This is a genomic window from Mesorhizobium sp. CCNWLY176, from assembly GCF_037153935.1.
Classification (GTDB): domain Bacteria; phylum Pseudomonadota; class Alphaproteobacteria; order Rhizobiales; family Rhizobiaceae; genus Mesorhizobium_M; species Mesorhizobium_M zhangyense.
In genome coordinates, this window is sequence record NZ_JBBBDZ010000020.1 from 1 (window position 1) to 57,377 (window position 57,377).

Below are 57,377 nucleotides of genomic sequence, written 5' to 3' on the forward strand. Positions count from 1 at the left end.
TTGCAGGTCGCTTTCATACTGATGGTGGCGAGCGAAATGCTCGCGGCCTACAGGGGGCTCGGTTTCATAACGATGCAAGCGCAACTGACCTTCGATTCTGAAGGCGTATGGGCCGGTATCACCCTGCTCGCGATCCTCGGATTTCTTCTGAACGCAGTTTCCAACGCAGTCCGCGACCGGTTGCTGCATTGGCATATCCAGTCCCGGGCAGTGGCTCGATCCTGATAAGGCAAAGGATACAAACCTTGAATGCTATCGCCCGAGTGGCTAGTAACTCAACCAAATCTCGATTGACCATCCGTGGGTTGTCCAAGACTTACGGCGCAGTCGGCATAGGGCATGAAGTCCTGAAGGATATTTCTTTCGAGGTGCATGAGGGTGAGTTCGTGTGTCTCGTCGGACCCTCGGGTGCCGGCAAGACCACGCTACTTCGATGCCTGACTGGACTCATGCCAGCGACATCCGGCGAGATACTGCTGGACGGGAATGTTCTGACCGGTCCGAATTCCAAGATCTCCGTCGTTTTCCAGGAATACACGCGCTCCCTGATGCCCTGGATGACGGCGGAAAAGAACGTTGCCCTGGCGCTTTACAATCTAAAACTTTCGTCAGCGGAGGAAACAAGGCGCTGTCGCGCCGCTCTGGCGAGTGTCGGACTGGCGGGGTCTGAGGCCCGTTACCCTTGGCAGTTGTCAGGCGGTATGCAACAGCGCGTTGCTATTGCGCGCGCCTTGGTGACCGAGCCGGAGGTGCTCATCATGGACGAACCGTTCGCCTCGATCGATGCGCAAACGAAGATGGAGCTGGAAGATTTGACTCTGTCCCTGCAACGATCGCGGGCCATGACAGTCGTCCTCGTAACCCACGACATCGACGAATCCGTCTATTTGTCTGACCGTGTCGTCGTCCTGTCCAAGAATCCTGCATCAGTGCAGGAGATCGTTTCGGTAGACCTGGGAACCCAGCGGGACCAGTTGACGACACGCGAAAGTCACCGGTTCGGGGAGCTACGGTCCCATATTCTAGGCCTTATCAGGAAATCCCAACTGCAGCCGCAGCAAAGCGAGGGCTGAGATTTTTCGGTCACGGCGGAACCGTGGGCACCTGTGGAACAAACCGGCCCGACTGGGCCGCAGCTATAGGCATCGGGAAAGGCGTTGAAAGATGGCAGAATTCACGACGCGCCCCGAGATCCTGGGTTCATTCGGTGTCATAACCTCGACACACTGGATAGCTTCTTCGGTCGGGATGGCCATTCTCGAGCGGGGTGGAAACGCCTTCGATGCTGCGGTTGCCGCCGGCTTTGTGTTACAGATCGTAGAACCTCATCTGTGCGGTCCTGGCGGTGACATTCCCGCCATTATCTACTCGGCAACGTCGCGAAAGTTGGAAGTCATTTGCGGCCAGGCGCCAGCACCAGCGGCCGCGACGATCCAGCACTACAGGTCCGTTGGTCTTGATATGATCCCGGGTAACGGCCTTCTTGCGACGGTGATTCCAGGGGCGTTCGACGGCTGGATGCTCATGCTGCGAGAGCACGGCACCATGAGCGTTCGGGACGTTCTTGAGCCGGCAATCTACTATGCTGAGCACGGGCATCCCATTCTCCCAGCCGCGTCCAGTGCCATCGACGACTTGGCTGACTTCTTCAAGACGGAATGGCGAACCTCCTTCGAAACCTGGCTGCCGGGCGGTTCAGTTCCCACGCCGCATTCGAATTTCCGTAATCCGGTGCTGGCCGAGACCTGGAAGCGGGTGGTTTCCGAGGCGATGGCCGCTAGTCATGGCCGGGAGCACCAGATCGACGCAGCGCGAGACGCCTTCTACCGAGGTTTCATTGCCGAAACGATTGACGCTTACCTCAGGTCCGCTGAAGTCATGGACGGCAGCGGTTTGCGCAATCGCGGTGTTCTGAGCGCACAGGATATGGCGGGCTGGCAGGCGACGATAGAGCAGCCGCAGACGTACGACTATGGGGACTGGACCGTCGCCAAAACGGGCCCCTGGGGGCAAGGGCCGGTACTGCTGCAATCCCTGGCCCTTCTCAAGAGCATGGACATCGCGGCAATGGACCCGCGTGGCCCCGATTTTGTGCACAGCGTCGTCGAGGCCATGAAGCTCGCCTACGCCGATCGTGAGGTCTACTACGGCGATCCAGATTTTTGCGACGTCCCGCTCGGCACGCTTCTGTCAGACGACTACAACATCGGTCGCCGCGCACTGATAACGGAAGACGCCTCTTACGAGTTTCGACCGGGCGTGGTGCCGACCTATGAGCGGCAAGTTGATCTGACACTGGCAATTCTGGAAGAGATCAGCGGCACGGGTGCGGTCTATGAGCCGACGATGGCGCATCTTTCCAAACCGCCCGGCGACACAGTGCATCTCGATGTCATCGACCGCTGGGGCAACATGGTGTCCGCTACACCTTCTGGAGGCTGGTTACAGTCTTCGCCTGTGATACCGGGACTGGGTTTCGCGCTCAATTCGCGAGCCCAGATGTTCTGGCTGAAACCAGGACTCCCCACCTCGCTGGAGCCGGGGAAGCGACCGAGAACGACACTGACCCCATCCATTGCCCTTCGCGATGGGCGGCCTGCGCTGGCCTTCGGCACACCCGGGGGCGACCAACAGGACCAGTGGCAATTGGCGTTCTTCTAGCCGGCGTCATCGCGGCGATCGAGGATGGCATGTACCAGCCATCCATGAAAGCGCGGATGGAGGAACTGGAGCGACAGAAGGCTGAAATCGCCGCACGCTTGGCCGCTGCACCTGCCGGTGTGCCGGACGTGCATCCGAACGTCGCCAATATCTACAGGCTTCGCGTGGTCACCTTCACGGAAGCGCTCAACGATCCGGACGGCGGCCGGGAAGCGGCTGAAGCTCTACGCTCTCTCATCGGGGAAATCATCCTCACACCCGGCGAGAAACGCGGAGAGGTTTACGCCGAGCTGCGTGGTGAACTGATGGGTATCCTCGACTTTGCCAGTTCCCGGCCAAACCAACGTGTCGGAGAAGTTATGACAGCAGTGGTTGCGAGCCCCCGCAACCAACTTCCAGCATAAATCAATCGCCGTCCCGATCTAATAAATCGGAGCGGCGTTTTGCGTTAGACCGTCTCGTGCCGCCGGCGGCCCTGGTGTGAGCCGCGGCGCGCATTCCCGACTAGTAACGACGGGCCGGCCGAAACAGAAGCGCTGAGCCAAAGGCGATTAGATGTCTTTCATGCAGCGAACGGCCGCTTCGCGCCCAATCTCGGTCATTGAGGGCGCGCATGACGTTTCCTGATAGCGGACATAGCGGCGACTACACGTGCGGTTGCGATTGCGCCAGAAACGAGCATCGATTTAGGGGAGGCGAACTACCGATTGAATTTCAAAGCGGTCAAGGGGCAATAGCGTCCGGGGAGGTCCCCAGCATACGCAACTGCGACTTCAGAATGGTCGCCAATAATGTCTGCTCAACCTGCTGGCGGCCTCGGGACAAAAATCATTGCTTACGCTGTCTGGTAGAACGGCACTGAAGCGGCAGGACGTATGTTGGTCAGGCTGCCATTGTAGTGGCGCAGCAGATACGGTTTGGGCGGGTACTCGGCGCAAGCGTCTTCATTGATATCGATGCCCAGACCCGGCGCTGTTGGAATGACCATATGCCCGTCCCTGATGACGACATGCTCGCGCACGATCTCGGAGCGCCATGACACGTCCGACACCATGGTTTCGAGCCAGGCAAAGTTGGGCGTAGAGGCGGCAACGTGCAGCGTCATGGCATTGGCGATCGGTCCCAACGGGTTATGCGGGCAGATCGGCAGATATTGGGCGTGGGCAATTGCGGCGATGCGCCTGGCCTCGGCAAGACCACCGACATGGCTGACGTCGGGTTGCACATAGTCGACGGCGTGCGCCGCAATCAGCTCCTGGAAGCGCTGGATTTCGTAGTAACGCTCCCCGGCGGCAATAGGCACGGGTGACTTGGAGCGAACGTCGGCGAGTGCCGGTATGGATTCGGGTGGGATTGGCTCCTCAAACCAGTAGGGGCGGAACGGAGCCAGATCCTTGGCGACAGAGATAGCTGTCGAGACATCGAACCGTCCGTGACCTTCGATCATAAGTTCCACATCGGGGCCAACGCCATCGCGGACCGCCTCCACTATGCCGATCGCGCGCATTCGCTCGGTCCGCTCCAGACGCAGGTAGTTTTGACCGAATGGATCCCATTTGAGGGCGCGCCAACCCTGGGCGACGATATTGCGCGCTTTTTCGGCGAAGTCTTCGGCGGTGCGTGCGCCGGCAAACCAGGCATTGCCGTACACCGGTACGCGGTCTCGCTGCTTGCCGCCGAGCAGTTCGTAAACCGGCACGCCAAGGGACTTGCCCTTGAGATCGAGCAGGGCAGCCTCGATGGCGGCGATGGCGCTGCGGATCACCACGCCGGTGCGCCAATAGCTGTCGCGGCTGAGCAGTTCGACGATCGCATCAGTAGCGAATGGGTCGCGTCCGAGAAGCAGGGGCTCGAATTCACCGATTGCATGCGCGACGGCTTGTTCGCGATGTTCGACGGTGCCTTCGCCGACGCCGTATGTGCCATCGTCGGTAATGATCTTCACGAAGACATAGTTGGCGCGATAGGCGTCAACGACGAAGGTTTTGACCGTCTCGATCTTCATTGAAACTCTGCTTTTTTCATTTGCTGGACGAGATCGCGACAGGCGCTCTCGCAATGGGCCCGTGTGATCGCCACGGCGTCGGCGATCGAGCGGCGTTCGATGGCGTCCACCAGGGTCGCGTGCTCCTCGCGGATGGTCACGATGCGGTCGTCGCCGAAACCAAAGCGGAAGCGCAGCGCCAGCACCAGTTCCCAGCCCTGTTCGAGAATGCGAAGCGCCTCGGGATTGCCTGCGGCAGTGTTGATGGTGCGGTGCAGACGGGCGTTGGAAGCCAGCATCGCCTGCACGTTGCCTGCGTTGCTCGCCGTTTCATAGTCCACTGCGGCGGTTCGGATGGCGTCGATATCGTCAGCATCCAGGCGTTCGACCGCAGCCGAGACCAGCATCTGCTCGAGCGCTGAACGGATGTCGTACATATTTCGTACGAAGCGGATATCGACTCCACGCACCACCGCGCCCTTATGCGCATGCAGTTCCACCAGGCCTTCGCCAGCCAATTCGCGCACCGCCTCCCTGATCGGAATGGCGCTGATCTCGTATCGATCGGTCAGTTCCTGCAGCTTTATGCGCGAACCGGGGGGCAACACGCCGACGAGAATATCCAGCCGTATGGAGGCCTTCACCCGCGCGGTGGTGGTTTCCGACATGGATGCTTTTCGGTCGTCAAGATTGGGCATCGATTACTCCGCAGCGGCGGGACAGGACAAATGGCGACGATCCGTGACCTAACACGCCAATAAAATCTGATCAAATATATTCTGACTTGAAATATGATCAAATATACAGTTTAAAGAAAACCGCACCGTCGGGAGGAATGACGGCGCTTCAGCCGTCGGTCAGAGAGGAGTCCTGCCATGTCGTTATCTATGTCCCGCCGCAAAGTCCTGCAGCTGGGAGCCGGTGCCGCAATGGGTGCTGTGGCCATGCCTTACATCGCGCGGGGCGCAACGCCCGTAATGATCAATTTCGGCGACCACAACGCCGTGGATTCGGTGCTGAGCAACACCGTCCTGCAATTCAAGAACGCGGTGGAAACTGCCAGCGCCGGGGAGATCACCGTGCGCCATTATCCGGCCGCACAACTGGGCAGCCAGCGCGAACTGCTGGAGCAGGTCAAGCTCGGAACCCTGCAAATGTGTTTTGGCGATCCGCCGTATCTATCGAACCTGGTGCCGCAATATGCCGTCATGGACTTGCCCTTTGTGTTCCGCGACTGGGAGCATGTAGAGCGCGTGGTGGATGGCGACGTCACAAGAACCCTGGGTGACGCGCTGGTCGCGAGTCAGGGTCTTCGTCCGCTGTCCTGGCTGCATATCGGGTTCCGCGACATGCTGACGATCGACAAGCCGGTTACTGCAATCGGCGATTTTTCCGGCCTGAAATTCCGCTCGCCCGAGGTCGCCAGCTTCGTGGAAATGTTCAAGGCGCTCGGTGCCACACCCGTGCCGGTTCCTTGGGGCGAGGTCTATCCGGCGATGAAGACCGGGCTGGTCGATGGCGTGGAAACCACGCCCGAAGGGATGATCAACAGCAAGCTCTACGAAGTCGGTAAATACGTCACGCAGACCCAGCACATCAATACTGTCGGATCGCCCATCGTATCGGAAAGTTTCTGGACGGGTCTTACACCCGAGCAGCAGGTCACGATCTCCAAGGCGATCATGACCGCGACCGTGTGGGAGCGCGAAGAGATGAAGAAGGCCAACGCCGCCGCGACCGTGCAACTGAAGGAAAACGGGCTCGAACTGCTTCAGGTCGACCGCGAAGAGCTGCGGAAAGCGGTCGAGCCGGTATGGGGCCGGCTGACCGGCAAGACCGCAGGCGCCAGCGATCTTGTTGCCCTTATCCAAGCCGGCTGAAGACATGGGCGGCAGCGATCGGCTGCCGCCTTTCGTCGCGAAAGGACGATCATGAGAATGATATTGACGAAGGCCCTGGACGAGCTCGACGCCGTGCTGCGGCATATCGGAGTGGTGTTGATGGTGCTGGTGTTCGGTGTGGCACTACTCCAGGTGTTGATCCGCTATGTCTTCGGCATCCCCATGGTGTGGACCGAGGAACTCGCCCGAAATCTGCTGGTCTGGACCGCCTTCCTGTTGATGGGGCCGGCGCTCAAGCAGGGCCTTCATTATAGTGTCGACTATCTCTCCAACAGGTTGCCCTTTACCGGCAAGCTTTGGCTGTACAGGCTGGGCGACGGGATCATCCTGGCCTTTGCCATAGCCATGGTCATCGTCGGCAGCAGTTTCACGGCACGCACCGCCGATGCGCGCACGGCGGCCCTGGAAATCTCCACAGGCTGGATATCGGGGGCGCTTCCGGTCGGTGCTGCGATCCTCGCACTCTATGCCATCGTGCGCCTCCTGGTGTCCTTTACCGATCCCCAATCCGGTGTCGACCGGCGGCACGAGGAGCTGCAGCTTTGACCGTCATCACTCTTACTGTCTTCCTTGCCTTCGCAATCCTGCTCGTTCTGAACGTGCCGGTGGCCATCGCCATGACGCTTGGGCCGTTGCTCGCCATCCTCATGGATGGACGCGTGCCGGCCGATATCGTGGCGCAGCGCATGGTCGCCTCGCTTGATAGCTTCACGCTTCTCGCGATTCCTCTCTTCATTCTGGCTGGTGAGCTGATGGGATCGAGCTCGATCACGCAGCGCCTGATCGACCTGGCTACCGTACTGATCGGACGCCTGCGCGGTGGGCTGGCGCATGTGACAATCCTGGCCAGCGTTTTCATGTCGGGCATTTCCGGCTCTGCCATGGCCGACGCCGCAACCCTTGGCAAGGTCATGGTGCCGGCGATGCGCAAGGCTGGTTATGGAGACGAGTTCTCGGTTGCCATCACCGCATCCGCCGCGACCATGGGACCGATCATCCCGCCCAGTATCATCATGATCGTCTATGCCACCATGGTCAGCGGTGTCTCCATCGCCAGCCTGTTCCTCGCCGGCATCCTGCCGGGCCTGATGATTGCGGCAGCGCTGATGATCACAAGCTCAATCATTGCGCATCGCATGGGGTTTGCCCGCTCGCCAAAGCGCGAAAGGGGCGAGCTGTGGCGCGCGTTCAAGCGGGCCGCCCTGCCGTTATTGCTGCCGCTTGTCATTTTCCGGGGCATTGCCGTGGGCGCGTTCACGGCCACGGAGGCCGGTGCAATCGCCTCGATCTTCGCCCTGGTGCTGGCCTTGATCTATCGTGACCTGACGTGGGCCCGGCTCTACAAGGCGTTTTCCAATGCTGCCCTGTCGAGTGCCGCAATTCTGCTGGTCATAGCCCCAGCCTCCATCCTGTCGTGGATACTGGCCATCGACCAGTTCCCGGTTTCGCTGGTCTCGGCCATCCAGGCGATATCGAGCAGTGCAGTCATCATGATGCTGGTGGTGATCGTCATCGTCACGCTGCTTGGCCTGGCGCTTGACGGGCTGGCGATCCTGATCATCCTGGTGCCGGTGATGGCGCCGGTCGCCACAGCTCTCGGGGTGGATCAGATCCAGTTGGCGCTGGTGGTGATCCTGTGTGTCATGGTGGGCGGCATCACCCCACCCGTTGGCGTTCTGCTCTATGTCGCCAAAACGGCGGGAGGGGTCAAGCATATGGTAGAAGGTAGGCTGGTCTGGTTGTTGTGCGGCGTGCTGACCTTGGTGCCGGTCATCGTCGCCTTCTGGCCTCCTTTGACCCTGTGGCTGCCAGGGGTGCTTAAGTGAACTTCCGGCTCAACGGCAAAACCGCATTGGTGACCGGCGCTGCGCGCGGCATCGGGGCCGGCATCGCCACGGCCTTTCATGCGGCTGGGGCGAAACTGGTGCTGGTGGACCTCGCCTCCAGCCGCGCGCAACTCGAGGCGCTGGCGGACACGCTTGGGGACGCCACGGTGTTCGGCGCCGACTTGACGGTGGAACATGAAGTAAAAGAGGTCTTTGCCGCGCTCGACAGGGCGGGTGTCGCATTGGACATTCTGGTCAACAATGCCGGCGCGGCACGGGCCGAAACCATCTTCGACATGTCGCTGGATAGCTGGAACGGTATCCTTGCGGCTAATCTCACCAGTGCGTTTCTGTGTTCGCGCAGCGCGATGGAGCGAATGCGGCACCGACCCGGTGGACGGATTATCCAACTTGGATCGGTGGTCGGGCATCAAGGCGCGCTCAAGGGTCACCTGCACTACGGAGTGTCCAAGAGCGGCATCCATGGCTTCACGCGTACGCTGGCGCGTACGGCGGCCCCGCTGGGCATTACCGTCAATGCCATCGCGCCCGGGCTGGTGGAAACCGACATGTTGTTTTCCACCCATGGAGCCGAGGGCGTGAAGGTGCTGGAAGCGCAGGTGCCGCTCGGCCGGCTGGCCAGCGTCGCCGATATAGGGGCCGCTGCTGTCTACCTGGCATCGGACGAAGCCTCGTATCTGACCGGCGTCATCCTCGACGTCAATGGCGGCCTCTATCTGCGTTGAGGCAAGGACGGGGAAAGCATGACGGCGGCCTGGAGGGTAGCTCCCGGCGCCAGCTGCGCAATGCCGTGCATGGCGCCATGCGCCCAGCCCATCGCTCCGCTGACATGAGTTTGCGGTTCGAGACAGAAGAATTGTTGGCCGGGTGGTCGATAGACATGGAGGACCGACAAGATCGCATCGGCCTGCATGGACAGGCGGCGTCCGTCGCTCCATTCGATCTGCACCAGCCCTGCCCAGTCATCATAGGAATTGTTTCGCCAATGCGGCGAGATCGGAGCCCCTGACGTGTGGTCGAGTTCGGGCGGGACGGATATGGGCTCGGTTGGCAACCGGTCAGGTCCCTCGAGCCAGATGCGGCGCGCCGCAAATTTGAGCGTGGCCGTGTCCGGATCAGGGAAATGGGGATGAAAGCCTAGGCCGAAGGGCATGACCTCCACAGCCTCGTTGCGTATCGAAAGCTCCATGCGAAGACCCTCATCACTCAAGGTGAGTGTCTGGCTGGCACTATAGGCAAACGGTGGGCGCCGAGAGGCGAGCGACAGCTGTGCCGAGTGAGGCGTACGCTTGTCGGTTTTCCAAACGGATTGCCAACCATCGCCGTGGCAGGGGGCTGGCGGAATGCCGAAATTCGGCTCGATGGGCCACGCTTTGTCGTTCATTCGAACGTCGCCCGAGACTCGGTTGCAGAACGGCAGCATTGCAAAGCACGCGGTCTCCGTGGCCGAGACGGGCCGCGATGCCGACCGCAAGAAATGCAGACCTGCATACGTGAGATCGTGCAGCGCTCCGCCCATCTGCGGATCGAGAGTGCACGCAAACGGACCGTGGGCCAGACAGAGTAAGCGGCCGACCTTCGTCATGACCAACCCGCTCCGCTGACCTCGAGATTTATAGCGTAAACCGAGGTGGAAGCTGCGATGAACAGCGTCTTGCCTCCATCGCCACCGAAGGCGAGGTTGGCGACGATCTCGGGCACGTCAATCTTGCCAAGGAACCGCCCGTCGGGAGCGTGGCAATGCACGCCATCATGCGCCGAGATCCAGAGATTGCCCAGGCTGTCGATTTTGAGCCCGTCGGGCACACCCGGCGCGATTTCGATTGTCGGTCCGCATTCCATCGGCTCGTACCGCGGTGAGAGCGAGAAGGTCCGCACGTGATGAGGACCGTTCAAGCGATGGGTACGGCCGCTGTCGGCGACATAAAGCAAGGTTTCGTCAGGGGATACGGCCAGGCCGTTGGGCTTGTCGAAATCAGCCAGGAGGATCGTCACCGCGCCGCTCTCCGGGTCGATGCGGTAGACATGATTGCCGCCGATCTCGTGGGTGCCCTCGATTGTGTAGAGCGCGGAGAGCAGGGCATAGTCAGGGTCCGTGAACAGGACGGTACCATCGCGGAGCACTATCAGGTCATTGGGTGAATTGAAGCGGGCACCCTGAAAACGATCGGCAAGAACGATGATCGTTCCATCCGCTTCGGTCCGCGTCACACGCCGCGTGGCGTGTTCACAGGTGACCAGTCGCCCCTTCGTGTCGATCGCATTTCCATTTGCGCGGCTTGAGTCGGAACGGTGGATCGAAGCCCCGGCTTCTGCGGTCCACGACAAAATGCGATTGGCCGGAATGTCACTGACCAAGAGCCGTCGATCATCAGCAACCCAGACAGGTCCTTCCGCCCATTGCAGCCCATCAAACAGCTTTCGGATCGGGGCGGACGGGCCAACCAAGTCGGCAAAAGTGATCATCATAAACTCTTATATATTTGATCAAATATAATTGCCTTCGATCGCCGGTATTGTCAATCTGTCACCCGGGCAAGCCACGGTTGTTGATGCCGCGCTCACCGACACACGATAGACGATCCCGCGCGCTTTCGTTCGGCCGCCAATGTAGGTGCCTATCTTGGCCTGACACCGCGACGAAAGCAGTCCGGTGAAATGGAGGACATCAACGGTCGCGTCTCACGCTGGGGAGATTGGCTATTGCGAACCTATTTGTACGAAGCGGCGAGTGCCCTCATGCATCGGACGAAGAAATGGTCATCGCTGAAATCCTGGGGCGCTCGTCTATCGAAGCGGATCGGAATGAAAAAGGCAAAGGTCGCAGTCGCCCGCAAGATTGCGGTTCTGCTGCATTGCATCTGGGTCGATGGCACCAGCCCCGAGTGGGGAACCGAAAAGATGGCGTAGCATCTCAAATCGCAAACCAGTTCTCGAGCCTTCCCTGCGGAGCTCGTGATGTCCCCGCCGGGACGGTGGTTGCGGTGACCTCGTTGTTTCGGCTGAGGACCTTCCGGTACTTCGCTCCACACGTTGAGGCGCCCGACCCGAACACCATCATGAGGCAGTTGACCTCGGAAAGGACCATGACCCCGGCGATGGCAGTGCGCCGTCGAGGCATATCGACCCAGCTTGACCTCTAGCCGCAATTAAAGGGCCGAAACACAGAGTTTGGAGACGGTTTGCCGCGTTTAGGCGCATATTTCAGGTCACCCAGTCCGGTTTCCCGATGGCCACGCTTCATCGCCCGCCTCTCCGAAAGGGGTGGCGGGCCTTTTATAAGAGGAAGTTTGACGACTATTGTCTTTCCGCTTCATCGCGAGAAAAAAATTCTTGGACATTCAAGAATACAAGTGAAAAAAGATGCGAGAATTTTGTACGCTGATGCTAACATAATTCAAAATAGGTGCCGATTATTTCGGAAGGTTTAAGTCGAGTAGGATAGGCAAGTTAGCTTTTCATGGGAGAACCGCATGAAAGCGGTCAAATTTTCCTGGTTAAAGCCTTTAATGTTTACAGCGTTCGCAACCGCTATGCTGTTTTCGTCGTTGGTGGCGCTAAACACCGCGGCGGCACAGCAACCGGCGGACGTATTGACGAATGAGAAAAAGGTTCAGGACTTCATCAAGCTGCTTGATGACCCTGATATTCGTGCATTCCTGACAGCAAAATCCGCGGAGGCATCTGAGGTCGCCAACGAGCCCGTTGGCTTGCAGCTTTCCGATTTCGAAACCCGGTATAGAGATCACCTCGTCTCGCTCCAGAACGCTATCCCGCGCATTCCATCAGAACTATCGAACGCCGCGAAGGTCGTAGCCACGGACGTCAATGCGGGCAGGCCGGGCAAAGGCCTCGCGATAGTCGCGATCCTGATCGCGCTGGGATATGCAGCGGAATGGCTTTTCCGACGCGCAATTCGTGGCGTACGGGGCGAAGGGCACAGCCTTGGCAGCGCTCGCAATGAGGCCCCAAACCAGGCGATCCGAATTGTCTCAGAAGTCATTTCACTGGCCGTCTTTTCGATCGTGAGTGCTGGCCTTTTTCTCGTATTTGATTGGCCGCCGCTGCTGCGAAAGATGGTCCTCACATATCTATTTGCGTTCATCCTGTTTCGAATTGCCGTTGCGATCGGCCGAGTGCTGCTCTCACCCGATGAAGACCCTGATCGCATTGCTCCGGGCTCGCCGCTCCGACTGGTTCCAATCACCGATGCTCAGGCACGCTTCTGGCATCAGCGCATCAAGCTTACTGCCGGATATTTTCTGTTTTCCTGGGCAACGGTGAGCGTCATGCCGGCATTGGGATTTTCTGCCGAAGTGGTGCGTCTCTTTGCCTATGTGTTTGGTTTGGGGTTACTCGCAATAGGGATCGAGATTGTATGGCGACGTCCAGCCGTCACGACGGCAGGCGTACGGACAGCGCGATGGCTTCTGACAGCCTACCTTGTGCTTCTTTGGTTGGTTTGGGTTGCAGGGATGTATGGCCTCCTGTGGATCGGCATCTACATTCTGCTTTTGCCGAAGGTTGTGTCCGGCGCGGATCATGTGGCCCAGGCTCTCACTGGCAGCGACCATCGCGAAACTTCTCTGTCCAGATCGCTTCTGAATGTCTTGATCGTGAGAGGCGTTCGGGCGCTGGTTATTGCTGCAGCGGTTGGGTGGCTGGCGACGGTGTGGCGCTTCAGTCCAGCAGCGGCTACCGGAAATGAGATGATGGAACGCTTGGTAGCCGGCTTGCTGAACGGCGTCCTCGTCCTGTTGGTCGCTGATCTCCTGTGGAATCTGGCAAAGGTCTACATCGAGCGCAAATTGGATGCGTCAGCTCCCAGTGACACGGAAAGCCCCGAACTGGCTTCGCGGCGGTCGAGGCTGCGTACATTGTTGCCAATATTCCGGAACTCTCTCGCGGTACTCATCATCGTGATAACCGTGTTGACGATCCTTTCCGGGCTCGGCGTCCAGATCGCGCCGTTGATCGCCGGTGCTGGTATTTTCGGCGTCGCCATCGGGTTTGGATCGCAAACCCTGGTCAAGGACGTTCTCAGTGGTGTCTTTTATATGATGGACGATGCATTCCGAGTCGGAGAATACATTGAAAGCGGCAGCTACAAAGGGACCGTAGAGTCGTTCAGTCTCCGATCGGTGAGGCTGCGGCATCATCGTGGCCCGGTGTTTACGGTTCCCTTCGGTGATCTGGGTGCCGTACAAAATATGAGCCGCGACTGGGCGATCGACAAGTTCAAGATACGCGTCCCCTTCGACACCAACGTGGCCAAGGTCAAAAAGCTGCTTAAGGGGATCGGCGCGGAACTGCTCGCGGATCCCGAAGTGGCTCCGCAGATCATCGAAACCGTGAAGATGAAGGGTGTCGAGCAGTTCGGCGATTTTGGTATGGAGCTGAGCTTTTCCTTTATGTCGAAGCCCGGCTATCAGTCGGTCGTTCGGCGGCGCGCCTATACCATGATTCAGCAAGTGTTTGCAGCCAATGGCATCCATTTTGCGCAGCCTACTGTGCAGGTGGGAGGGGACGATAAGCAGGCCGCCACCGCTGCAGCCAACATAATCTCACTTGCCCAGCAGAAGGCCGCGCAGACGCGAACTGAATAAAAGCATTTGCAAAAAAGTTCCCATAAGGATTATCGGTGATGTCCGAGGCAATGCACCCCCTGGCACCTCACTATCTGCCGGGGTTCATAACACCTCCCGGGGAAACGGACGTTCTGTTCGTGGGCTCGGTAATAGCCCTCATCATCATAGTACTCATGATCGGGAGCCTGTATTTCTGGCTCCATGCATTGCCGGAGCGAATGGCCCACGGCGCCAGCAATCTGCAGTTTCAGTTGGTTGGGGTTCTGTCGTTGCTTGCGTTGTTCACACACAACAACGCGTTCTGGGTCGCAGCGCTGTTGCTTGCCTTCATTCCCATTCCCGACTTCTGGACACCCCTGGCCAACATGGCCGAGTCTCTCGCGCGCATGGCCAACCGAAGATCGCACGCCTCGGATGCGTCTTCCTTGCCGGCGGCCGAGGGAACCGCAATCAGCTCGCCGGCCTTGGCCGGTCATCCGCTATCGCAGGAAGCTGCCGCTGATGTAACGGTCAGGCGGGGCAGCGAGACACCATCACCCGCGCCGTCAATAAGAGCGGATAGCAGAGCGCCAGCTTCCGGCACACAGGGGCAATCTCTGCCGGAGAGTTCTTCCGACAGCCGTCCCCACGTCTTGCCGGCGGAAGGGCGCGAACCATGATCGAAGTCCTGCTGTGCTCGATCGTCACCATCCTTCCCGATTTTCTCTATCGCCGTTTCGTACAGGGAAAACGGATCGGACACGAGCTCACGCTGTATTCGGTCTGGTACGAGCTTCGCTATGGAATAACCGCCTGCCTGATGCTCACCATATCTCTTCTGACGCTCATTCTTTACTTTCACCCGTCGACGAACAGCGCCGTTTCCTTTTATCGCACCGTGCCCATCATTCCCGAAGGCGTCGGCCGCGTCGAAGAGGTCTATGCCGGCTTCAGGGAGAAGGTGAAAGCCGGCCAGCCCATCTTCAAACTCGACAGTTCGGAGCAGGAGGCCGCCTTGGAAACCGCGCGGCGGCGCGTGTCCGAGATCGATGCGACACTGGAGCTGGCGAAGACTGATCTCGCGGGGGCTGACGCCAAAATCCAGGAGGCGCAGAGCGCATATCAGCAAGCCGTCGACGAACTCGACACCAAGACCGAGCTGCAGAAGCGAAACGCCAACGCGGTTGCCCAGCGAGAGATCGAGAAGCTTCGAAATATCGTCGATGGCCGCCAGGCCGCGGTGTCGGCCGCGCTGGCAGGCAAACAGTCCGTAGAGGCCCAGATTTCTTCAGTGCTGCCGGCGCAAAAGGCTACCGCCGAAGCCACGCTTGCGCAGGCGCAGGTCGAGCTGGACAAGACAGTCGTCTATGCGGGCGTGGACGGAACGCTTGAGCAATTTACCCTTCGCAAGGGAGATATCGTCAATCCCGTGATGCGGCCTGCGGGCGTGCTGATCCCGGCAGAAGCCGGCAGGGAGGCCCTTGTCGCCGGCTTCGGCCAGATCGAGGCGCAGGTCATGAAGATCGGCATGGTCACCGAAGCCACCTGCATCTCAAAGCCGATGACCATCATTCCGATGGTCATAACCGAGATGCAGGATCTTATCGCAGCCGGCCAGGTCCGGGCATCGGACCAGTTGATCGACCCACAGCAGGTGGTAAAGCCCGGCACGATCACCGTCTTCATGGAGCCGCTTTTCGAAGGCGGCTCGACGGCGTCCCGCCCGGCAGCAGCTGCATCGTCAATGCCTATACCAACAATCACGACCTTCTCGCTGCAAAGGATCTGAGCACCCCCAAATGGGTATTTCTCCACGTCATAGACACTGTCGGGGTGGTGCACGCCATCATACTGAGACTGCAGGCGCTGCTTCTGCCCGTGCAGACACTCGTCCTCTCCGGGCATTGAAATCAGCGCTGCGCGCCACTCTGGCTATTGTGCCGAGAGGAGTCTTAGGTGGAATGCAACCGGCTATCTCCGTGAGACAGATAGCCGACTCCGCTTCGGAGAACACGGCGGGAGCTAGTATTCAAACGTAACCACAGTCTACAGCACAGAGCCCGCCATGAATGATGCTGCCCTTACCGTTGTGACTGGTCGATCCGAAAACGCCATTGCTGACACGCATCAGAAGGCGCTGGAGGTCAATCTCGATGCGACGAGTTTCGGCTCGTTCGCCGAAATCGGCGCGGGTCAGGAAGTTGCGCGATGGTTTCTGCGCGTCGGCGCCGCATCGGGCACGGTTGCCAAGACCATCTCAGCGTACGACTAGGAAGTGAGCGATGACCTTTATGGCTCCCGGACGCGCTACGTGTCCAGGCCGCGACTTGAGACCATGCTTGATTGTGAATGGAAATCGCTTGTGCAACAGGTCAGTGATGCGCGCGGCAAGAACACGCGCTTGTTCGCTTTCGCCAATACCATTGCCGCCCGCAACTTTGCCGGTACCAACGATTGCCACGGCTGGGTCGGCGTCCGCTTTCAGGATCAACCGGGGGCTGAGGCGAGCGACATTCTGCTGCATGTAAACCTTCTCGACAATGCCAACCTGCCTTCAGCAGGAAGCGATGGGCATTCTGGGCGTGAACCTGCTGCATGCGCTGCTGAATGAGCGGGCAGCCCCCGGAGATTTGCCTGCGAGGATGTTCGCCAACCTTACAAATGATCGCCTCGAAATTGATCGGATTGTAGCGCGAGGCAGCGCGTTCGGCAGTGACGTTGGATGGTGACGCTGCGGCCGCCACAGCCAATGAATTTCTGTATAAAATGTCGGTAGTGATCGTACCATTCACGACAGACCCGCTAGACAACCTTTCACCAGAAGCAATTAAGGCGTGCTTGGAAACGCTCCGCTGCGAGGTAGCTGGGAATCCTGAGGTGAAGGATGTCATCGATGTGCGCCTAATGGTCGTCGATACTGACGCGTCGCTGCCTGCAACGGGCGAGGGGGCGGCGATTATCACACCGCATCGCCAGTTGTACCGCATCACTGCATTCGTGCGTCGATATACGCAGGCGCCGTTGCGTTTTGCGATGCCGCTGCCTGCATTGATGCGGATTTTTGACGATGTGAAATATCAGCAACTGGAGGGCCGCCTGCTTGAGGGTATCGCGCGACTTTTCGGCTCGAACGTACGTTTGCTGGCCTGTCCATGCCCTCGCGATGAGTTGCTTCACCTGCTCACGACCGAGTCCGGACATGGATGGGAGGTCGACGGTAACCGGCAATGGATAACTGCAGAGCAGTTGCGTCCCGCACCGTCTCTTCGACATCTTTATGAATATCTGCTGGCCAGTGGCTTCCTCGTGGCGATGCCTCCAAACTGAGAGGTCGAGATGTAGTTTCTTGCACCTAAAATCGCACCACCAGCCCAAGGATTGGGCCTTGTTGGACCACATCGAAGATAAATCCGTCGTCGTTATTGTAGTCGACACCCAGTGCCCGGTAACCCGCCACCGCCGAAATTTGATCGTTGAACCGGTAGCCGATGGCCCCAGCAACGTCCCAGTCGATATCGGCTTCACCGGCGCCAACAAGCCCCCATGCCGTCAAATAGATATTGGGCGTGATTGAATAATTTCCGCGAAAGCCAGCCATCCCATCCACCCAAGTCGCGCCGTCGCTTTGCGAGAGCCCATCAAGAATGCCACCGCTGAAGGAGATGTCGTTTTCGACCGACCACACTCTGACACCGGCAACGACATCGAGGCGACCGGAGTTGCTTTCAAACAAGGAGTAGCCTGCTCCAACCAAACCCGCAAACGTCTCTGATGATACTGCCACGTTTGACGCCAGAATGCCTCTGGGCGTCCCCGCAACGCCCGAAGTCTTCGAATACATGATGTCGCCAAAGATGCTGTAGCGGCTATATCTCGCCTCGCCGATCGCCATAGCACCAAAGTCGAGATGGTCGGCGATATCGCCGAAACTGGCATCGACGTCGACTGGCGGCAGGCCGAACTGACCTACCTCGCCCGATAGTCCCGCGGCCCAGAAATAGGGAGCGACCGAAAACGTCCAGCCCTGCTCGGTCCCAAGCTGGTGGGTTTCTGGCGCCATCGGCGAGTAAACGTCAGCAGCTGCGGCGCTGTCGGCAACCACGAGAATTCCGGCGCTGGCTAGTATGTTCACAAATCCAGACTTCATATATCCCTCCCCAGCGTTCCAACTCGTCGACAGCCAACCTTGTCTACCTCGTTCAGCTACCGATCACATACGCTCCTGGCCCCAGCGTTCCCGGCACCGCAATCGTTGTTGATCGGACTGCGCTGCCCTATTCGCCCGCGCGGCGTCGTGACGCCCAGTGCACCAACCTCATTTGCATAATTATCCCGAGTATTCTGATCGACCATAGCAACGGGAGCGGCAATGGCGAGGCCAGCAGCAGTGCCAGCCACTGCCGCCGCGCCAGCTGTAGCAGCTACAATCCGATCGCCAAAACCTACCCGACTGTCGGTAAGAGCTTGACCATCCGAGATACGCGAACCAATGAGTTGGACGATCTCAGGTGACTCAGCAAATTTGCCATGGTTGAGTTTGTCCCCGGATTTGACCTTTGTCAGGTCGATTACCGTTATCTTGTTCGCCGCGAGTTCCTCCTTGTAGGGTGTCTGTTCCGGGTCGATCGATCCGAGCCGGGCGACGTCACCCCAGACCCGACGCGAAACAGCCAGCGCGCGATCATCCTGTGAAACGAAGAGTGTGAATTTGGGATGCTGTTTGCCCATGTCGGCGATTTGAGAACGGAATACATCCACGTCGACATCGGGAGCAGCGAGCATGATGTTCTTGAATTTCGGTGGAAGACCACCGTTACGGATGGCCATCTGACGAAGTGATTCCAGCGCCAACCAGTTTCCCATAGAATGGGCGAGGACAGAGACTTCCTTTACGCCGGGGTCACGCGCCAGATATTGAAAGAGCGTTTCTAGCGCGTTTCGTGTGTAATTGGTGCTCTCGCGGTCATATCCGTAGGCAAAGGTGCTTCCACGTGAAGGCCACGTGACCAAAATGGGAACGCTGTCGGTTCCGGAATCATTCGCAATTTGAGCAAACCGGAAAACCGAGTCCTCAAACCGATTGTTGAAGCCGTGGATGAACACAAGAACGCTATGATCCGGGCTTTTCCTGACAGAGGCGCTAAGCCAAACTTTCGCTCCCTCCAAGGTGAGTTCCTCGCCCTTGAGGACCGCGAAATCGGTCGCTGGATTGGGAGGTAATTTCTTTGGCCAGGCCACTTCCCCTACCTTGCGGACGTTGCTTGGAGGTATCGAGACGGTGATGTCAGCGAATGCGGGGGCCGGACCGCGCTCGCCCGTAAACATCTCCCCCGGCTTGGACGAACGGCTGCGGGTTGTAGCTACAAGCATTTCGACCTTGCTGGATGTTGGTGAGGTGTCAGCCACCGGCAGGAGTACGTCCTTTGGACGCCCTGCACACCCCAACAAGGCAACAGACAGGATTGAGGTCAGAAATAAGCGTTGGACACTTCCAGCGAAAGAAAATGACCTTGTGCACGCTAAGCGGCCGCTGATGGTGCTCACTGGTTTTCCTTTTGGCGCGAATTTGACTTTGGCGCGCGACAGCGGATCAACTAGACAGGATTAATCGACATAAACGACGACGTAGCGGCCACCGGACGACTGATAATACGCACCCCCGCAGCGCCACAGCGACATCCCGTTTACACTTACCCGTGCACAGGCCGGTGGCAGTGTTGCGATATAGATCGCCGATCGCCGTACCGTGCGCCGCGTCGTTCGGCGCGCGACACCAGCCACGCTTCTCGGTGTCCCCGGCCTGCCTACACGCGCCTCGGCGCTGGAGACGATCGAGCCGGTTGGAACGAACTGGCCACCAAGCCAGGCGTCGGTCATCAGGATGGCTGTGATCACAGCCGCGATAGAGAGATATTTGAAAAGCTTGCGCTGCGTGTTCATTCGCCACTCTCCAGTGTCAGTTCGCCGACCTCGTCCGAATATACCTGCTCGAGTTTCTTCGCGTCGGTCGGCGGCACAAAGGCAAATAGCTTAGGATCGTTTTCGGATGTCACGTTCCAGTTGCTCAGCCTCAGCGCGTACTGGGGCGCGCCGGTCACCCATTTGGTGGTGATCACATATTTCAATGGCAGCTTCTGCTCTCCCTTCTGCACCCAGATCTGCCAATCGACAGCATCGGTGCGGAAGGCCAGATGATCGCACTGAACCCCACCGATAGAGGCTTCACCGATCAGCTTTCCCTCTATCGCACCTTCGGTCATAACTGCGTATGGATCGGCCGAAAGCAGGTCTGCGCCGGCAGCGTCCAACCCAGTCGAAATCCTGAACTCTTCGATCGCCTCATCAAAGGATGGCCCCGGGCTTTCAAGCTGGGCGTAGACGTTCATGCCCTTGCCGTAGAGCGAGATAACTTTGCCGTCGAAGGTGACCTCAACGTCGGCATAGGGACCTTTGCGGGTCATGCGGAACCCTTCGCCGCGCGAGGCCGCGATGGAGCCGGAAGCGCTATACTGTATCTTTTGTCCGGCCGTGTCGACGATCTCATGATCGGTATCGTAGTCGACGCTGAATGCCTTCAGGCCCTTCAGATGGTTGGACATCGCGACGAGGATGTCGTCGGCGTCCTTATCTATGGCACTTTGGCTCCAGGCTGGGCCATAGGAAAGCACGAGCCCGACGGCGGCGGCGAGCACTGGGCGGGTTTGCCACCGCATAACGGATCGACTTGAGACAGTGCAGTTTGATTTTTGCATGTTCCCATCCTCACTTTGGTGTGTACCAAATCGGCGATGTGTAAGCGCGCTCCGTGGTGGTCATCCGCACCTCCGGCGGCATGGTCAGGCCAAAGTACTTGGCATCATAAGCGGTCCAGCGTGGCGTCGGGATTTCGATGACGCGGCCGTAGTAGAAAGCGCGCTGCTTCGGATCGAACTCGGGATCGCTCCAAACCGCGATTAGTTCCGGAGCGCCTATCGTGTTGGTCCATGTGGCGTTTTGCACATCCACCGTATCGCCCACCAGCGGCACCTTGCCATCAGTGCCCGGCTTGCGATCACCCGACCAAGCTACGTCGTAGACCTTCTCGTGTACTTCATCGGCAGAGTCGAGCCAGCCCTTGACGATCTGGTAGCGATCGAGGTTAGCGCCGATCGGATCTTTGAGAGCGGCAACGAGGAAGCTTGGCGCCTTACCAGCGGGTGCATCTGTCAGGTCGCCGCCCATCGGCACGCCTTTGCTGTAGCCAGCGAGAGCTGGGCTCCTCGAATTGGCGTCATCGGCTGTGAAATCGAAGCCGCCGAAGAAGCGCACCAGAATACGTGGCCCGGTGGTGGCATAGGTTTCCCGGCGTTTCATGGCGTCGAAGATCGAGGCACGCGTGTTTTCCTGGGCCCACACAGCGGCATAGCCCGACGCCGTGGTCTCCCAGCCCAGGATCTTCAGTCCAAGCTTCGGATTAGTCATAAATGGGTGGCTTGTTCGGCCCGGATTTGGCTCTCCTGAAGAAATCTTGCCCCAGAAATTGTCGTCATCAGCTGTAGAAAGGCCAGTGTGTGAGTCTGTTGAGCCGACAAGCCCAAATTTGTATGGATTGACGCCAAGCTTCGCTTCGAGTTTCAAGCCGTTTTTCAATGCGGAGCGCGTATATTCAAACTCCAACATCTCCGGTTTCTTGGCCTCGCTGAGATCGAGGTTACCCTTGTCCCATTTCTCGAAATTGGCGAATTCGTCGTTCGGCGACAGCGTCGGGTGGCTTTCCCCGTCTCCCTTCATCTGGGTGGTCTCGTAAAGGATTTCCCAGCGCTTTCGCTGCTCAGCGTAATCCCGGTCTATTTCCTTTCCGGTGGATGGCTCGACCAGTGGAAACATGGTCCCATTGCTGAGGTTGCCATTATGGGCGATGGCCAGCACACTGCCGCCTGTTTTCTCTTCATAGTTGCGCAACCACTTCCACAGGTCACGCGGGTTGTTGCTGCCGAGCGGCGGCTGTGTAGTGTACGGCTCAATGAGAGCCGCCTTTTCGCCACCGTCGCGAAAGATCACGTTACGATGTAGGTTGTTTCCCTTGTCGAGAGAGGTCCACTCGTAGCCAATGAAAGCGGTGAACCGCCCAGGATCATTGGCCTCCTCGGCGGCATCTATAATGCTTTGCCATACCGATCGATAGGCCGGGTTGCCCGGCTGGTAGGTAATGTCCGGCGGAAATTTCCCCTGCGAAAAGGCGACGACAATGTCCCACGCAGCCTCGGCGCCTTTTCCTGACTGGACCATGTCATACCATTTCCGTCCCTGCGGGTTCTGCAGGATTTCCGGTTTTCCCGCGAGGAAGTCGGCGAAAAATCCAAGATTGTCGGAATGATCCGCGACAACTAGGAAATCGAGTGGACGCGACAGCTTTACTGGCTGGCCGCTTGAGGCTGTGATCTCCTCGCCCTTGGCGAAGCGATAAGCTTCGCGAGGTCCGATCCTCGCTCCTGCGGCGCCGGCGTCAAAGGAAAGCGCTGTGTGGAGATGCGTGTCGCCGAACAAGGGCCGCATCGGAAAGTTGCGTCCCGCCCAGGGCGAATAGGGACGCTTCGTCGGGAAAATGTCAGTGCCGGTCTTCGCATCGATGTCGCCGACATCGGTGTGCACGGCTTCCTGAGCCAGCGATGGCATGGAGGGTGCTGTCCACAATCCGAGAGTCGCGATACTGCGCAAGAGAGCATTCTTCAGGGTGTACCCAGTGTCGGTCATCATTGTCCCTCCCGTTTCGCGGCCGTATCAATGGTTCCGCGCATGCTTCTTGATTTATCGGATCGAGCGCCTCATCATCCATGAACTCGCAGCATCGCATCGAGCCGCTCGACGCCCCAAAATGCTGCTATCGTGCCGATCCCATATGCAGATGCGACGATTGCCTGCCGCGGGATCGTGAAGAAGCGAGTTGCCGAGGCGACGATCGCCAGAATGGCCGCAATAAACATCAGCTGTCCGACTTCGACGCCGACATTGAAGGAGAACAGGGCAAGGGGAATGTCGCCGCGCGGCAGGCCCAGATCGACTAGTGCTCCGGCGAAGCCGAAACCATGTAGAAGTCCAAATACGAAAGCCACGACCCAGGGCCAGGTGATGGTCAGGCTGATCTCGCCGCGCTCCATTCTGACGATCTCCGCTCCAACAAGGACGATGCTGAACGCGATCATCACCTCGACCGGTGCAGAGGGCAGCGTTGCCCAGCCGAGCGTGGCGAAAGTGAGTGTTATCGAATGCGCCACAGTGAACGCCGTGACTGTTTTCACCAGCATGCGCCAATCCCGCACGATCAGCATCAGCGAGGCAACGAACAGCAAATGGTCGAAGCCGAAAAGGATGTGCTCGATACCGCTGACGATATAGGTCTTCGCTACGGTCCAGTTGCTCTGCACGGCCGGGATCGTTGCATAGGGCGAGCCCGGCGTTAGCTTCTCCAGCCAGACATAGCCATCGAGAAATTCGATGCGCACGAGTGCGTCCGTCATCGTGTTCTGCAGGCCGTGGATCGAAACCGTTTGACCCTCGAGCGGCTCGACAGCTCGCATTTGCCAGGACTGCAGCATTGCGTTGCCCGTTGGGCGTGAGACGACCGGGGCGAGCCTTTCGACCTTGCCGGAGAACGTGGCAGACAAGGCCAGCCGTGCGTTGCCCTGCATCGGCGTCTTGAGCAACACGCTGAACACGCCGAGGGTCTCTTCTCGGACATCGAGATAGGCGGGCCTGACTTCGTGCGCGGCCGCATCTATGGGGGATGCGATGGCTGCGCAGAAGGATACCAGAAGACAGACGAGAAACTGGTGCCGGGTCATCGCATTGACACGTTCGTTGCCGGCTGCGGTTCGAGCTGCGCCTTCGCGCTGTCATCGACCTTCACACCGTATTTCTGGCGCAGCTGTGCGAGATAATCCTGACTCGCCTTCTGTTCGCTCTCGCGTCGCCACTCCGTGACCACTTTGTCACGAACCGCTTCGAACGGCGGCATTCGGGCGGTTTGCCTTTCGCTGACGAACACGAGATGCATTCCATAGCCGGACTTCAACGGCCCGGTCCATTTGCCGGGCTCGACCGCCAGCAACGCATCGGCGAACTCGGTCCCGAACGCGTTGGCGACGGCCTGCCGGTCGGCATGCGCCAACTCTGTTTCAAGCAGAAGCCGGTCTCCGAGTTTTGCTTCCTCGACGTTGACATCAGCGCTTAAGCCGGCGAGGACGAGGCGGGCATCCTTGACCGGGTCCTTGCGGCTTTCCGGATTGAAATAGATCTGGGAGAAAGACAGCTGAGGGCCTTCCTCGAAATGAGGCGCATTCGCTTCGAAATATCGGCGCAACTCAGCGTCTGTTGGCTCGGCCAACCGTGACGTATCCTCAACGAGGAATTTAAGCTTCTGCGCCAGGCGTCGCCGAATAATCGTATCGTTCTCGCCGAGGCCGATTGCTTGTGCTTCGCGCGCAAAAAGTTCCTCGGTTACGAGATTTGTGACCAGCCCCTGAAGCTCGTTGGTGTCGGGCGGCCTCAACCACTGGCTTGAATAGGTTTGCTTAAGCCATTGAATCTCACCAGCACCAATGCGTACTGGCTCGACGCCATCGGAGGGCGGCTTGTTCCCGCTCAGCCAAGCATAGGCTGAAAACAGAATAGCACCACTGACCGTGAAGTGAAGTAACGGTTCGGAGAGCAGCTTCATAGTCGTACAGTATGCTTAAATCGTTGAAAGGTAAACGGTGCCAAATTACTATAATATACAAGATATGCGAAGGGTCTCTTTTAGTAATGGCCTAGCGGCTTATTATCCTAGATGCGGATTGCAAGGAACCCTAGCCGATCAACCGTCGGGGTCATTTCGGCATCGCCTCGGTTATCCGCTCGAAGGGATCGACTGGCGAGTGCCGCAAAAAACCTGGCGTCCGAGTTCCGCTGGATAGCCGAAATGGCTGGTAACGTAGGGCCGAATATGATTCCGTCTGGCTATGAACTGCGTGGCCGATCAGCTCCCGGACGACCTTGCCAGCGCGCATACGATGATCCTCGCCGAGCGCGCGGCACGCCGTGAAGCGGAGGCCATTGCGGCTCGCGCACAGGCGGTGAACGCGCATTCGGATGCGCTTATCGCCCGGTTGCGCCTTGAGATCGAGAAGCTCAACCGCGACATCCAAGGCAGCAGATCGGAGCGCAAGGCGCGTCTTCTCGAGCAGATGGAGTTGCAGCTCGAGGAGCTGGGAGCCGATGCCAGCCAGGAAGATGGCCGGATTTGTCTCACCAACAATGCCGCCGAACGGGCGCTGCGCGGCTTTGCTCTCGCAACCTGCGGCCCTGGCCGGATGGTTACGGTTTACTGGTCCTGCTCGCCGACGCAGATGATCTAGGAACTTCTTTCGTCGAAGAGGCAAAAATGCTCTACGAAAGCGTGGCCAGTCGACAGTTGCGTTAAAGGAACGCGGTCAGTGCTCGCTCGCCAGGTCTGTTACAACTTCCAGCAAGACCTGCGCTCCGTTGATCAAGTCGCCGTCCGGAGTATATTCGTCGGGATTATGGCTGATGCCTCGTGCGCTTGGCACGAAGATCATTGCGGTCGGGCATAGGCGGGCCATCATCTGAGCGTCGTGTCCGGCTCCCGACGTCATCCTCACGCATTTAAAACCTCGCAGCTCTGCGGCCCGCTCGATCCTGTCGACGATCTCGTCGCAGAATTCTACCGGCTGTGTTCGCGCGAGCGTCTCACTTCTCACAGTTACGCCGAGGGCATTCGAGATCGATATGATCTCATCGGCAAGCGCCGTCTCTGCCACCAGGAGCCGTTCTTCCCTTGGGCTGCGCAGGTCCACCGTAAGGGTGGCGCGTGAAGGTATTACGTTGATCGCGTTGGGCTCGAAATGGATGGACCCAACCGTCCCGACCATTTCCGTTCTGTGGTTCAGGGCAAGGTCATGTACGAAGTTCATGACTTTCGCCGCCGCATATCCGGCATCGCGCCGCAAATCCATTGGGGTTGTTCCGGCATGGTTGGCGACGCCATCGATCGTGATGCGCTGCCATGAAATCCCCTGCAGATTCTCGACAACGCCTATCTGCATTCCCAGGGATTCCAGAATGGGTCCTTGTTCGATGTGAAGCTCGACATAGGCTTCGGGAGTTAGAAATCCAGGATTGAGCTTTCCCGCATATCCAATGCGTTCCAGCTCTCGGCCAAGCAGCTTGCCGTCGATTGAAACTGCCTGCAGCGCTTCTTCCACGTCCATTCCACCCACATATACCAGGGAACCCATCATATCAGGGGTGAACCTCACGCCTTCCTCGTTGGCGAAAGCGGCGGCGACGAGCGGTCTCGGGAGATGAATTCCCGCGGACTTGACCGCTTCAATAACGCCAAGCCCCGCCAGAACGCCATAGCATCCGTCAAAAATCCCTGCATCGATGACCGTATCGATGTGCGAGCCCATCATGACGGGTGCCGCCCCAGCATTTTCCGATGTTTCGTAAACCGCGAAAATGTTGCCGATGCGGTCTATGAAAACCACCAGACCGGCTTCCTTCGCCCAGCGCACAAACAGATCACGGCCAAGCTTGTCGGCGTCGGTGGCAGCAAGCCTTGTCAATCGGCCGTCCTTGTCGACGCCGAGGCTCCCCAGTTCCTTCAGTCGGCGAACAAGCCGTTCGCCATCGACAATCAAGGCGGTCATCTGGTTCCTTCATTTTCAAAGGCGGACGAAATCGGCGAGACGGGCATCCCGCAAAACTTCGTCACGCAGCGCATCCGGTGAGCCCTCGAAGACAACTTTCCCGCCTTCCATGAAAATCACCCGATCCGAGACTTCGAGCGCGAATTTCATCTCATGCGTCACGATGATCATAGTCCGGCCGGATTTTCCCAAATCGGCCATGATGCGAAGCACTTCGCCAACGGTTTCCGGATCCAGCGCTGACGTCGGTTCGTCAAACAGCAAGACCGAGGGGTTCATCGCCAAAGCCCTTGCAATGGCGACACGCTGTTGTTGCCCGCCGGAAAGCTGATGCGGATACTTGTTTTCGTGCGCGAGCATTCCGACCTGGCTCAAGATCGCCCTGGCACTGGCCCGGATCTCGCCGACACTTCCACGATTGTGGTAATGGGGTCCTAGCGTAACGTTCCCGAGTACCGTCTTGTGAGGGAAGAGATTGAAGCTCTGAAACACCATCCCGAGTTCCAGCATCTCGGTTTTGGCTTTCGGCAGGCTCATGCTGAGCCCCTCTTCACGACCGGCTATGAAGGGCTTCTCCTTCAGATAGACGACGCCCTGATCAAGCGTCTCCAGCCCGTTCAGTGACCGGATAAGGGTGGTCTTTCCAGACCCTGACGGTCCGATAATCGAGACAACTTCCCCCTGACGAACGGCCAGATTCAAGTTGCTGAATACGGAATTGTCGCCAAAGGATTTCCCGCCGCGGTCAAGTCGGATTACCGGTTGGCTGTCGTCCCGTTCCATGACCGACGGCGCGGCCGGAGAATCCGTATCTTCAATCCCAGCCTTCGAAAGCGCGGTGAGGCGATTGGAGAAATCGAGGTGCCGTTCCAGCGCCTTGAGCAAAGTGTCAAAAACTGTCACGATCAGCACGTAGTAGAACGCGACCGCTACCATGGTTTCGATAACCTTGAAGTTCTGTGTGTAGTAGCGCTGGCCCACAAGAAGTATTTCAGCCAGCGATATGACGGAGACGAGCGAGGTCAGCTTGACGATCGAGATGAACTCGTTTGCGAGCGACGGGAGAGCAATTCGTAGCGCTTGCGGAATGACCACGAGCCGTTGGATGCCGGAGCGCGAGAGGCCAAGCACATGTCCCGCCTCATATTGTCCCTTGCTGACGGAAACCAGCGCGCCTCTGTGAATCTCGGCAATATAGGCTGTCTCGCTTAGAACGAGTGCGATCAGACCGGAGATGAAGGGAATCGAGAGGAAAGCCCCTGTCGACGGGAACGCTTGCGGGAGATTGTAGACGAAGATCAGCAGCACCAGTAGCGGTAGGCTCCGGAAGAACCAGACGTAGACAGACGCGATCTTTCTTACTGCGAGAAAACTGGACCGATGTGCGAGGGCGACGAAGAATCCAAGTATCACGCTGATGATCCAGCTCGCCAGGCTGAGTTCGACAACAAGCAGGGTTGCGTTCCAGAAGTCGCGGCTCCAGAGAAGCCCGATCGTATAGGACCAGTCAAATTCCATTGTTTCGTTTCCGGTGCTGCCAACAAGGCGTAGCCCCAAAGGGGCTACGATTGCGCGGGCTTGCTAGTTTTACTCGGAGAGTGACCTGGCGATTTCTTCTTCAGAGGGCAGCGCCAGATTATATTTCGCGAGGATTGCATCGTATTCCTTCGATGCGACCAGCGTCTGCAACTCGTTCTTGAGCCGATCCAGCAGCTCGGTATTGCCCTTCTTGACGGCAATTCCCATCACGACAGGGAACAGAATCTCGGTGGATGTGATTTTCAGCCGATCTCCCGTTGCAAGGACGGCAGCCTTCGAAACGCCCGCATCATCGAAAACGACGTCCGCACCGCGAGACAGGAGCGCCTGTGCCGCCTCGGCGGACGTGGCGAATTCCTTGACGTCAATGGGATTGGATGCGCAGCTGGTGTCGGACGTTTTCTGAAGTTCCGGAACCCAGGCCGCGCCTTTGAGGTTTGCCACTCGCTTGCCGCATAGATCCTCCGGCTTCTTCGGCGCGAAATCGTCGTCGCTGCGCACCATCAGGGAACCGCCGGTCTTGGCATAGGGAATGTAGTCCACCACCTTGGCGCGAGCAGCCGTGACATAGAGAGCGGATGCGATGACGTCGTACTTGTTGGCTTGAAGCCCTCCGATGAGGCTGGCGAAGCGAGTGTCGACAAACTCGACTTCAAGCCCGAGCCTGGGCGCGATCGCGGCCAGGACGTCGGCATCCAGCCCCTTGGTGACGCCATTCTCCAAATAGTCATAGGGCGGGTAGACCTGATCTGATCCAACAAGAAGCTTGCCAGCGGTGATCGTGCCGACATCTTCTGAACGGGCAGCTCCCACAGAGCCCAGCGTGATCGCAAGAATTGCCATCGCCATACTCGATTTGGCGACAGCTGCGATTTTGATGTTGAGTTTCATTTTTTTATTCCCCTTGATTGTGAGACAGACCATCTGTCTCAGATGGACGGTTCTCCTCCCATTCGTCCTCAGCGAATTACTGGCAGTTCCCGCGGCGCTCTTTTCGTCAGCAGGCGTGGACCATCGCGGGTGATTGCGATGTTTTCCTCGTGGACGATCATCTTGCCGGGCGCGTATTCCATTCCGGGTTCGATGGTCAGGACCATGTTTTCGAGGATTACGGTGCCATCGCCGAGCCGATGTGACGGCGGCTCGGTCAATTGAAGCCCAAGCCCGTGACCGAGGCGGCCGACATTGTTTCCGATCGCGCCGGCGTCCTCGATGAACTTCGACATCGCGCGGAACATGTCATCGGTGGTGGCACCGGGAACTGCAGCCTTGATCCCTGCTTCCGTCGCAAGCCACAGTGCTTCATGCACCCTGTGCGCATCATCGGAGACGGTACCGACGGCGTAGTTGCGGTCGAAATCGCAAAAGTAGCCGTCGAATGTCGATCCGGTATCGATGAAGAGGATGTCGCCTTTCTCCAGAACACGGTCGTGAGGCCCGCAAACGATCTGCTCGACCCCTCCGGGACCGGAAATCACAGGTAGGAACGGAGTCGAATCCGCCCCCCGGCGAGCAATGTCGATGCGCAATTTGCGGGCAACCTCGCGTTCGCTTTCGCCGATGGATATCTGCGACGGTAATGCTTCGTAGGCGTCGCTCGCTATCTGGCAGATGTAGTTGATGTGTTCGATTTCAGCGACGGTCTTCACCATGCGGATCTCCCAAAGGCATGGCGAACCGTCCTCGATACTGGACCCGACAGTTTCGCGAAGCCTGAGGAATTCCGAGACAGGCATGCGCAGCGCCATTTCCCGGCCCATTTCCGCACCGATCCTCCCGAAGCGTTTCGGTAGGCCTTCCAGAGTTGCCTTGAGGAGAGAAAGACCGTCGTCTTCCGGCACCGGAGCTGGCCAGGTCCGTATGTCCTTCATCCATGTCAGGGCCATTTCTGGTGCGCCGATCTCCGGGATGACGGCGATAGGCTCTCCAGCCGAAGGAACGACGATGAACCACGGCCTTGTCGGGCTTTCCCAGAACTGAGAGTCAAATCCCGTAAAGTATCTTACGTTCGGTGGTGCGGAGACAAGGAGTGCATCAAATCCGTGAGTGCTCATGATCTTTTGAGCACGGGCTACGCGTGCCTCGAATTCCGCGGACGAGAAGCCTCTCCTCGGAACAATCAGTTGGTTTTGCATAGCATGTCCTTCCAAAATTGTGCGTTCTACGCCGAGGGCGTAGGCAGATTGATCCGTCTATCGAACCAGGGCGGTCGGAGTACCTGCGCGGGCAGGAGCGCCGGATACTGACTGGGGCGATACTCCGACAATCTCCTCGTAGGAAGCCGGGTCGGTGGCAGTCTCCGTGTTGATGAGAAGCACGCGGCTGTGCTCATCCAGCTTCAAGATCGCGCGGGCCTCGGCATCTGCGGCTACCACCTGAAGTCCTGCCAACCCGGCCGCCCCGCTTTCACCTGCCACAATTCCCTCTTGATCCTGGCCACGGAACGCGAGCGAACGCATCGCATGCTTTGCGTCCTCTTCGGAAACAGTCATGAAAGCATCTGCTGTCCTTTGCAGTATCCGCCATGCGACAAGCGACGGCGTATAGCACTCCAGCATCGCCATGATGGTTGGTTGGGTTGGCGTAAAGGAGCGCAGTTCGCTTGCGGTGGCCGTCTCGAAAAGGCACGCAGCGCGGTCCGGCTCGACGATGATCGCGGTAATATTGTCGCGCCCCAGGACTTCGGAAAGATACCCCGAGATACTGCTGGCAAAGCCGCCGACACCCGCCTGAAGGAAGACATGAGTGGGCGGTTGAAGTCCCTGGAGCGCAAATTGCTCAAGCGCTTCGTCCGCGAGGACTGTATATCCTTGTGCTACCAGACTTGGGATTGACTCGTAGCCCTGCCAGGATGTGTCAGACACGAGAATCCATTTGCGCTCTGCACTTATTCTTTCTGCTTCCGCGACGGAGTGGTCATAGTTTCCATCAACCCGGATGACCTCGTCAGCGCCAATGGCATTGGCCCTTGCGGGAGTTACCCCTTCATGGACGAAGATAACCGCCTTGCAACCGAGCAGTCGCGCGCCGGCAGCGACCGACTTCCCGTGATTGCCGTCTGTCGCGCAGCAGAACGTTATGGATCTTGCATATTCTCTGGCCGTGGGGGAGACAAGTTGGGGTATTGCGACTTCGCTTCCCAGGTGTTCTTCCAGCATGGATTTAAAGATCGCCATCACGGCGTAGGCTCCACCCAACGCCTTGAAGCTACCTTGATTCAATCGCTGCCCTTCGTCCTTGATCAGGACGTGTCCGGTCCCTGTCTGCTTTGCCAGCTCGGGAAGTGAGATCAAGGGAGGGGTCTCGTTCTGCCCCCACAGCGCGAGAAACGGGCGCACGATATCAGGGGCATCAACACCGACGATGCGTCTGTCCGCCTCATTTAACTGACGATCGGCGGCTTTATAGAAATGCAACTGCATGGAACTCTCTTGCCTGATTTTCTAAGAGAATATTCCAAGACAGAGTTTATTTGTGCTCTCATTTGGATATGAATGTGCAAGTTTCTTGCAAATTGTCTGAGATTAGGAGGGTCTGGTGAAGAAGCAACCGGTGGTAACGGTCGACGATTTCGATCTAAAGATTCTCCAGCTGGTTCAGGTCGATAACATGATGCCGCAGCGGGCAATTGCGGACCGGATCGGACTTTCGGCTCCGGCGGTTGCCCGGCGGCTTCAACAGCTTCGTGAAAGCGGTGTCATTAGAAGGGACATCGCAATCGTGAACGAAACGGCCGTGGCCCGCCCACTGACGATTATCGTTCACGTGACGACAGAGAATGAGCGCCTGGATCTATTGGACGCCATGAAGGATCGGTTCCTTCGCTGCAGGCAGGTGCAGCAGTGCTATTATGTAACCGGGGAAATGGACTTCATTCTGATCGTGAACGTCAAGGACATGGCCGAATACAATGAAATGACGCGTGAGCTCTTCTTCGAGGGTGGCAACGTCAAAAGCTTTCGAACCTGCGTTTCTATGGAAAACGTCAAGACGAATGGACCAATCCCACTCTAGGAACTTTCGCAAGCGCAAGGCTACGAGGGTCTAGAATAGTCTCTATGGGAGGGCCGGTGACGAACGCAAAACCGCCCCGGGTGTACCCCGGGGCGGGCCGTTATGAACGGCAAACCAGGACCATCTGCTTTCAAACCACTTCTTAAGACTCCGGCCGGTCGATGACTGTCAGACATTCTTCTTTAATGCTTGCCACGCAAGCCAAGGTTTAGGAACTTGATCAAGGAGAAAGATAATGGCTGAATTGAAAGACGCTGAAACCAAGCGGGCAGACAGCCCAATCGCCGCTGCACAGGAAACGCCTAAGAAAGAACAAGCCTCTCAGAAGGCTAAATAACCGAAGGCTCGTGTGGCAAGTGCTTCCGGGACTAAAAATTCCAAAGTCAAAAAAGACACTTCTTCGGCGCCAAGCGGCCAGCGTCCGGCCTCGGGTCGGGTATGTCCCTTGGAACCACGATAACATCGGCATTGATGAGTTCGGCATAGAGGCAAAGATGAGCTGTTCCGGATCGGGGTCGAAATTCGTCGAAATCGGAACGATCCGGCAGAAGGGGTCTACGCCGGCAAAGGGCAGATTGATCGACACTTTGTTCGGACTCTCTACCGGCAAACCTTGAGCAGACACCGGTCGTGCACCTATCAGACCGGCGATGGCGGTGCCGTGGGCCGAAAATTTCCAACCTGTTGCCGGGACAACGTAGCGCGCCGCATATTTTCCAGGTTCAAGCCGCTTGCTCAAGCCTCCTCAAGCCGATAGCAATATGCTATAGAACGCGAAAAGAAAGTTTCTTTCTTGCCCCCGGGTGTTTCCCTATCATCCGGCACTGCACCCGATGCAAGATACACGACAAAAATGGGGAACATATGTCATCTGGTGAGGGCGAAAGTGTGGGCGAAAGTGTGGGCGAAAGTCGCCAAGGCATCATTGATGCAGTTATGCATTCAATGCCGATTCTGCCCTGCGTCTACGACACGCCCGCTCTCAAGCGTATCCCCGGTTCTTTCTATGGAGATGTCGCATGAAACCACCGTCGATCCGTTCGATCAGCCGCGCCTGCCTGCTGGCGCTCGGTACACTGATAATCAATCCCGCCGCGAGCCATGCGCAGCCGGACACGCTGCGCGTCGTCATGCAAACGGGCCTGCGCCTCATGGACCCGATCATGACGACGGCCTACATCAGCCGCGACCATGGCTACATGATCTACGACACGCTTCTGGGCCTCGATTCGAAGTTTCAGGTGCGCCCGCAGATGGCGGACTGGACGACGTCGGAAGATGGTCTCGTATACACCTTCACGCTGCGGGACGGCCTCAAATGGAATGATGGCTCGCCGGTGACATCGGAAGACTGCATCGCCTCGATCCGCCGCTGGGCTGAAGTCGACGGAACCGGTGGCCCGCTAATGACGCTGGTCGATGAAATGAAGCCGCTGAACGAAAAAAGCTTCGAGATCAAACTGACGCAGCCCACCGAACTCATTCTTGAAGGTCTCTCGAAGCTCGGCGCCCGGCCGCTCTTCATCATGCCGAAGAAGGTCGCGGAAACCCCTGCTTCCGAGGCAATCACCGATTACACTGGCTCTGGGCCATATCGCTTCGTCAATGAAGAGTTCCAGCCCGGCATTAAGGCCGTCTACGAAAAGAATCCCGACTACATCCCACGTGACGAGCCCGCTGACTGGACCGCTGGCGGCAAGGTTGTGGGTGTCGAGCGCGTGGAATGGGTGACGATGCCCGACCAGATGACGGCGGTGAACGCGCTGGCAAATGGCGAGGTGGATTATATCCAGCAACTCCCCTACGACCTGATACCGCTTCTGAAGGACAATCCAGACGTAACCGTGAAGGTGCTGGACCATCTCGGCTCATGGACATATTTCACGATGAACCCCCGGCAGCCACCATTCAACAACAAGTTGCTCAGACAGGCCGCGCTCGCCGCCGTTGCACAGAAGGACATTCTGGATGCCATGGTCGGCAACCCCGAATACTCTAAGCCCTGCGCCGCGATCATGGGGTGCGGGACGGTGAACGGAGACGAGACCGGCAAGGAATGGATCGTCGAAGCCGACAAGGAAAAGGCCAAAGCTCTGATGGCGGAGGCCGGCTACAACAACGAGCCCGTGGTCATTCTTCATCCCACCGACATCGCACTTTTCTCCACCCAGCCGGTCGTCATTGGCGAGGCTTTGCGAAGCGTCGGCTTCAACGTGCAACTGAAGACCATGGACTGGCAGTCAGCGGTCAGCAACCTGACCAATGACAAAGGCCCTGACGAGGGTGGCTGGAGCATCTTCATCACCGGCGCGAGCATAGCGATTGCCAAGGACCCGTTCGGCAATTCGATGCTGGCAACTGACGGCAAGGCTGTGACCCGTCCCAATGTTCCGGAGATCCTCGACCTGCGCATGCAGTACGCCAAGGCTCCGAACGCCGAAGCACGCAAGGCGATCACGGTCGAGATTCAGAATAAGGCCATGGAGGAAGTGGCGGCTGGACCGCTCGGCCAGTTCCAGGTTCCTGCGGCCTTCAGCAACAAGTGGACCGGTTTTCTGGAGGCGCCAGTGACCGTATTCTGGAACGTCCGCAAAGCCGCCGACTAACACTGAGCACGTCAACGGGGCCGGCTTCCTTCCGGTCCCGTTTCCAGAATCCTAGTAGCATGTCGCTTGTCTCTTAGACGGAGCCCGCGACGACCCCAGGAAGTCCAAGGCGCATGTTGTTGTTCTACGTGCTCAGACGCATCCTTGCCGCACTGCCGGTCATGGTCCTTGTGGCAATAATCGTCTTCGCCGCACTACGACTTACGCCGAACGATCCCGCCACCATCATGGCGGGCGAAGATGCGACGGAGGCGCAACTCGAAGCCATTCGCGTCAGCATGGGTCTGGATCAGTCGATCCTGGTTCAACTGGGGACGTGGCTGCAGCGATTGGCGACCGGCGATCTGGGCGTTTCACTCATTTCGGGCGCCCCAGTTCTGGATCTCATCGGCGACCGCATCGGGCCTACGATCGCGCTCAGCACGAGCTCGTTCCTGTTCACTATGATGGTGGCGATCCCTCTTGGGGTCCTCGCATCCCGCAAGCCGGGCCATCTGGTTGACAGGGCTCTGATGGGCCTTTCGACACTCGGACTGTCGCTGCCCGTCTTCGTGATAGGGTATGTGCTGATGTATGCCTTCGCCATCAGCTTTCGATGGTTGCCGGTTCAGGGCTACGAGCCGCTGTCGAGCGGCTTTTGGGCTCATGCACAGCGGTTGATCATGCCGTCTCTCGCGCTGAGTGGCGCCTATATCGCGCTCGTCGCACGCATGACGCGCAGCAGCATCATCGAGGTCAAGGGCGAAGACTACATTCGCACCGCCCGTGCGAAGGGCGCCACGGAAACCGCCATCCTGATCCGCCACGCCTTGCGCAACGCCGCCATTCCCATCGTCACGGTCGTTGGGGCGGGTGTCGCGTCCCTTATCACTGGCGTTGTGGTCACGGAATCTGTGTTCAATCTGCCAGGCCTTGGGCGGCTGGTGGTCGAGGCGGTCCTTGCACGAGACTACCCGGTCATCCAGGCGCTGATTCTCTTGTTTTCGTTCATCTACATCCTTGTCAATCTGATCGTCGATATCCTCTACACCGTCTTCGATCCCCGGATCAGGTACTGAGCCGCGAATGTCGTCATTGCAAGAGTCAGGACCGATACGCCGTGAGGAAGCCGCGCCAGCTGGCGCAAACGCTATTCTGCGCGCCGCGCTCTCGAGCATCCCAGCATGGCTGGCCGCCGTGGTGATGATGTGTGTTGTGGCGATGGCGGTCTTCGCTCCCTTGATCGCCACCGCCAACCCCACCGCGATAGCACCGGCAGAACGCCTGCTCGGGCCTACTTCCGCCCATTTCCTGGGAACGGACGCGCTCGGTCGAGATACCTTTTCGCGCATCGTCTACGGATCGCGCCTGTCGCTGACGGTCGGCGCAGGAGTGACAGTCTTCAGTGTCGCGCTCGGGCTGGTCGTCGGAGTATTCGCGGGATATTTCCGCGCCTTCGATATGGTCATTATGCGCGTGATGGATGGCCTCATGGCCATTCCGGGTATTCTTCTGGCGATCGCACTGATCGCGTTGACGGGTGCCTCGCTGGCCACCGTTCTCGTGGCCATTACCGTTCCCGAGGTCCCTCGCGTCGTCCGTCTTGTACGGGGTGTCATTCTCAGCGTGAGATCGGAAGATTTTGTAGAGGCCGCGATCACCCTCGGCAGTCCCATCCGGCGCATCCTGTGGAGGCATCTCATACCGAGCACAGTCGCCCCGCTGACTGTTCAGGCGACGTTTGTCTTCGCGTCGGCCGTCCTGACGGAGTCGACCTTGAGCTTCCTCGGTGCGGGAATCCCCAGCGAGATCCCATCCTGGGGGAACATGATGGCTGACGGGCGCATGTATTTTCAGCTCAAGCCGGGCCTCATCTTCTTTCCCGGCTTCGCGCTTGCGATGACGCTGCTTAGCGTCAACATCATCGGCGACGTCTTGCGTGACCGGCTCGATCCGAAAATGGAGAAGCGGGCATGACGGATGCCCAGAAGGCCATGTCGGACAAAACCGTCCTGCAGATCAAGGGTCTGTGCGTCGCGCTGGCCGGGCGCGGCGGCAAGCAATTGCTTCGCGACGTCGACATCGAGGTCAAAGCGGGCGAGATCACGTGTGTGGTTGGCGAATCCGGTTCCGGCAAGTCGCTGACGGCCTACTCGGTCATGGGACTTCTGGACCCGGAGAGCCTGCGCTGCACCGCCGGCGAAATCCTGCTTGAGGACGAGAACGTCCTGACAGTAACGCCGCGCCGCCTGCGCGAGTTGCGTGCGACTCGCATGTCCCTGATCTTCCAGGAACCGATGACTGCGCTGAACCCGGTCGAACGTATCGGGGCGCAGATCGAGGAAGTGCTGGAGATCCATTGCAGCGACGATGCCCGCACCCGGCGGCGGCGCGTTCTGGAGATGCTCGAAGCGGTCCACCTGCCCGATCCGCAGCGGATTTTCGATTCCTACCCGCATCAGCTCTCGGGCGGTCAGCGGCAACGTGTCGTCATCTGCATGGCGCTGATCCTCAATCCGAAGCTGCTGATCGCGGACGAACCGACGACGGCGCTGGACGTCAGCACCCAAAAGCAGATCCTCGCGCTAATCCGCGAATTGCAGCAAAAGTTCAACACGGCTGTTCTCTTCATCACCCATGATTTCGGTGTCGTGGTTGATGTCGCGGACAAAGTTGTGGTCATGAACCAGGGCGAAGTGGTGGAGACCGGATCGCGCGACGAAATCCTGCGCTCGCCTCGTAATGATTATACCCGGATGCTGGTTTCGTCGGTTCCCAGCCTCGTGCCGCAGTCGCGCGAGGCCGTTACAGGAGATGTCGTTCTTTCGATAAAGGGACTTTCCAAGATCTTTGTCCGTCGCCGTATATTACGCCCATCGACGGTGGTCGAAGCGGCCGTAGACTGCGATTTGACGCTGCACCGTCGTGAAATCCTGGGCATCGTGGGACAGTCGGGCTCGGGAAAATCGACCCTCGCGCGATGCGTCATCGGCCTGGAGACGCCGAGCGCCGGCCGGATCGTCCTCGCCGGCGAGGAACTGGTGAACGCTCGGGGAAACGCGTTTCGCGAACGGTTCCGTCGCATCCAGATGGTGTTTCAGGACCCGTACCGGTCGCTCAATCCCCGCGTCCGGGTCGGCGAATCCATCATCGAAGGTCCGACCAATTTCGGTGTTCCGCGCGCCTTCGCCATGGAGCGAGCCAAAAGCCTGATGGAGCTCGTGGGTCTTCCCGTTTCCGCTCTCGACCGCTTTCCACACCAGTTCTCGGGAGGACAGCGCCAGCGCATCAGCATTGCACGGGCGCTGATAATGGAACCCGAGGTGCTGGTTGCCGACGAAGCCGTGTCCGCCCTCGACGTGTCCGTCCAGGCCCGGATACTGAAGCTTCTGGAATCAATCCGGGAGAAGACAGACGTCGGGCTTTTGTTCATCACGCATGATCTTCGCGTTGCTGCCGAAATATGCGACCGCGTGATCGTCATGAACAAGGGGCGGATCGTCGAGCATGGCTCGGCCGAAGCGGTGCTGGTTCATCCACGTGACGCTTATACACGCGCGCTCATCGATGCAGCGCCCGGGCGCCACTGGGACTTCCGCAATTTCCGGCCGCTTTAAAGCAAATCCGGATCGCTCTGGAGTCAGACTTCTTCGTTCTGAAGCGCCTGCTTCATGGCCCTGAAGAAATGCCAAGCCACAGTTCCGTTGCGGACCGGGGCGCTCGACAACATGTTCACTTCAAATGTCAGCGCGGGGCGGATCGGGACGATCCGCATGCCTGAGAGCACGACCGATCGCGCCGTGAAAATGTCGACAATGGTCAGGCGGTTGAACTGCTTGGCCAGAAACGGCAGCACGTCGAGCGAGTGGCTGACGATTCGCTCGTCCGATGCGATGCCGTGGCGCGCCAGTGCCTCGTTCACGATGTGTCCGATGGCGCCGCGCGGCGACATGTTGATCATCGAGGTGCCAGGATCGAGCTTCGCGAGTTCCAAAAGGTTGTCTTCGACGTGTGACGATCCTTCCGGCACCAGTGCCACAAGCCGGCCACGGCCCACATTGGTCGAATGAAGGTTCTGTGTATCGACCGTGCCGGAGACAAAACCGAGATCGACCCGCCCCTCATGGATCAGCGCCACCTGCTGCTCGGCAAGCCCGATCGTGATCTTTAGGTTGAGGTCCGGAAATCGGGCCAGAACACGCTCGGAAGCGTAGGCAAGATGCTCGCGGCCATAGAGGCTGACCGTGGCGATCGACAACTGCTTACCCATGCCCAGCGCCATAGACTCCACATGCCGCTCGAGACGCGAAATGCCATGATTGAGAATGCGGCTTTCCTCATAGAGCGAATGGGCCTCATGAGTCGGGTGAAGCTTGCCCTGCCGGCGCTCAAAAAGCACGACCTTCAGGGCCGCCTCGAAATCTTGGAGATGACGGCTCGCGGTCGGCTGGGAGATCCCGAGCTGCCGCGCGGCGACGTTGATCGACCCGTGTTTGTAGATCGCGCAAAAGACCTGGATACGCTGAAGTGTCAGTCGCCTCATAGGTCATACTATATAGAATAATGCTATAAGATGGGAAAGCATATTTTGTTATCCGGCGCGCGTGCGCCGCATATACTTTCGCGTCAGGGGAGCCGGAGACCGTGTCGCTCGGTCGAGGGCCTGCCGAGCCCGACCCTGTGCCGAGAGGACCAAAAGTTGAAAGCAGACATCATTTTCCGCAATGCCGACATTATCGACGGAACGGGCGGCCCGAGACGCAAGGGCGATGTCGCTGTCACGGGTGATCGCATCGCCGCCATTGGCGAACTTTCCGAGATGGCGGGAGGGCGTGAAGAAGATTGTTCCGGGCTGGCGGTGGCGCCCGGCTTCATAGATCCACACGTGCACAACGACCTGGCCGTGTTCACCCACCCGGACATGGCGTCCGTGGTCAGCCAAGGTGTGACGACGATCATAAATGGCAATTGCGGTTTCTCACTGGCTCCGTTGACTGCGCCAGACCCGGTGCCGCAGCCGCTGAGGATGCTTTTCGGGCTCAATGCACCACGTTTTGCGTCGTTTGGAGAATATCGAGATCGCCTGCGCGCGGAACCGCCGGCCGTCAATTCCGGCTGTCTTGTCGGGCATGGCACGCTGCGGGTCAACGAGGTCGCGGACCTGGAGCGCGCCGCCGACGAGACAGAGCTGCGCGCCATGAGCCGCGCGCTCGACAAGGCGCTCGCGGAAGGTGGGATCGGCCTTTCGACGGGGCCTTTCTATGCGCCAGCCCGTGCCTCCTCCACCCATGAACTGACGCAGATGGCACGTGTCGCGCGGCAGCACGGAAAGCTATACGTCACACATATGCGCGACGAAGGCGACCGTGTCGTCGAAGCAGTCGAGGAAACGCTCGAGATCGGACGGAATTCGTGCTGCGGCGTGCATATCTCGCACCACAAATGCGCGGGGGTTGCGAACTTCGGCGTTTCGGTTCGCACGCTGGAAATGATCGACGCCGCCATGAAGCTTCAGGACGTCGGTCTCGACACCACCCCGTGGACGGCAAGCTCGACGATCCTAAATTCCGGCCGGCACCGTCAGGCGGAGCGCGTGATCGTCGCGGAATCGGAACCGTTTCCCGAACATACAGGCCGTGACCTTGCCGACGTCGCGGCGGAATGGGGCGTGGACCTCGACGAGGCGGTCGAAAGGCTGCTGCCGGCCACAGGGATATTCTTCATCATGGACGAGCAGGATGTGCAGCGGATCCTCAGCTACCAGCACACGATGATCTGTTCGGACGGCATCGCAGGGGGCACGCATCCGCATCCCCGCGTCTGGGGGACGTTTCCAAGGGTTTTGGGCCACTATGCACGCGACGTCGGGCTTTTTTCGCTCGAGGAAGGCGTTCGCCGGATGACCTCGCTTACGGCGGATCGCTTCGGGTTGAAGGAGCGCGGCAGGCTTCGCGCCGGGCATTTTGCCGACATCGTGGTTTTCAATCCGGCGACGATCAGCGAGCGCGCAACCTATGAGAAGCCGGTGCAACCGGCGGAAGGCATCGCTTCAGTCTATGTCAACGGGACCGCTGTATGGAAGTGTGGAGAGATTACCGGCTCGAGGCCGGGACATGTGCTGGCTTAGGGTGCTCTCAGTACTGCCCCTCCTGTTCGCTCCCGAGCCATGAGCAATCTGCACTTTGCCGAACTTGAACTTGCGCTCGACGCGCTGCCGCGCCTCTATCCTGGGCCGGGCGGCACTGCGGGGGTGGTCAGCGAAGGCAGGATAATCGCAGCGAAAGCCTGGGGTTATGCGGATCTTACCCGGCATCGTCCGATGGAAACCGGCACCCGACTGCCTATTTGCTCGATCACCAAGCAGTTCACCTGCGGCGTTCTGATTTCCCTGTTTGCCCATCCCGATCGTCTCGATGCGGGCGTGGCGCGGCTTCTTCCCCGGTTCAAGGAGGCACTGCCGTCAATAGAGGAACTGTGCAACAACCAATCGGGTCTCAGAGACTATTGGGCGCTCACCGTGTTGCTGGGAGCCTCCGCTGGTCAGATATTCGACCGCGAAGACGCAATTCGAATGTTCACCACGATGGAGCGCAGCCATTTTGCGCCTGGCACGCGCTATTCCTATTCCAATGGCAACTTCCGGCTCCTTGCAGAAATGATCGAGGCAGAAAGCGGCAGACCGCTGGAATGCCATTACCGTGACGTGATCTGGAAACCGGCCGGGATGGAAACGGCAATCTCAGCCCCGGATACGCGTTTTCCGGTTGATGACGTGATCGGATACGAGGGCAACGCCGCATCCGGTTTCTTCCCGGCCGCCAACGGCATCTATTGGGTTGGTGACGCCGGAATCTCGGCATCGCTGAAGGATATGCTGGCCTACGAACGCTGGATCGACAAATATCGCGATGATGCCGACGCGCTCTACGCGCGTCTGGCGCGGCCAGTGAAATTCAGAGATGGCACACCAGCCGCTTACGGCTTCGGGGTAGCACATGGGAAGCTCGGAGATTTCGAGACGACAGGGCACGGCGGGGCGCTGCGGGGCTTTCGGGCCCATCGGTTGCATGTCGCTTCCGAACGGCTGTCCGTCTTCGTGGCATTCAACCATGAAGCGGACGCGCACCATGCTGCGCTGCATCTTGGTAGAGCCGCGCTCGGCATCCCGCAACAGCGCACGGCCGCCGTCGACGAAAGCTGGCGCGGACAGTGGACGTGTTCCGAGACCGGCCTCATCTGCCGTGTCGACACCGGCGAGACAGGGGCGACCCTCAACTTTGCGACTGGGCGGGAAAAACTGACGTCAGCCTCGGACCGAAGCCTTCATGGCCCAATTACCAGCATGACGAGAACCGGAACGACACTGACGATGTCGCGGCCGAAAGAGAACCTCGTCAGCCGCCTGATGCCGCTGGAGCGTGTCGAGACAGCCGATGCCATAGAGATCGCCGGGCGTTATGCGTGCGACGAACTCGATGCGGCCATGATCATCGAGACCGCAGATTGTGGGGTTTATTCACGTTTCGAAGGCTTCCTCGGCGTCGGCCCCATGGAACTCGTGAGCCCCGCAGGACCGGACACGTGGACCGTCGCGACGCGCCGGACACTGGACGCCCCTGCGCCGGGAGAATGGACGCTAAGCATCAGACGCGGGATGAACGGAGCCGTAGCGGGATGTGTGCTTGGCTGCTGGCTCGCACACGGGCTGCGCTATCGCAAAGTGTCGTGATATTGGGCATGGATTCTGTCGGTTCCCTACGAACTTTGCCGGCAAAATTCGCCAACCTTGAACGAGAACAGGCAGACTATGGACTTAGAGACACTTGAGGTCGGCTACGACATCCCCGCCCGTCCCGGTCAGCGGGTCGTCGAGGTTTTAACTCCGGCCCTAATTATTGACCTTGACCGGTTCGAGCGCAACCTCGGCCGGATGCGCAACTTCATCGCGCGCCATGGCCTGCGGCTGCGAGCCCACGCCAAGACCCATAAGTCGGCCGATATCGCTCTGAGGCAAATAGTCGAGGGCGGAGCGTGCGGCATATGCTGCCAAAAGGTTTCGGAGGCGGAGGCGTTCGTCAGGGCAGGAATAACTGACATCCTGGTCTCTAATGAGGTCCGCGGCGATGCGCGCGCCGATCGCCTCGCGTGGCTCGCCGCAAAGGCGCGGATCATTGTCTGCGTCGATGACATCCGTTCTGTAGGAGAATTGTCCCTGGCTGCCCAGCGCCACGGCAGCACGTTGGAAGTTCTGGTCGAGATCGATTGCGGGGCACATCGCTGCGGCGTGGCGCCGGGTGCGGCCGCCGTAGACCTCGCCTGCGCCGTGAATGAGGCCCCCGCACTCCGGTTCGAAGGACTGCAGGCCTATCAGGGCAGTCTTCAGCACATCGAGGCTCCCGTCGAACGACGACGGAATGCCGAAACGGCCGCGCAGGCAACCCGCACCACCGTCGAAATGCTCGCGGCTGCCGGAATGGAATGCCGCACGGTGGGCGGCGCCGGCACGGGGTCGTTTGCAATGGACGCCGAGCTCGGCGTCATCAACGAGCTTCAATGCGGTTCATACATCTTCATGGATGCCCATTACGATCGCGTGAAAGAAGATGGCGGCGGAAAACCGGGCGGGATGGAGAATGCTCTATTCGTCATGGCCGGCGTGATGAGCACGGCCATTCCAGGCAGGCCCGTCTGCGATGCCGGCCTTAAGGCGCTCGCTGTCGACAGCGGCCTGCCCCGTGTCGATCGGGCGGAAATCCGGTACGTTCGCGCGACGGACGAACACGGGGTTCTGGACGATCCGGAACGTGTCCTCGATGTAGGCGATCGGCTGCTGCTCGTGCCCGGACACTGCGACCCGACCTGCAACCTTCACGATTGGTATGTCGCAGTGCGGGGCGAACGGGTAGAAGCCATCTGGCCGGTCACGGCCCGCGGAAAGCTGTTCTGACGTCGCGCCTCCGGTGCGGACCAACCCCTCAAATATACTATGGGCTGCCGAAATAAATTGCGTTTCCAGTGCTCCGGGGTTCGCATAGGCTTCCAATCCTGATGGCGAGGGGCCATCAAAAGGCTTGGGAAAGATATGTTCTTCATACAAAGCGATGCCATGTCCGGGCTGGGACAAACCTGTGTCTCGACATTTTTGGACACGTTCGCAGATCGTGGGCTCAAGGAAGACAATTTCGGCATGGTGATAGTTCGGCAACCCGCCAAGGGTGCGGAACCGGAGGGGTTTTCCTGGCGGGGCGACTGGGTCTGCTACCCGTGCAGCGTGGTCAAATCCTTTCACCTGGTACATGCGCTTCACGCGCTCGATGCAGGTTTGCTGACGCCTCACGACGATCTCGATCGGGCGATGCGCGACATGATCCTTTGGTCCTCCAATACAGCTACGAACTATGTGATCGACCTGTTGACCAAGACGACTGGAGACACGTTGCTCGAAGGCGACGAACTGGAAGCATGGATCGACAGGCGAGAAGGCCTCAACCGCTTCTTTCACGATCTGAAATGGCCCGAATATGCCGGATGCAACATCTCCCAGAAACTGATGGGCGACATCCGCTACGGCAGGGAGGCGACCTACGCTTCGCGAGATGGTGGATATCTGAACGCATTGACACCGCTGGTGGCCGCGCGTCTGGTGCATGAACTTTTCGACGGCAACCTGCCTCTCTCCGAGGCCGGGCGCGAACGCGCCCAGCGCATCATGTTTCGGGATCGCAATTCCCCCGAGGCCAAGATGCCAAAATTTCAGGTTGACAACTATCTCGGCGGGGGTGCCCCCGCGGATTGGCTGTTATGGAGCAAATGCGGCTGGAACCCCTGGTCCGGTGATGAGCGGACCTCCTATTTCAAACATGACCTCGCCAGGATCCAGAAGCCGGGTGAACCGGCGCTGACGATCTCGCTGATGACGAAGGGCAAAGTTCTTTGCGAAGATCATCCCGAAATGTTTCCGCAGATGAGCCGGATCGTGCTTTCAAGCTTCGGGTCGGTTGCATAAGCAGTTGCTATGATAGGAGGCGGGCTGCGGGCAGGTAACCTTATGATAGCCGACCGCTGTACGGATTTCAGGTGGCGCTTGCCTCGAACTGATCCAAGGTTGGTGCGGGGTTGAAAGCGAAACGTCCCTGCCGTTTGCGCATTATGTGAACCATCTCGGTGCCGGCAAGGTTGACCGCTGCTGGCGCAAACGATCTGACCCAGCCCCGGTCGGCACCCCTTGATGGCCCTGAACAAAAGCGTGGAGGATGTCATTCCAAATCGTTGGGAAACAAGCGACATGTTTTTCCACCTCCTCAAGGACCAGGATCGACAGGAAAGCAGCAATCGGGAGGTTTCTACGTTGAAACAAAGCGCAGGCGTCCGCCCAGAACGTTCGACATCAGCAATGATAGCGCGGTATTCCGCAAGCCGTCCGTCGAAGTGGTTGCGGTAAGCAGGGACGGTCTGGTGTTGACGGCGCGCGCACGTTCTTCGATCAGTTTTGGAAAGCGCCGACCGCCACCCTTGCGTTCGATTTCTTTCGGAAAGCTGCATTATCTGGGTCGCCCCGCATCGATCATCTTCGCGGAGTTCCCACGTCAGGAGAGGCGGGATACGAGGGTCGTTGATAAGCATCGCGACAAACGCTCCTGCCGAACAGGATCATTTTCTTTTATGACGGACGCGCCAACCGTACGCCGGGTCCCTCGCCATTCTCCGAGAGAGATTTGACATCCGCTGCTTCGAGGGCATGACGGATCGCTATCAGATGCAATACAGGCACCCGCTGCTCTTCTTCATAGGCTTGATCGGAACGCCATCCCCAATTCACCCCTCCCGACCCTTTTCCGAACGTTACTCGATATCTATTGGCGATTCGTCAGCGACCCGACATCGAAAATGCGTCTTTGATCCTTATCAATGTTTCCTGCGGGCAGCCTCGTTAAAAGTCTCAGCCAAGTGAAGCTTAAAGAGACAAGAGGGCGTCATGAAAGACAAAACTCTGCGGCAGTACGTGCTCGCCGAGCTTGAATTCGAGCCAAGCATCCGAGGGGAAACGATCGAAGTCGCGGCTGATAAGGGGACCGTCACCTTGAAAGGCCATGTCCGGTCATTTGCCGAGAAGATGGCTGCCGAAGCTTCGGCCCGACGGGTGAGGGGAGTGAAAGATGTGGTGCAGGAAATCGAGGTCAGGCCTTCCGACAGTCACGAGCCGACTGACAAAGAACTTGCCGGGCGTGTCCTAAGCTTGATCCATTGGCTTTCTGTCGTTCCGAACGACGCCATTCAGGTGCAGGTCCAAAAGGGCTGGGTGACATTGTCGGGACTCGTCGACTGGCAATACCAGAAAATGGAAGTTGCCGACGCAGTGAAGGGGCTGGCCGGCGTGCGAAACGTCCTCAACATTATCGATGTGAAGCAGCATGCTTCCGTGGATGACGTGAGAAAGCGCATCCGCGATGCCCTGAAACGCTGTGCCGAACTGGCTCCCCAAGAGATCAGCGTCAAACTGGACAAAGAAAAGGTGACGTTGAAGGGCAAGGTAGCCTCCTGGTCCCAGCGCGATGCGGCAGAACGTGCGGCGTGGTCCGTTCCCGGCGTCCGGTTTGTCGAAGACAGGATTACGATTGCGCACTAGCGTCTCCACAACCGACCAGTGACTTGTCCTGCCAAGTTCAAGGTTAGTTGCCAGTCTCCAGAATTGAGCGTTCGTTCGAAAGGAGATTTCGATGACTCGAGCGAAGTTTGCCAGCCCGATCGATGTAGACGACGGACCGCATTTGATCGGGGAAATTCACTGTCTCGAGGAGGCGCTGGATTTTCCGGAAGATTGGCCCAGGTGGGGTCGCGGTCCGATCGACAGGACTGCCGTTAGCGCCTGTACTGCGGCTCGGCTGGGAAGGATGTCCATCGATTCAGCTTGTGGCGCATTTAAGAGCTTTGCCCGTGCGACAAGCATTCTTCGAGAGACACAACCGACGATCACGTGGTGGCAGCCGCCCAATCAACATCGGAGTGGAGCCTGACCGCCTGGCCTGGCAGGGAAGCTATCCAAGGCTATCACTCCGACCATCACTATCCCACATCAGGAGATAATCGTGAAGGTTATCAAAGTAGTGCTGCAGGGCGTTCTGGCGCTGGCAATGACAACATCGGCTTTTGCCGCAACCACAACCATTAAGGTCAAGCTGTGGGACAAGGGCAGCATGATGGATTTGAGCATGAATGGCGGCATGGGCATGAACATGATGTGAAACATGAAAATGGCCATGATGGGCATCGACGTAGACCGCACGGTGGTGCCCGCTGGAAACGTCACTTTCCAGGTGCGCAATGCATCGCAAGAGACGATCCATGAAATGCTGGTGGCGCCGGTGAATAGCAGAGGCGCCAAGCTGCCCTACATTGCGGACGAAAATCGCGTCGATGAGGATGCCACGGGCCATCTCGGAGAAGTTTCTGAACTCGATCCCGGTAAGAAGGGCTCTTTGACGCTGGATCTCAAACCAGGGCTCTATGTGCTTTTCTGCAACGTGGCCGGGCATTTTTCTCAGGGTATGTGGCGCACCATAGAGGTTCGGTAATCCTCGACAGACATCTCTATCGAAGCAAGTGGATTCATGGCGCTATCTTACATTCCGATGAAGAAAGAACGGTTCGGGATAGTCAAGGCGTTTGCGAGCAGGTTGAAGGAACATCCGCTAGCAAGGGTCGGTCCTGGCTTGATCACGGGCGTTGCCGATGACGATCCGAGCGGGATCGCGACCTATTCGCAGGCTGGCGCACAATTCGGCCTGAACATGCTCTGGACGATGCCGCTCGCGTTCCCGCTTATGGCCGCGGTCCAGTCCATGTGTGCGCGTATCGGCCGTGTCACCGGAAAAGGTCTCGCGGCGAACATCAAGACCTCTTTTCATCCTGCGGTTCTTTATGGCGTCGTGTTGCTGCTTCTGGCGGCGAATATCTTTAACATCGCTGCCGACATTGCGGTGATGGGCGAAGTGGCTGAACTCGTCACCGGCCTGCCTCGGCAAATGATGACGGTTGCTTTCGTTCTGGCGACTTTGCTGCTTCAGATATTCGTACCATATCATCGGTATGTCTCTTTCCTGAAATGGCTCACCCTCTCTCTTCTGGCATATGGGGCGGTGTTGTTCACCGTTCATGTGCCGTGGGGGCAGGTACTATCGCGCACGGTATGGCCTCATCTCGAGCTGAGCTCGCATGCTGCCATCGTCGTGGTAGGCGTCTTTGGCACCACGATAAGCCCCTATCTCTTCTTCTGGCAGGCTTCTGAAGAAGTGGAAGACATGCAGCGCGATGGCGGTGCGCAGCCGCTTGAACAAGACCGTGCTTCTGCAAAAGGTGAACTCAGCCGCATTGGCTGGGATACCTGGAGCGGCATGTTCTATTCCAATGTCACGGCCTATTTCATCATTCTGTCAACCGCGGTTACTCTGAACACTGCAGGCATAAAGAACATAGAAACAGCGGCACAGGCGGCGAGCGCATTGCGCCCGCTGGCGGGAGATTTCGCTTTCATGCTGTTCGCGCTCGGGATTCTGGGGGTCGGCCTGATTGGCGTACCGGTCCTTGCCGGGTCGGCCGGCTATGCAGTGAGCGAGGCCATGGATTGGAAATGGGGGCTCGAACGAAGGGCATGGGACGCCCGTGGATTCTACGGAGTCGTAGCCGTCAGTGTCTTGGCGGGGCTTCTGATCCAATATTCCCCGATTAATCCAATGAAGGCCCTCTTCTGGAGTGCGGTAATCAACGGCATCGTCGCCGTGCCGCTGATTGTGGTCGTTATTCTACTCGCAAGCAGAAGATCCGTGATGGGCGCATTTGTTGCAAGCAAACCTGTCGTCGCGCTGGGCTGGATTACCGCCGCTGTGATGGCGATCGCGGCAGCACTCATGTTCGTTCCGATGTAGAAAGGCTGCGGTTGCCGGGGTGGAGGAATGATCGGCATGTTGTCCCGTAAGGGCCTTGCATCGAACAAAGCTTTGACAAAATCGCAGCTAGTTTAGAAACGTTCAAACTTGGATCGCTCAAATGTATCCTACCTATGGAAGCTCCCAGAAAGCCATTCACTGGGCCGTATTTCTCCTGGTCATTGGCCTTTATGGGCTGACCTATGCCGAAGACCTCTTTCCACGAGGCGATCCGAACCGCGATCTTGTCTGGTGGTTCCACATATCGTTTGGGCTGCTGCTTTTCGCGCTCGTCATAATCCGGATCGGCTTACGGCTTGTGTTTGGTGCGCCCGAGTTGCCTTCAGAGATGACGCTACTCGAAAGATGGCTGGCGAAGGTTGCGCATCTTCTGCTGTACGCGCTGCTGATGGCCATCCCGGTTCTCGGTATACTTCTCACATGGTTTCGGGGCGATGCACTGAGCGTTTCGGCCTGTTCACGATCCCGGCACCCTTCTTGCCTGATCGTCCGACTGCGGGGTTCATCAAGGAACTGCACGAGCTTTGCGCCAATCTCGCTCTCGCCGGGTTGCATGCAATAGCGGCCCTTTGGCATCACTTCGTTCGCAAGGACGATGTGCTTAAACGAATGCTGCCGCGGAGCTCCTGGTAGGGGATAGACCGCCGACCGCTCTTCCATCTTGAATTCGGGGATGCTGCATCGCTTTATGCGCGTGCGGCGAGGAGCCGCTCCAATCGGCTTAGAAATGGTCGCTGGCCGGCAACAATCTTTTTATGCGCATCGGCCATCTGGAACCATGCGGCACGGTCGATTTCGGGAAAGCTTTGAATGCGCCCGCTACGCGGCGGCCATTCGATCTCGAAAGTGTTGCTTTGCAGTTTTTCGACGTCGAGGTCGCCCTCTAAGGCAAAGGCAGTGATGAGCTTTCCGGTACGCTGGCGCAGCGCGCCGAGCGGAAGAAAAATGCCATTCGGCTGCTGCCCTGTTTCTTCTGCAAATTCCCGCCTTGCTGCCGCCTCAGCTTCCTCGTCATCCCCGTATTCTCCTTTCGGTATCGACCAGGAGCTGAGATCGCGCCGGATCCAAAAGGGGCCGCCGGGATGAACAAGCATGACCTGAAGCACGTCGGCTGCCCAACGGTACATCAGGATTCCCGCGCTCTTCCTAGCCATCTAGCAGCTCTCTGCATCGTTATGGCGAAGCATCTATCGCCATTTGACCCTGATCAATGCCCGGCATCAAACAATGATGGACGCTAACGGTCCCAAATGTGGACAATATTGTCCGTCGCGCCAAGGAAGGTGAAGGTCATGTATGATGGAACGTTGAAGCAGGACATTATCGATGAGCTCGATTTCGAGCCGAGCATCAACGCAGCAAATATCGGCGTTGCTGTCGAAAATGGCGTGGTTACGCTCACTGGGCATGTCTCCACATACGCTGAACGATCTGCCGCGGAAGATGTGGTCCGTCGCGTCAAAGGCGTAAAGGGCATAGCACAGGAAATCGAAGTACGCCCGTTCGGCAGCAATCCAAAAGCCGACGATGAAATCGCAAAGCGGGTTCTCGACGTAATCAACTGGAGTACGACCGTTCCAGATGGCGCCGTTCAGGTCAAAGTCCAGAATGGCTGGATTACGCTTACAGGCAAGGTCGAATGGCAATACCAGAAGATTGCCGCAGCCGAGGCGATCGTGGGTTTGGTGGGCGTATACGGAGTTGCCAACAACATTGAGGTGAAGCCGAGTGCGTCGGCTTTCGACGTCAAAAAACGGATCGAGGACGCGTTGAAGCGTAACGCCGAGGTCGAAGCCAGAGCCATCAAGGTCAATGTGCAGGACGGCAAGGTTACCCTTGAAGGCAAGGTCAAGGCCTGGTCCGAGCGGGCTGCTGCAGAGCGGGCAGCGTGGTCCGCGCCCGGCGTAAGCGTGGTGGTCGATCATTTGACTCTGATCTGACGTCAACGATGACATTTTGGGAGGCGGGGCAGTCCCTGTCCAGCTTCCCCTCTTTAATCGTTGTTTTCGTCGGAAGGCAGATAGAAGGAGACGCCTGAATGAAAGCCCTCGTTTATCAGGGACCGGGATTGAAATCGCTTGAAGAGCGCCCGAAACCCGAAATCTTTGATGCTAACGATGTCATCGTCAAGATCACCAAAACGACAATCTGCGGAACCGATTTGCATATCCTGAAAGGGGATGTCCCGACCTGCACGCCTGGTCGCATTCTTGGTCATGAGGGAGTCGGGCTCGTGGAGCAGACAGGCGCCGGTGTGACGCAGTTCAAGGCAGGCGACCATGTCCTGATTTCCTGCATCTCATCCTGCGGCAAATGCGAATACTGCCGAAAGGGAATGTACTCACATTGCACGACCGGCGGCTGGATTCTTGGCAATAAGATCGACGGAACTCAGGCCGAGTATGTCCGCATCCCACACGCCGACACGAGTCTTTACCGCATTCCCGAAGTCGCTGATGAGGAAGCGCTTGTCATGCTGAGCGATATCTTGCCTACCGGCTTCGAATGCGGTGTCCTCAACGGCAAGGTTCAGCCCGGCGGAACAGTGGCAATCGTGGGCTCCGGCCCGATCGGGTTGGCCACGCTGTTGACCGCGCAATTCTATTCACCGGCCCTCATCATAATGATCGATCTCGATGAAAACCGCCTGGAGGTCGCAACGCGGTTCGGCGCAAACGCTGTCATCAGCGCTTCCGGTGACGCCGCCGTTCAGGCAGTTATGGCGCTGACGGACAATCGCGGTGTCGATACGGCGATCGAGGCGGTCGGAATTCCCGCAACCTTTGAACTTTGTCAGGAAATCGTGGCCGCTGGAGGGACGATTGCCAATGTCGGCGTGCATGGTGTCAAAGCCGATCTGCATCTCGAAAAATTATGGTCGCACAACATCGACATCACGACGCGACTGGTCGACACTGTGACAACGCCGATGCTCATGAAAACGGTGCGCGCCGGCAAGATCGACCCAAAGAAACTTATCACGCACCGTTTCGAACTGGATCAGATCCTGGATGCCTACGATACATTTGCACGTGCGCCAACAACGAAAGCGCTGAAGGTTATTATCAAAGCGGCGTAACGCGATTTGCAGCGGCGGCCGGCGCCGGCTGCACAACCATCTGACCAAAGGCTTGCCGGTGACCATCCGAAACCTCGACTATGTAAATCATCCGAAATCCATTGCGGTGATTGGAGCATCCGTGCGTGTCGGTTCTGTCGGACATGTTGTCATGAGAAACATTCTGGATGGCGGATTCGAAGGCCAGGTGTGGCCGGTCAATCCAAAATACGAACAGGTTTCCGGCCGGGGCTGTTACAGTAGAATCAAGGATATTCCCGGCGTCCCTGATGTCGCTGTGATCATCACGCCGCCGGCGACCGTGCCGGCTCTGATCGGCGAATTGGGCGAAAAGGGAACGCGGGTTGCGGTGGTCATCACGGCAGGCCTGACAAGTGAGAACGGGTTGCGGCAGGCGATGCTCGATGCCGCCAAGCCATTCCTGCTACGCATCATCGGGCCGAATACAGTTGGCTTGATGGTTCCGCCCGCGAAACTGAATGCCAGCTTCGCTCATATGGGTGCCAATCCTGGCGGGATCGCCTTGGTTTCGCAATCGGGCGCGATCGCGACGGCCCTGGTCGACTGGGCGGTCGACAATCATGTCGGTTTCTCGAAGATCGTCTCTCTGGGCGACATGGCCGACGTGGACGTTGGCGATTGTCTCGACCTTCTTGCAGGCGATGCCAAGACACGGGCAATCCTGATGTATCTGGAATCCATTCCCAATCCGCGCAAGTTCATGTCCGCCGCGCGGGCAGCAGCGCGTCTCAAGCCGGTTATCGCGATCAAGTCAGGACGCCACACGGAAGCAGCCAAGGCTGCGGCCACCCATACGGGCGCGCTCTCGGGGGCGGATCGCGTCATCGATGCGGCGCTGCACCGAGCAGGTATTCTTCGGGTTCAGGGTCTTGCCGAGCTGTTCGACGCTGCCGAGACGATCGCACGGTTTGCACCTCTCGAATGCGCCAGGACATCCATCGTCACCAATGGCGGCGGTGCGGGGGTTCTGGCGGTGGACAGATTGATGGATTGCGGTGGCGAGTTGGCGGTCCTTACGACAGCCACGATAAGCGGTCTGGACAAGCTTCTCCCTGCAAACTGGTCTCATGCCAATCCCGTGGACATTATCGGGGACGCCACGCCGGAGCGTTATCGGGCTGCCGTGGAAGCAGTTGCCGCTGATCCTGAAACCGATGTCATCATGGTGCTGAACTGTCCGACCGGGCTTGCCTCGCCGGTCGAGGCCGCGGCCGCTGTCGCAGCACTTTCGAAAGACGGCACTATCAACGGCAAGCCGGTTCTGACCTGCTGGCTCGGAGAGCATACGGCGCGCGAAGGCAGGCGTGTTCTGCAAGAGGCTGGCGTGACCAGCTACGAAACACCTTCGGATGCAGCTGTCGCTGTTTCTTATCTCAGCGACTGGTCGAGAGCGCAGAAGGCATTGATGCGCGTGCCGCCGGCCCGTGGTGAAGACGTCACCGCGGACAGGGACGCCGTCGCCGCCATCTTCCGGCAAGCGGCGAGGGAAGGGCGCGGCATGCTGACTGAGCCCGAGGCCAAGGCGGCGATTGCCGCTTATGGAATACCTGTGCCCGAGACGGTAATCGCCAGGTCTGTCAAGGAGGTGGAAATGGCGGCGGCACGACTGCTGCAAAGCTGCGAGAAAGTTGTCGTCAAGCTGCTTTCCAAGACGCTGACTCACAAATCCGATATCGGCGGCGTGGTTCTCGATTTGGGCGCACCGGCAGGGGCAAGGGAGGCGGCAGCCGGAATATTGGCGCGCCTCAAGAAGATTGCACCGCAAGCCGACATGGAAGGGTTCGTCGTTCAGCCGATGATCGTTCGCAGCCATGCGCAGGAACTTATCCTCGGCGTCAGCCGCGATCCGATTTTTGGGCCGGTCATCCTTTTTGGCGCAGGAGGCGTTGCCGTGGAGGTCATGGACGATACCGCGATCGCGCTACCACCACTGGATGATGTGCTTGCCGGAGACCTGATCGACCGGACCCGCATTGCGCAGCTGCTGGCCGGGTTTCGCGACCGCAAGCCGGCGGATCGCAAGGCGATTTGCCTCGCGCTCAATGGATTGTCACAGATGATTGTGGATTTTCCCTGCATCGTGGCGATGGATATCAATCCGCTGATCGCCGACAGCGAAGGTGTCGTGGCGCTTGACGCGCGCATTCAAATCGATCCGGCGGACGTGGAGCGTCCGGGTCCCAACCCCGACATGGCGATCAGTCCATACCCGTCAGGTTGGACGAAGGATGTGGTGCTTGCGAAGGCAGCGTTTCATCTACGCCCGATCAGACCAGCCGATATATCGCTTTATCCTGCATTTCTGGCCAAGGTTACTGCAGACGATATGCGGCTGCGCTTTTTCTCCAAAGCCAAGTCCATTCCCCACCAGTTGCTGTTGCGGCTAACACAACTCGACTACAACCGCGACATGGCGTTCCTGGCTCTGGAGAAGGAAAGCGGTGTGTTGGCGGGAATCGTTCGCCTGTCATCAGATCCGGATCACCAGGTGGCGGAATACGGCCTTTTGGTCCGGAGTGATCTTAAAGGTCACGGTCTCGGATGGGCATTGCTCAATCATCTGGTCGACTACGCGGCCCACGACGGGTTGAAGCGGATTGAAGGCAGCGTTCTGAGTGAGAACGAAACGATGTTGACAATGTGCCGCGAATTCGGGTTCTCGGTGCTGCAGCATCCTTCTGAACAAGGAATGTCCCTGGCCGCACTCGAACTGGCCAACCGAAGCCCGAAGCAGACCTGACTCAATTGGACATGAAGCGGTTCAGGCCGTCATCGTTAAGCAGGCTTCGGGTCACACCACCGAAAATCCACTCCCTGAACCGGCTGTGGCCGTAGGCGCCGCATACGACAAGATCGGCCTGAATTGAGCGGGCGAATTCGGAAATCCGGTCGCCGTCGGCCTTGGACCTGATGATCTCCGTGCGTGCGTTGATACCGTGACGTCCAAGAAAAGATGCGACATTCGCCAGCCTTCCCTTGGTGAAGGTATCAGCGTCCGGATCGATCGTCGCGATGACAACTTCATCCGCGCGACATAAAAGCGGAAGTGCGTCTGCGACTGCCCTCCGGGACTCGCGCGTGTCTTTCCAGGCGACGAGAATACGGTCGGTACGAATACGTTCGGCACCGCTTGCGGCTATCAGAACAGGTCGCCCTGCATTCAGAATAAGATTGCCGAGATCAGTCGAGCGATATGCGTTGCCGATAGATGCCCCCTCAGGCGAAGCTGTGATTATCAGATCTGTTTCGTGCGCGTAACCGATCAGAGATCGCGTCGGGTTGGCAATGTCTGCTCGCCATTGGACATGAGGGCCCGTACCAACCAGTTCGCGAAATTGTGCTTCATGCACCTTGAAAAGGCGTTCAATATCCTCGCGTTGGCGTTGGAAGATTTTGGGGTCGAAAGCCATGCCGTCGGCTGAATCGAGGGGGACAGGTATCTCCGCAGCGCAAAGGCCCATGAGACGGGCGTCGAAATCCTTGGCTAGTCTTTCAGCAAACATCGCCAAGTTGGAAACGCAACCGTCTATGTCGAAATTCACCAGCATCGACTTGTAAGACAGCATATTTGGGCGTGTCTGAGGTTTACGGCGATGAGTGAGCGTGATTGGTGCCGACATGACTCATATCCTCACGTTGCGTTGGCCTGTAGTCTTCTCAGGTTGGCGACTAGTAGTTGGCTGCAGGGGTACGACCGTCGCTATCTGGAATGTGTGCATCTTGCCGCCGCTGCGGATGGAGACGTATTCGCCTGGGGTGAAACGTTCTTCGCCGATCCGGAAACCGATTTCGTCATCCATGTCGCCTTCGACATAGTCGAAATACCATTGCCCTCCGGGCTTGCGGCGCAAACGCCCGATCAAGTCTTCATTGTCAGGCCTGAAATGGCGGACCCGGCAAGCTATCTGATGTGCCTTCCATTCCGCCGCGTCGATGCGATTGTCGGCGTCGAGCGGAATGACCAGATCGTATCCCTCATTGCGGTCTCCCGCAGGGTGATCCTTTTCGCGCGCCAGAAGAAGTCGCACATGACGGAATTTGGACGTGAGCGTACCGAGCGATGACATGACAACGATCCTTTCGTTGACATGAGTTTGCTCGGTTGGCGGAGCGACGCCTTGATCGGGATCAAATGGATCGCCGCGCCGTAGATTTTGTCATATCGGTGCTTGATTCAGCGCAAGGCAGGCTGGTCGCCCCCGGGTAGAATGTCTGGATTGCGGATAAACCGCCGACCAGATGGAGTGTGTTCCATGCCCTTCAAGACAGTTCTCAGCATCATTGACGTCACTCAGTCCGACCGCGACCTTGATGCCGCGATTGAGCTTTGCGCCGAAATCAGCGCACATCTTAGTGTCCTGGTGGTCGCCTTGGTCCCGCCAGTTCCAATCGGCGGCTATGCAGCAGTACTGTCAGCGCCATGGCTCCAGGAACGGCAGCACGACATCGCGGCGCTCAAGGCGAGGGTCAAGACGGTGAATGTGCGGACATCCGGCGCATCGTTATCGAGCGATGTGGACAGTGAATATTCGGAGATGGCCTGGGTCGATGAGGTGATCGGAGAGCGCGCGCGTTATGCAGACCTGACGATAATCGGCCCGGCGCTCCTGAACGATGGTGACCTTAAGAAGCGTGCCATAGACGGCGCACTTTTCGAGTCAGGCAAGCCGCTGCTGCTCCTTCCCGCGAAAGCCAAGCCGACATTGCGGCCGAAGACAATTTTGCTCGCCTGGGATTCCAGCTTTGAAGCCATGCGCGCTGCCCGCGAGGCGTTGGAATTGATGGTGGCAGCGAATAGCGTCCACATCACACTGATCGATCCGGAGGCAACGCTGGGGCGCAATGGTCCGGAGCCGGGTGCTGACATAGCAACCTATCTGGTGCGCCATGGCATCAAGGTAACGGTCGATCGGCTTCCCAGCGCCGGCGCACAAGTCGCGGACGTCTTGCGCCAACATGCCAACGATATCTCCGCGGATATGGTTGTGATGGGTGCTTATGGCCATTCGCGAATGAGAGAGAGGATTTTCGGTGGCGTCACAAGATCGCTGATCGACGAGCCCAGTCTGCCCGTGCTTCTTGCGCATTAGATTGATGGCATGCATCGCGGCGAATTGCTCGCCTATCGCCCGCAGCAGGTCTGCCCGCGCGGAATGATGTGTTGATCCAGATCAAGGAACCTATGCTCATCGCCCCATACGGTTTTCGTTGGTAGGGGTTTCACGATCCGATTTGCAATTTTGCGAAGAAAGGAATCACTTCATGCTGAACCAGACCGCAACGCCTCTCAATAACTTGCTCGGGCCCGCTGCACCGTCGATCGCGACAGGCCAGAAAGCGCTTTTCGCAATGGGTCGCCTTCATGCGCAGAACGTGAAGACGATGTTACACTTTCAATCCGAAGGCCTTGCTTTCCTTAAGCATCGCTATGAGGAGGAGATGAAACTGGTCGACGACCTGATGACAACGGATGGATTGATCGATGCGTTCGTTGTTTACTCCGGGTTCTTCCAGAATGCGGTAGCGGAATACTCCAAGGAGGCCGCC

54 protein-coding genes and 6 pseudogenes (1 of these 60 running past the window's edge) are annotated in these 57,377 nt (G+C 58.4%); 36 read left to right on the forward strand and 24 right to left on the reverse strand.

Annotated features, from left to right (window positions below):
• Positions 1-189: hypothetical protein (locus tag WBQ96_RS25005; RefSeq protein WP_336555177.1), on the reverse strand; the 189-nt coding region annotated here is incomplete at its 3' end.
• A gap of 56 nt (positions 190-245) precedes the next feature.
• Here WBQ96_RS25005 and WBQ96_RS25010 point away from each other — a divergent pair.
• From WBQ96_RS25010 to WBQ96_RS25020, 3 genes and pseudogenes are all read left to right on the forward strand, one after another.
• Positions 246-1,073: an ABC transporter ATP-binding protein gene (locus tag WBQ96_RS25010; protein ID WP_336555175.1), complete on the forward strand. Its 828-nt coding sequence runs from the start codon at positions 246-248 to the stop codon at positions 1,071-1,073.
• A gap of 91 nt (positions 1,074-1,164) precedes the next feature.
• Positions 1,165-2,658, forward strand: a pseudogene (locus tag WBQ96_RS25015) (gamma-glutamyltransferase family protein); the annotation flags it as partial.
• Between the two features lie 32 nt (positions 2,659-2,690).
• A complete protein-coding gene (locus tag WBQ96_RS25020; protein WP_337035939.1) occupies positions 2,691-3,065 on the forward strand; it encodes a hypothetical protein in 375 nt (124 codons plus the stop codon).
• A 431-nt stretch (positions 3,066-3,496) separates the two neighbouring features.
• On the opposite strand, the gene WBQ96_RS25025 is transcribed toward WBQ96_RS25020, so the two are convergent.
• Both WBQ96_RS25025 and WBQ96_RS25030 read right to left on the reverse strand, forming a co-directional pair.
• Positions 3,497-4,666 (reverse strand): mandelate racemase/muconate lactonizing enzyme family protein, encoded by a 1,170-nt coding sequence (locus WBQ96_RS25025; RefSeq protein ID WP_336555171.1) that lies wholly within the window; start codon positions 4,664-4,666, stop codon positions 3,497-3,499.
• The gene (locus WBQ96_RS25030) at positions 4,663-5,313 is read right to left on the reverse strand and encodes a GntR family transcriptional regulator (RefSeq protein WP_336555169.1); all 651 of its coding nucleotides are present in this window, start codon (positions 5,311-5,313) and stop codon (positions 4,663-4,665) included. Before WBQ96_RS25030 ends, WBQ96_RS25025 begins: the two co-directional genes overlap by 4 nt.
• A 207-nt stretch (positions 5,314-5,520) precedes the next feature.
• On the opposite strand from WBQ96_RS25030, the gene WBQ96_RS25035 reads away from it, so the two are divergent.
• From WBQ96_RS25035 to WBQ96_RS25050, 4 genes are all read left to right on the forward strand, one after another.
• Positions 5,521-6,525, forward strand: coding sequence for a TRAP transporter substrate-binding protein (locus WBQ96_RS25035; RefSeq protein WP_336555168.1), 1,005 nt, complete (start codon positions 5,521-5,523; stop codon positions 6,523-6,525).
• A 63-nt stretch (positions 6,526-6,588) separates the two neighbouring features.
• Positions 6,589-7,092, forward strand: coding sequence for a TRAP transporter small permease (locus WBQ96_RS25040; RefSeq protein ID WP_336555167.1), 504 nt, complete (start codon positions 6,589-6,591; stop codon positions 7,090-7,092).
• The gene (locus tag WBQ96_RS25045) at positions 7,089-8,372 is read left to right on the forward strand and encodes a TRAP transporter large permease (RefSeq protein ID WP_165121415.1); all 1,284 of its coding nucleotides are present in this window, start codon (positions 7,089-7,091) and stop codon (positions 8,370-8,372) included. Before WBQ96_RS25040 ends, WBQ96_RS25045 begins: the two co-directional genes overlap by 4 nt.
• Positions 8,369-9,118: an SDR family NAD(P)-dependent oxidoreductase gene (locus WBQ96_RS25050; protein ID WP_165121416.1), complete on the forward strand. Its 750-nt coding sequence runs from the start codon at positions 8,369-8,371 to the stop codon at positions 9,116-9,118. The genes WBQ96_RS25045 and WBQ96_RS25050 overlap by 4 nt, the downstream gene beginning before the upstream one ends.
• Here WBQ96_RS25050 and WBQ96_RS25055 read toward each other — a convergent pair.
• The gene (locus WBQ96_RS25055; protein WP_165121417.1) at positions 9,106-9,978 is read right to left on the reverse strand and encodes an aldose 1-epimerase; all 873 of its coding nucleotides are present in this window, start codon (positions 9,976-9,978) and stop codon (positions 9,106-9,108) included. The genes WBQ96_RS25050 and WBQ96_RS25055 overlap by 13 nt on opposite strands.
• Positions 9,975-10,859 (reverse strand): SMP-30/gluconolactonase/LRE family protein, encoded by an 885-nt coding sequence (locus tag WBQ96_RS25060; RefSeq protein ID WP_336555165.1) that lies wholly within the window; start codon positions 10,857-10,859, stop codon positions 9,975-9,977. The genes WBQ96_RS25055 and WBQ96_RS25060 overlap by 4 nt, the downstream gene beginning before the upstream one ends.
• A gap of 99 nt (positions 10,860-10,958) precedes the next feature.
• On the opposite strand from WBQ96_RS25060, the pseudogene WBQ96_RS25065 reads away from it, so the two are divergent.
• From WBQ96_RS25065 to WBQ96_RS25095, 7 genes and pseudogenes are all read left to right on the forward strand, one after another.
• Positions 10,959-11,303: pseudogene (locus tag WBQ96_RS25065) on the forward strand (transposase); the annotation flags it as partial.
• Between the two features lie 563 nt (positions 11,304-11,866).
• On the forward strand, positions 11,867-13,999 hold the full coding sequence (locus WBQ96_RS25070) for a mechanosensitive ion channel family protein (protein WP_336555163.1): 2,133 nt from the start codon (positions 11,867-11,869) through the stop codon (positions 13,997-13,999).
• A gap of 38 nt (positions 14,000-14,037) precedes the next feature.
• Positions 14,038-14,640: a hypothetical protein gene (locus tag WBQ96_RS25075; protein ID WP_336555161.1), complete on the forward strand. Its 603-nt coding sequence runs from the start codon at positions 14,038-14,040 to the stop codon at positions 14,638-14,640.
• Positions 14,637-15,868 (forward strand): annotated as a pseudogene (locus WBQ96_RS25080) (HlyD family secretion protein). The gene WBQ96_RS25075 and the pseudogene WBQ96_RS25080 overlap by 4 nt, the downstream one beginning before the upstream one ends.
• A 157-nt stretch (positions 15,869-16,025) precedes the next feature.
• The gene (locus WBQ96_RS25085; protein ID WP_336555159.1) at positions 16,026-16,232 is read left to right on the forward strand and encodes a hypothetical protein; all 207 of its coding nucleotides are present in this window, start codon (positions 16,026-16,028) and stop codon (positions 16,230-16,232) included.
• A 90-nt stretch (positions 16,233-16,322) separates the two neighbouring features.
• Positions 16,323-16,571, forward strand: coding sequence for a hypothetical protein (locus WBQ96_RS25090; protein WP_336555158.1), 249 nt, complete (start codon positions 16,323-16,325; stop codon positions 16,569-16,571).
• A 266-nt stretch (positions 16,572-16,837) separates the two neighbouring features.
• On the forward strand, positions 16,838-17,287 hold the full coding sequence (locus WBQ96_RS25095) for a hypothetical protein (RefSeq protein WP_336555157.1): 450 nt from the start codon (positions 16,838-16,840) through the stop codon (positions 17,285-17,287).
• A gap of 25 nt (positions 17,288-17,312) precedes the next feature.
• Here WBQ96_RS25095 and WBQ96_RS25100 read toward each other — a convergent pair whose 3' ends face one another.
• From WBQ96_RS25100 to WBQ96_RS25130, 7 genes are all read right to left on the reverse strand, one after another.
• Positions 17,313-18,107, reverse strand: coding sequence for a hypothetical protein (locus WBQ96_RS25100; protein ID WP_336555156.1), 795 nt, complete (start codon positions 18,105-18,107; stop codon positions 17,313-17,315).
• Between the two features lie 56 nt (positions 18,108-18,163).
• Entirely contained in the window at positions 18,164-19,432 is a 1,269-nt protein-coding gene (locus WBQ96_RS25105) for an alpha/beta hydrolase (protein WP_336555183.1), read from the reverse strand.
• Between the two features lie 132 nt (positions 19,433-19,564).
• Positions 19,565-19,837 carry a hypothetical protein gene (locus WBQ96_RS25110; protein WP_376767758.1) on the reverse strand — a complete coding sequence of 91 codons (273 nt, stop codon included), beginning with the start codon at positions 19,835-19,837 and terminating at the stop codon, positions 19,565-19,567.
• Positions 19,838-19,896: 59 nt separating this feature from the next.
• Positions 19,897-20,652: a DUF2092 domain-containing protein gene (locus tag WBQ96_RS25115; RefSeq protein ID WP_312857918.1), complete on the reverse strand. Its 756-nt coding sequence runs from the start codon at positions 20,650-20,652 to the stop codon at positions 19,897-19,899.
• Positions 20,653-20,722: 70 nt separating this feature from the next.
• A complete protein-coding gene (locus WBQ96_RS25120) occupies positions 20,723-22,615 on the reverse strand; it encodes a DUF3604 domain-containing protein (RefSeq protein ID WP_376767759.1) in 1,893 nt (630 codons plus the stop codon).
• A 152-nt stretch (positions 22,616-22,767) separates the two neighbouring features.
• Positions 22,768-23,781, reverse strand: a complete 1,014-nt coding sequence (locus tag WBQ96_RS25125) for a HupE/UreJ family protein (RefSeq protein ID WP_165120847.1) — start codon at positions 23,779-23,781, stop codon at positions 22,768-22,770.
• On the reverse strand, positions 23,778-24,656 hold the full coding sequence (locus WBQ96_RS25130) for a peptidyl-prolyl cis-trans isomerase (protein ID WP_165120848.1): 879 nt from the start codon (positions 24,654-24,656) through the stop codon (positions 23,778-23,780). The genes WBQ96_RS25125 and WBQ96_RS25130 overlap by 4 nt, the downstream gene beginning before the upstream one ends.
• 283 nt (positions 24,657-24,939) lie before the next feature.
• Here WBQ96_RS25130 and WBQ96_RS25135 point away from each other — a divergent pair.
• Positions 24,940-25,290 (forward strand): annotated as a pseudogene (locus WBQ96_RS25135) (IS66 family transposase); the annotation flags it as partial.
• Between the two features lie 120 nt (positions 25,291-25,410).
• Here WBQ96_RS25135 and WBQ96_RS25140 read toward each other — a convergent pair.
• From WBQ96_RS25140 to WBQ96_RS25160, 5 genes are all read right to left on the reverse strand, one after another.
• Positions 25,411-26,649 (reverse strand): Zn-dependent hydrolase, encoded by a 1,239-nt coding sequence (locus WBQ96_RS25140; RefSeq protein ID WP_165120849.1) that lies wholly within the window; start codon positions 26,647-26,649, stop codon positions 25,411-25,413.
• 15 nt (positions 26,650-26,664) lie between these two features.
• The gene (locus WBQ96_RS25145; protein WP_336555148.1) at positions 26,665-28,167 is read right to left on the reverse strand and encodes an amino acid ABC transporter permease/ATP-binding protein; all 1,503 of its coding nucleotides are present in this window, start codon (positions 28,165-28,167) and stop codon (positions 26,665-26,667) included.
• Positions 28,168-28,236: 69 nt separating this feature from the next.
• The gene (locus WBQ96_RS25150) at positions 28,237-29,079 is read right to left on the reverse strand and encodes a transporter substrate-binding domain-containing protein (protein ID WP_246245945.1); all 843 of its coding nucleotides are present in this window, start codon (positions 29,077-29,079) and stop codon (positions 28,237-28,239) included.
• Positions 29,080-29,147: 68 nt separating this feature from the next.
• A complete protein-coding gene (locus WBQ96_RS25155; RefSeq protein ID WP_165120851.1) occupies positions 29,148-30,323 on the reverse strand; it encodes a M24 family metallopeptidase in 1,176 nt (391 codons plus the stop codon).
• Positions 30,324-30,380: 57 nt separating this feature from the next.
• Entirely contained in the window at positions 30,381-31,610 is a 1,230-nt protein-coding gene (locus WBQ96_RS25160; RefSeq protein WP_165120852.1) for a diaminopropionate ammonia-lyase, read from the reverse strand.
• Positions 31,611-31,725: 115 nt separating this feature from the next.
• Between WBQ96_RS25160 and WBQ96_RS25165 the strand changes: the two genes are divergently transcribed.
• Positions 31,726-32,202, forward strand: a complete 477-nt coding sequence (locus WBQ96_RS25165) for an Lrp/AsnC family transcriptional regulator (RefSeq protein WP_312857919.1) — start codon at positions 31,726-31,728, stop codon at positions 32,200-32,202.
• A 220-nt stretch (positions 32,203-32,422) separates the two neighbouring features.
• Here WBQ96_RS25165 and WBQ96_RS25170 read toward each other — a convergent pair whose 3' ends face one another.
• Positions 32,423-32,941 carry a hypothetical protein gene (locus WBQ96_RS25170; RefSeq protein ID WP_165120853.1) on the reverse strand — a complete coding sequence of 173 codons (519 nt, stop codon included), beginning with the start codon at positions 32,939-32,941 and terminating at the stop codon, positions 32,423-32,425.
• A 280-nt stretch (positions 32,942-33,221) separates the two neighbouring features.
• Between WBQ96_RS25170 and WBQ96_RS25175 the strand changes: the two genes are divergently transcribed.
• From WBQ96_RS25175 to WBQ96_RS25190, 4 genes are all read left to right on the forward strand, one after another.
• Entirely contained in the window at positions 33,222-34,808 is a 1,587-nt protein-coding gene (locus WBQ96_RS25175) for an ABC transporter substrate-binding protein (protein WP_165120854.1), read from the forward strand.
• Positions 34,809-34,924: 116 nt separating this feature from the next.
• On the forward strand, positions 34,925-35,866 hold the full coding sequence (locus WBQ96_RS25180) for an ABC transporter permease (protein ID WP_165120926.1): 942 nt from the start codon (positions 34,925-34,927) through the stop codon (positions 35,864-35,866).
• Between the two features lie 7 nt (positions 35,867-35,873).
• Positions 35,874-36,764 (forward strand): ABC transporter permease, encoded by an 891-nt coding sequence (locus WBQ96_RS25185; RefSeq protein WP_336555143.1) that lies wholly within the window; start codon positions 35,874-35,876, stop codon positions 36,762-36,764.
• 17 nt (positions 36,765-36,781) lie between these two features.
• Positions 36,782-38,404 (forward strand): dipeptide ABC transporter ATP-binding protein, encoded by a 1,623-nt coding sequence (locus WBQ96_RS25190; RefSeq protein WP_205826870.1) that lies wholly within the window; start codon positions 36,782-36,784, stop codon positions 38,402-38,404.
• A gap of 23 nt (positions 38,405-38,427) precedes the next feature.
• Here WBQ96_RS25190 and WBQ96_RS25195 read toward each other — a convergent pair whose 3' ends face one another.
• Both WBQ96_RS25195 and WBQ96_RS28320 read right to left on the reverse strand, forming a co-directional pair.
• Entirely contained in the window at positions 38,428-39,069 is a 642-nt protein-coding gene (locus tag WBQ96_RS25195; RefSeq protein ID WP_337035940.1) for a LysR substrate-binding domain-containing protein, read from the reverse strand.
• An 81-nt stretch (positions 39,070-39,150) separates the two neighbouring features.
• A pseudogene (locus WBQ96_RS28320) lies at positions 39,151-39,330 on the reverse strand (helix-turn-helix domain-containing protein); the annotation flags it as partial.
• A 156-nt stretch (positions 39,331-39,486) separates the two neighbouring features.
• Here WBQ96_RS28320 and WBQ96_RS25200 point away from each other — a divergent pair.
• From WBQ96_RS25200 to WBQ96_RS25215, 4 genes are all read left to right on the forward strand, one after another.
• Positions 39,487-40,914 (forward strand): N-acyl-D-amino-acid deacylase family protein, encoded by a 1,428-nt coding sequence (locus WBQ96_RS25200; RefSeq protein ID WP_205826864.1) that lies wholly within the window; start codon positions 39,487-39,489, stop codon positions 40,912-40,914.
• A gap of 39 nt (positions 40,915-40,953) precedes the next feature.
• Positions 40,954-42,516, forward strand: coding sequence for a D-aminopeptidase (locus tag WBQ96_RS25205; protein ID WP_165120859.1), 1,563 nt, complete (start codon positions 40,954-40,956; stop codon positions 42,514-42,516).
• Between the two features lie 78 nt (positions 42,517-42,594).
• Positions 42,595-43,734 carry a DSD1 family PLP-dependent enzyme gene (locus WBQ96_RS25210; RefSeq protein WP_165120860.1) on the forward strand — a complete coding sequence of 380 codons (1,140 nt, stop codon included), beginning with the start codon at positions 42,595-42,597 and terminating at the stop codon, positions 43,732-43,734.
• A gap of 240 nt (positions 43,735-43,974) precedes the next feature.
• Positions 43,975-44,793 (forward strand): serine hydrolase, encoded by an 819-nt coding sequence (locus WBQ96_RS25215; protein WP_337035941.1) that lies wholly within the window; start codon positions 43,975-43,977, stop codon positions 44,791-44,793.
• Positions 44,794-44,934: 141 nt separating this feature from the next.
• Here the strand turns inward: WBQ96_RS25215 and WBQ96_RS28325 are convergent.
• Positions 44,935-45,156, reverse strand: a pseudogene (locus tag WBQ96_RS28325) (hypothetical protein); the annotation flags it as partial.
• A 606-nt stretch (positions 45,157-45,762) separates the two neighbouring features.
• On the opposite strand from WBQ96_RS28325, the gene WBQ96_RS25225 reads away from it, so the two are divergent.
• The 7 genes from WBQ96_RS25225 to WBQ96_RS25250 all read left to right on the forward strand — a co-directional run bounded on the left by WBQ96_RS25225 (position 45,763) and on the right by WBQ96_RS25250 (position 49,363).
• The gene (locus tag WBQ96_RS25225) at positions 45,763-46,413 is read left to right on the forward strand and encodes a BON domain-containing protein (RefSeq protein WP_336555137.1); all 651 of its coding nucleotides are present in this window, start codon (positions 45,763-45,765) and stop codon (positions 46,411-46,413) included.
• Positions 46,414-46,504: 91 nt separating this feature from the next.
• The gene (locus WBQ96_RS28330; protein WP_442920894.1) at positions 46,505-46,801 is read left to right on the forward strand and encodes a DUF982 domain-containing protein; all 297 of its coding nucleotides are present in this window, start codon (positions 46,505-46,507) and stop codon (positions 46,799-46,801) included.
• Between the two features lie 72 nt (positions 46,802-46,873).
• Positions 46,874-47,029: a hypothetical protein gene (locus WBQ96_RS25230; protein WP_336555135.1), complete on the forward strand. Its 156-nt coding sequence runs from the start codon at positions 46,874-46,876 to the stop codon at positions 47,027-47,029.
• 15 nt (positions 47,030-47,044) lie between these two features.
• The gene (locus WBQ96_RS25235) at positions 47,045-47,359 is read left to right on the forward strand and encodes a copper resistance protein (protein WP_336555133.1); all 315 of its coding nucleotides are present in this window, start codon (positions 47,045-47,047) and stop codon (positions 47,357-47,359) included.
• 36 nt (positions 47,360-47,395) lie between these two features.
• Positions 47,396-48,709: an NRAMP family divalent metal transporter gene (locus WBQ96_RS25240; protein ID WP_336555132.1), complete on the forward strand. Its 1,314-nt coding sequence runs from the start codon at positions 47,396-47,398 to the stop codon at positions 48,707-48,709.
• 121 nt (positions 48,710-48,830) lie between these two features.
• On the forward strand, positions 48,831-49,292 hold the full coding sequence (locus WBQ96_RS25245) for a cytochrome b (RefSeq protein ID WP_336555130.1): 462 nt from the start codon (positions 48,831-48,833) through the stop codon (positions 49,290-49,292).
• Positions 49,244-49,363, forward strand: coding sequence for a hypothetical protein (locus WBQ96_RS25250; protein ID WP_337035942.1), 120 nt, complete (start codon positions 49,244-49,246; stop codon positions 49,361-49,363). The genes WBQ96_RS25245 and WBQ96_RS25250 overlap by 49 nt, the downstream gene beginning before the upstream one ends.
• 53 nt (positions 49,364-49,416) lie before the next feature.
• Here WBQ96_RS25250 and WBQ96_RS25255 read toward each other — a convergent pair whose 3' ends face one another.
• Positions 49,417-49,884, reverse strand: a complete 468-nt coding sequence (locus WBQ96_RS25255) for an NUDIX domain-containing protein (protein ID WP_336555129.1) — start codon at positions 49,882-49,884, stop codon at positions 49,417-49,419.
• A 138-nt stretch (positions 49,885-50,022) separates the two neighbouring features.
• Between WBQ96_RS25255 and WBQ96_RS25260 the strand changes: the two genes are divergently transcribed.
• The 3 genes from WBQ96_RS25260 to WBQ96_RS25270 all read left to right on the forward strand — a co-directional run bounded on the left by WBQ96_RS25260 (position 50,023) and on the right by WBQ96_RS25270 (position 54,570).
• On the forward strand, positions 50,023-50,670 hold the full coding sequence (locus WBQ96_RS25260; protein ID WP_336555128.1) for a BON domain-containing protein: 648 nt from the start codon (positions 50,023-50,025) through the stop codon (positions 50,668-50,670).
• A gap of 98 nt (positions 50,671-50,768) precedes the next feature.
• Positions 50,769-51,809, forward strand: a complete 1,041-nt coding sequence (locus WBQ96_RS25265; RefSeq protein ID WP_336555127.1) for a zinc-dependent alcohol dehydrogenase family protein — start codon at positions 50,769-50,771, stop codon at positions 51,807-51,809.
• A gap of 58 nt (positions 51,810-51,867) precedes the next feature.
• The gene (locus WBQ96_RS25270; RefSeq protein WP_336555126.1) at positions 51,868-54,570 is read left to right on the forward strand and encodes a bifunctional acetate--CoA ligase family protein/GNAT family N-acetyltransferase; all 2,703 of its coding nucleotides are present in this window, start codon (positions 51,868-51,870) and stop codon (positions 54,568-54,570) included.
• A 1-nt stretch (position 54,571) separates the two neighbouring features.
• On the opposite strand, the gene WBQ96_RS25275 is transcribed toward WBQ96_RS25270, so the two are convergent.
• Positions 54,572-55,450 carry a universal stress protein gene (locus WBQ96_RS25275; protein ID WP_336555125.1) on the reverse strand — a complete coding sequence of 293 codons (879 nt, stop codon included), beginning with the start codon at positions 55,448-55,450 and terminating at the stop codon, positions 54,572-54,574.
• Positions 55,451-55,453: 3 nt separating this feature from the next.
• The gene (locus WBQ96_RS25280; protein WP_336555123.1) at positions 55,454-55,897 is read right to left on the reverse strand and encodes a hypothetical protein; all 444 of its coding nucleotides are present in this window, start codon (positions 55,895-55,897) and stop codon (positions 55,454-55,456) included.
• A 186-nt stretch (positions 55,898-56,083) separates the two neighbouring features.
• Here WBQ96_RS25280 and WBQ96_RS25285 point away from each other — a divergent pair, with 186 nt between their 5' ends.
• Complete coding sequence (locus WBQ96_RS25285; RefSeq protein WP_336555121.1) at positions 56,084-56,920, forward strand: universal stress protein; 837 nt, start codon at positions 56,084-56,086, stop codon at positions 56,918-56,920.
• A gap of 172 nt (positions 56,921-57,092) precedes the next feature.
• Positions 57,093-57,377, forward strand: partial view of a phasin family protein gene (locus tag WBQ96_RS25290; RefSeq protein ID WP_336555120.1) — the 5' portion only. Its footprint extends 105 nt past the window's final position; only the first 285 of its 390 coding nucleotides appear in the window; its start codon is at positions 57,093-57,095; the stop codon falls past the right edge of the window.

Coding starts and splice junctions, on each gene's coding strand:
- WBQ96_RS25100 (WP_336555156.1), bottom strand. CDS start 18,107: ATGAAGTCTGGATTTGTGAACATACTAGCCAGCGCCGGAATTCTCGTG.
- WBQ96_RS25275 (WP_336555125.1), bottom strand. CDS start 55,450: ATGTCGGCACCAATCACGCTCACTCATCGCCGTAAACCTCAGACACGC.
- WBQ96_RS25035 (WP_336555168.1), top strand. CDS start 5,521: ATGTCGTTATCTATGTCCCGCCGCAAAGTCCTGCAGCTGGGAGCCGGT.
- WBQ96_RS25030 (WP_336555169.1), bottom strand. CDS start 5,313: ATGTCGGAAACCACCACCGCGCGGGTGAAGGCCTCCATACGGCTGGAT.
- WBQ96_RS25110 (WP_376767758.1), bottom strand. CDS start 19,837: ATGACCGACGCCTGGCTTGGTGGCCAGTTCGTTCCAACCGGCTCGATC.
- WBQ96_RS25125 (WP_165120847.1), bottom strand. CDS start 23,781: ATGACCCGGCACCAGTTTCTCGTCTGTCTTCTGGTATCCTTCTGCGCA.
- WBQ96_RS25020 (WP_337035939.1), top strand. CDS start 2,691: ATGTACCAGCCATCCATGAAAGCGCGGATGGAGGAACTGGAGCGACAG.
- WBQ96_RS25240 (WP_336555132.1), top strand. CDS start 47,396: ATGGCGCTATCTTACATTCCGATGAAGAAAGAACGGTTCGGGATAGTC.
- WBQ96_RS25205 (WP_165120859.1), top strand. CDS start 40,954: ATGAGCAATCTGCACTTTGCCGAACTTGAACTTGCGCTCGACGCGCTG.
- WBQ96_RS25260 (WP_336555128.1), top strand. CDS start 50,023: ATGTATGATGGAACGTTGAAGCAGGACATTATCGATGAGCTCGATTTC.
- WBQ96_RS25190 (WP_205826870.1), top strand. CDS start 36,782: ATGTCGGACAAAACCGTCCTGCAGATCAAGGGTCTGTGCGTCGCGCTG.
- WBQ96_RS25160 (WP_165120852.1), bottom strand. CDS start 31,610: ATGCAGTTGCATTTCTATAAAGCCGCCGATCGTCAGTTAAATGAGGCG.
- WBQ96_RS25150 (WP_246245945.1), bottom strand. CDS start 29,079: ATGAAACTCAACATCAAAATCGCAGCTGTCGCCAAATCGAGTATGGCG.
- WBQ96_RS25175 (WP_165120854.1), top strand. CDS start 33,222: ATGAAACCACCGTCGATCCGTTCGATCAGCCGCGCCTGCCTGCTGGCG.
- WBQ96_RS25235 (WP_336555133.1), top strand. CDS start 47,045: ATGATGGGCATCGACGTAGACCGCACGGTGGTGCCCGCTGGAAACGTC.
- WBQ96_RS25070 (WP_336555163.1), top strand. CDS start 11,867: ATGAAAGCGGTCAAATTTTCCTGGTTAAAGCCTTTAATGTTTACAGCG.
- WBQ96_RS25265 (WP_336555127.1), top strand. CDS start 50,769: ATGAAAGCCCTCGTTTATCAGGGACCGGGATTGAAATCGCTTGAAGAG.
- WBQ96_RS25280 (WP_336555123.1), bottom strand. CDS start 55,897: ATGTCATCGCTCGGTACGCTCACGTCCAAATTCCGTCATGTGCGACTT.
- WBQ96_RS25155 (WP_165120851.1), bottom strand. CDS start 30,323: ATGCAAAACCAACTGATTGTTCCGAGGAGAGGCTTCTCGTCCGCGGAA.
- WBQ96_RS25215 (WP_337035941.1), top strand. CDS start 43,975: ATGGTGATAGTTCGGCAACCCGCCAAGGGTGCGGAACCGGAGGGGTTT.
- WBQ96_RS25120 (WP_376767759.1), bottom strand. CDS start 22,615: ATGCCATCGCTGGCTCAGGAAGCCGTGCACACCGATGTCGGCGACATC.
- WBQ96_RS25055 (WP_165121417.1), bottom strand. CDS start 9,978: ATGACGAAGGTCGGCCGCTTACTCTGTCTGGCCCACGGTCCGTTTGCG.
- WBQ96_RS25140 (WP_165120849.1), bottom strand. CDS start 26,649: ATGACCGCCTTGATTGTCGATGGCGAACGGCTTGTTCGCCGACTGAAG.
- WBQ96_RS25075 (WP_336555161.1), top strand. CDS start 14,038: ATGTCCGAGGCAATGCACCCCCTGGCACCTCACTATCTGCCGGGGTTC.
- WBQ96_RS25025 (WP_336555171.1), bottom strand. CDS start 4,666: ATGAAGATCGAGACGGTCAAAACCTTCGTCGTTGACGCCTATCGCGCC.
- WBQ96_RS28330 (WP_442920894.1), top strand. CDS start 46,505: ATGACTCGAGCGAAGTTTGCCAGCCCGATCGATGTAGACGACGGACCG.
- WBQ96_RS25145 (WP_336555148.1), bottom strand. CDS start 28,167: ATGGAATTTGACTGGTCCTATACGATCGGGCTTCTCTGGAGCCGCGAC.
- WBQ96_RS25255 (WP_336555129.1), bottom strand. CDS start 49,884: ATGGCTAGGAAGAGCGCGGGAATCCTGATGTACCGTTGGGCAGCCGAC.
- WBQ96_RS25130 (WP_165120848.1), bottom strand. CDS start 24,656: ATGAAGCTGCTCTCCGAACCGTTACTTCACTTCACGGTCAGTGGTGCT.
- WBQ96_RS25185 (WP_336555143.1), top strand. CDS start 35,874: ATGTCGTCATTGCAAGAGTCAGGACCGATACGCCGTGAGGAAGCCGCG.
- WBQ96_RS25245 (WP_336555130.1), top strand. CDS start 48,831: ATGTATCCTACCTATGGAAGCTCCCAGAAAGCCATTCACTGGGCCGTA.
- WBQ96_RS25210 (WP_165120860.1), top strand. CDS start 42,595: ATGGACTTAGAGACACTTGAGGTCGGCTACGACATCCCCGCCCGTCCC.
- WBQ96_RS25285 (WP_336555121.1), top strand. CDS start 56,084: ATGCCCTTCAAGACAGTTCTCAGCATCATTGACGTCACTCAGTCCGAC.
- WBQ96_RS25195 (WP_337035940.1), bottom strand. CDS start 39,069: ATGGCGCTGGGCATGGGTAAGCAGTTGTCGATCGCCACGGTCAGCCTC.
- WBQ96_RS25060 (WP_336555165.1), bottom strand. CDS start 10,859: ATGATCACTTTTGCCGACTTGGTTGGCCCGTCCGCCCCGATCCGAAAG.
- WBQ96_RS25225 (WP_336555137.1), top strand. CDS start 45,763: ATGAAAGACAAAACTCTGCGGCAGTACGTGCTCGCCGAGCTTGAATTC.
- WBQ96_RS25085 (WP_336555159.1), top strand. CDS start 16,026: ATGAATGATGCTGCCCTTACCGTTGTGACTGGTCGATCCGAAAACGCC.